Source organism: Aquabacterium soli, from assembly GCF_003933735.1.
Lineage (GTDB): Bacteria > Pseudomonadota > Gammaproteobacteria > Burkholderiales > Burkholderiaceae_C > Aquabacterium > Aquabacterium soli.
This window is the reverse complement of the sequence record NZ_RSED01000002.1, coordinates 280,852-336,017: the sequence shown is the minus strand read 5'-3', so window position 1 is coordinate 336,017 and position 55,166 is coordinate 280,852. Positions and strand designations below refer to the sequence as shown.

Below are 55,166 nucleotides of genomic sequence, written 5' to 3'. Positions count from 1 at the left end.
CCGCTGCCAACCAGGCTGCCATCGTGCACATCCATCAGTTGATGAAGCGCCACCCCGGCATCACCGTGGTGCCGGCACATGACGAGAACGTGCTCAAGTCCCTGCCGCATTTCCCTGAGTTGAGGAACTGACCAATAGATGAACCTGCGCAACCTGCGTTACTTCTGCGCCGCCTACGAGGTGCGCACCACCGTGGGCGCGGCGCGGCAGTGCCATGTCACGCAGCCGGTGATCTCCAACGCCATCGCCCAGCTGGAAGAAGAACTGGGCGCTCAGCTGTTCACGCGCCAGCAGCGTGGCCTGCTGCCCACCGCGGCGGCGCAGCGCCTGTACCGCCTGGGCGGCAAACTGCTGGCCGATGCCGAGGCGCTGGTGGAGACCTTCCAGGATGCGGCCAGCCATCCGCGGCTGAGCCTGCGCGTGCACCCATCGATGAACATCGAGCACGTGGGGCGCCTGTTGCGCCATCTGCGGCGCGAGCTGGCGCAGCTGCAGGTGTCCGTGCACAGCGAGGATGCGGGCGGGGCTGGTGCGTTGGGAGAGCCCGTCGATGCCGAACTGGTGGCCGACACCTGCGTGCCCTCGGGCCATGCCTTCGTGCCGCTGTGGGATGAGCAGTACGCGCTGGTGGTGCCGCCCGATCACCCGTTGGCCATCCGCGAGGCGGTGGCCTTGCAGGATCTGCATGGCGTGGCCTTCGTGGAGCGCACGCACTGCGAATTGGCCGCCCACTGGCATGCGGGCATGGATGCGCTGCAGGTGGTGCCCGATGTGCGGGCCCGTGTGCGCAGCGAGGAATGGGCGCTGGGGCTGGTGGCCGCCGGGGTTGGCGTGACGATTGCACCGCTGCATTTGGCGCGCCGGCGTGATGACGTGGTGGTGCGGGTGGATGTGCCCGAGCTGCAGGCTGCCAGGCGGCGGGTGGGGCTGGCTCACGCCGGCCGTGCCGACGGCACCTTGGCCGAGGTGTTGCGCGTGTGCGAAGCCTGGGTGGCCGGGGGCGTGCTGGCGGCGCTGTGAGGGGCCTTAGAATGGCGGGCTGTGTTCAGGGGGCCATTAGCTCAGTTGGTTAGAGCAGAGGACTCATAATCCTTTGGTCGTTGGTTCAAGTCCAACATGGCCTACCAATTATTCATCGATCAGGGGCCCGGAAAGCTGTCAAATTAAGCATGGTTTATACTTTATTCGCCTATGCCTTAATCCGGTTGTATAAGGAGGCGGGGCATCAGGGCTTGGGCGTGCAGCCCGCAAGTAAATAGAGCGGCAGTGCCGCTCTTTTTTCGTTGGAAGTTAGTCCGCCAAACCAAAGGCCTCACCCTCAGTGTCGCTTTTTCTATCTCAAGGGGAAATTTTGCTTCCAAATAATTTTGGCTCCGAGTAAAGAAATAGCAATGCTCTGTTTTGTCGGAAGCCGGACGGGTACCGCTTAAATTAATGAATTTTTCAGTGTTTGGATTGCCAAGTTGATGAGCCGCGGCCGTAGACCCAAGAAAATGGCGGAATGCTATCGTCCAAGATAAGGCCGCTGGCGAAGATTCCCTGGCCAACAGCGTGGATGCAAGAGTAAACGTGATTCAAAGTTCTTCCCAGATTTGATTTGTTAGGTTCAACACTAGTAGGCTGCAGCGCTTTTGAGGCTCTCGGCTAGGTCACATGCCTTGTCAAAGACCTTGCTGGCGTGGCTCTTGCGCCACCCTTTGGCGGCAACAATGGCTTAGCTGCCTTTGTTGTTCGTCGTCGGCCCAGCTGTCTACTTCAGCGTCACATACAGCAGGGCGATGAGCCCCAATATGCCTATGAGGATTCGGAATGCCCGGTCCTTTCCAGGCCTGGGCTCGGGTTTCCCAAGGAAGTAAATAGCAGCCTGAAGCTCTGCACCGCCCACCAGCAGGATGAACAGTGCACTCAGAACCATCCCAAAGACAGGCCACATGCTCTCACCAGCGCTGGCGTCGGAAAGCAGAAGTGGCAAGGCACCTGCAGCAACAAGCATCACGTGGTGAGAGAAGCTGAGGACCGGAATCGCAATCATCTTCGCTAAGCACCTTATCGGTGGCCATCCAGTCAGGCAGGCGCATAACGCAGCAATCATAAGTCCGGTCGAAACGACGTATGGCTTTACCTTCAACAGGAGGCTGAGAACAAAGTCGCTCGTTGAAACGTCGCCACCATGCCAATGCTCAATACAAAGAATAAGCAAAGTGACCACGAATCCAACCATGATGGGCTCAAAGAAGGTTTCAAGCGCCTCTTCATGATTTCTAAGAAACTCCTCTATGCGCTTTGCGCGCGGTTTCGTGCGGATGCGCTCGACAACCGACCACTGCAATATGAAATGGAGGCATGGCGATGAGTCTGCTTGTGAAGCTTCGTAGGCTGATTGCTCAGCACTACGACCTTGCGTGGAACCAGGCGACTGGACTGTTCCTTCTTGCGGCTGGTGCTGTGGCCTCTGCTGCTTTGTGTGAGATTGAGTTTGGACCTTTGCGGTCTGATTCTTACCTGCGCGCTTTCTTGTCATTGGGTGCGATGCTTCTTTCGGTGTAATGTGGCTTTGCGAGAGGTCTGCGATGTGAGCTCCGTTGCGGATGCTCATGACGAAGCTACGTCGCGTTCGGCGAGAGTGACGCAGAGGCAAGAGGCCAAAGCCGCGTCTCGACCAAAGGATGGCAGGCTTATTGGCTAGACACCGTAGAACTTGCAGGCAATAAGCGCGGAGACTTCTAGAAGAATCCGATTCCTATTGGATATTCGGACTGTACGTAGTCGAGCAGACTTGGCGTCACATCGATGCTCAACTTGCAAGAGGGGGGAGGTGCTGCAGACGTCTTCTGCAATCACAGCGCCCTCTGCTAGCTCTTTGAGGGCACCAACTGAAGGGCGAGCATTTCGAGGCTGTCGCCGCCTCGATAGTCGGCTGGGTCAACCTTGATTTCTGGGCCGAAGTCGTACTTCTTCCAGGTCGCGGCTATGAGTTCCCTGAAGGCAATCTTGCCCTCGAACTGTCCTCTGACATCCTTGAAGTTGTAGTCCACGAGTTGCCCGGTGATGGGGCTCTGGCCGCCGTGCTTTGGGTTGCTCTCGGTTGTCTCAAGATAGTCGGTGGCTGCCGTCATGTAGGTGCTCACTGCCGACTTCAGGGCGAAGTTTCCGTTGAGCTTTGATGCCAGCCATTCCTTGTCCGCGGCGTTCAGGCTGCCGGTGACGGCAAGCTTGCCGTCGACCACGGTCATGTCCCACGAAGCCTTGACCAGGTCAGGGCGCTCCCGGGCGATGGACTTCTGCACTTTGGCAAGTTGCTCCTAGATGGTCACGAGGCTGGTGTTGGCCGCGTGCATGGGAAGCTGGCGGTGGTTCAGCGCTACGGTGTAGTCGAACTCTTCCTGCTCCTTGGCGGACCTCAAAACTTCGAATTGCGGCTCGACGCTGTCGTCGAAGGTCAGTCCGACTGAGCCCGCGCCTTCATAGGCTCGTTGCGCGGCCGCTAGCTGTTCGCCGGTAAGCGGTTGCCTGTCAGTCGTCCGGAACCGTGGGTAAGAGGGTGAAATCGGCATGGCGCGGCGTCCTTCCCATGTTTATATCTTGGTGTCATTTACGGTCATCTGGGGCGGGTCTTGAGCGCCATCTCACCAGAGGTCGCAATGAGGTGATTGGAGCCGGCAGATGGGATTGTCCAGGTTGCTTGTACCGCCACGACTCAGATTGGAAGGGGCGTGAGCCGGTTTGCATGCATGTGCTCTGTCCAAATGGCGCTTCTGCTTAAATAGAGAGCATCGAAAAGACAAGTGAAATCAAGCACTTGGATACGCCAGTCAAGTTTGGCCAACCATGGTTTATCAGGGTGGCTGAGTTGAGCAAAGCTGCTGTCATCCGCAGGACCGGCTTCCCCACCACCAAGACCTTCCGCCTCAAGCCTGAGGCTGAGGATTGGGGGCGCATCACCGAAGGCGAGATGGTGCGGGGCATGTTGCAGCAAGGCTCGTTCTTGCCGTGTGGCCCTCTAAGCGGAAGGCCGGCGTCCTGCTAATTTGATTTGGCCCTCCAGTTCGGCTCTACAGTCGGGCTGATTGACATAGCGCTCCAGCGTAGCAAGCAGGACCGGAGCATCAATGTTGTAGACAGAGCTCATGACAACGAAGTCCGCGCCCAACCAGTCCCTGGAGGACGCCATTGCCTTATGCACCTTAGGAAGGTAGGTCTCAGGGGTGGCTGTGACAGCCTCTTGGTTGAACCAGAGGAAGACAGCTTGATTGCCGTGGACCTCGCCAGCGGACATGTGCCTGATGGCGTCCCAAGGCACGAGCGCTTTGCCACTACGCCGCCCAAGAGCAAACCCTTCGGGCTCGAACTGAATGAATTCAGCAGGCAACAGTCCTGTCAGCAGGGCGACGAGCAAGATTGCTCCCATGCCGACGATGAGCCACGCGATGGCGCGGAAGACCATGTCGTTCTGCTTGCCGCACAGGACAAAGATGGTACCAACAACCAGAAGGCCCACGCTCATTTGAGCCAGTCGAGTTCTAGACGGACGGATTGGTACGCCTCCCACCGCTTTCACGGATATGCGAGCCAGCTTCTTAAGCCGAAACTTGCGCCGGATGATGTGGATGTTGATGAGCAAGGCTGAGCCAAACATGGCCAACATGACCATGCTCTCGCGAAAGTCCGTGCGAATGAACAGCAGCGGAAGCACTGTGAAAAACACCGAAATGGCCAGCAAGAACCATTCGCCAATGGTCACCTTGCTCGACTTGTCCTTGGGGTCAGGCATGTATTCCTATGTGGGAAAGTCAGTGGCTGCCGGATAAGCGATGTGAATCACCAGTAGCCAAAGCGCTTCGTCAGGCAGCCGATTCGTCTGCAGTGATTTTCGCCCGTCTCTACCTGCTTGTTGGCCATGAGAGCGAGCTCTGTCTGCGTCGGTCGTGTTCGAAGTTCCAAGAAGTACTGAGCCTTGAATGAGATGGCCACCAAGTTACCAGCGTTTGGAGGCACATCTGAGCCCGCAAAGGCGACCATGGAGGCACGGTCCCCCTGAGCTCAGGCGCCAAGTCGCGGAGAGGTGTTTCAGACATAGGCTGCGCCGCGGCGTAAGCGTTCTAAACTTCCATGCTTCGTCGAGGATGTGGATGCCATCGTGCCTCCTGCTTTCCGGACGGTTCACTTGAAGTCATGAAGTTCCTCCGCAGCAGTTCCGGTTCGGCCATGGGCGATCTCTCCCTGTCCGGACACCCTGATCTTTCCTGGCTCAACGCCGGCCGCTACCTCGCGGTCCTGCTCTTGTTGTCCTCCTATCCACTGTCGTTCGTCATCCCGGCCACCTGGGGTTGGGAAAACGGCGTGCTCGAGAACCTGCAGGTCGTGGTGCTGCTGGGCGGCCTGCTGACCAGCATCGTCTTCAGTCAGAAAGGCCGCCACCGGGACTCACAGCGTGTGGCCCTGGGCGCCATGCTGATATGGACGGTCGCCGCGGCGCGAGAGTTGAGCTGGGGTGCCGTCTTCCTGACACCCACGGCGATGACGGAGACAGGCCCGGCCTTCTCGGCCAGGTTGCTGCCCTACCACGGCCTGGTCGACACGCTGGTGGTGCTGGCGGTGCTGGCCAGCGTGCTGCTGTTTGTGCTGGGGCGACTCTTCGGCTTGTTGATTCAGCAGGTGCGCCAGGGCAGCTTCCCTTGCGTCGAGGCGGGCCTCATGATCCTGGCCGCTTTGGGATCGACCTATGCCGAAGGCCATCTGCACGTGGCAGGCCACCTCAACCTGCCGGAAGTGCAGTGCCAGGTGATCGAAGAGTTCTGTGAGCTCGTGGCCTACGTGGCGTTGTACCTGGCGCAGGCCAGGTTCTTCATGACGCCGCGGGCACGCGCACGGCTTTACCGCTGAAGCGCCGACGTTTGAGCGCACGCTTGATCGAGGCCACCACCCCGCGCAGCAAGCCCAGCCCGGCCACAAAGGGCAGGGCGGTGCGGGGCCGGTAGCCCACGCCCCAGAACCCGCCATGGCAGGCGCCTTGCGCGATCAGGTCCAGCGGGTGGGCCGAGGGTGCGCTGGCGTGGTCGGTCTCGTTGCCGGTGCGCAGATCATGCACCCACAGGGCGGCCATCAGCGCCGTGGTGGTCTCGGGCTGGAACACCTCGACGCCGAACACATCCGCCGCGCGGTAGCCCGCCGCGATGGCCCGGTTGCTCAGCACGGATGAGGTCTCGGTGGGCGGCGCCACGTTGAGGGACACCTGATGCCCTGATGCGCGGGCCACCAGGCCACGCCACTGCTGAAGGCGCTTGGCCAGTGCATAGTTGGGCCCTTGTTGGATCACCAGCCCGTCCACCACCGCGTACTTGGCGTTGGTCGGCGTCTGCACCAGCGCGTCGATGTTGGGCTGGAAGAAGCGCTTGCCCGTGAAGAGCGACAGCTGGGCCTGCAGCACCTTGGACAGCCAGGGGCGATTGCGGAAGTTGTCCATCGAGGCGGCGGCCGTGGACTGCGGGATGGCGTACACATCCGTGGGCGTGGCCATGAACGCGAGCGTCGAATCCTGGTGGTCATGGCAGGCCACGGCCTGGATCACGTCCATCGCGGCGGCCAGGCGCACATGCCGCTCGCCGTCGGCATAGGCGTGGGCGGCGACGTCGAGCGGGCCCTTGAAGCCGCGTATCCAGGTGGTGATCTGCGGCAGCTCCTTGAGCAGGTCGGCGCCGGCGCGCGCTGTCCAGTCTGCCGAGGGGTTGGACGCCATCAGCGGCACATGGACCACCGAGTTGCCCCCTTCCACGATGGCAGCGATGCGCTTCCACGCCTCGGGACGAGGCAGGTCCACCGCGACGATGTTGGCGTGCCAGCGGGAGAGCGTCCTCAAGGGCCCGGCCTCGCTGGCGGCCCCCAGCAGCACCAGCGTCCTGTCCGACAGGTCGAACCATTGCGGGTTGTCGACGCAGCGGATGAGGGCCTGCGCCGCGCTCGCTTCGATGATGCCCCGCACCGCCCACGCCCGCGCCTGCTCGGCCAAGGCCTGGCCACACAGCAGCTTGCCCTTGTACGGGATCGCCAAGGGGTGTGAGATTTCGGCGGGGCCATGTCGGCCAGTGAGCGTCCTGGTCTCGAACGCGGGTGTGGCGCGCGGCGTGGGCTTATGGGTCAGCTGTGCCACCATCGCACTCAAAGGGATGTCCTGCCCCTCGACAGCCCAGCACAGGGCGTCCATGGCGGCGTCCAGGCCACGACGGGCACTGGGAACGGCCTGGTCCGGCTGGCTCAGCGCGCCTTGCACCAGCTGCCGGAAATAGCCGGGGTAGTTCAGGCGCCATTGCGCCTCGCCCTGCACCTGGGCAGCGGCCTGGGCATCGAGCGGGCCCAGGGCGGCGGCCAGCACCTTCCTGGCGGTGGACGTCGAGGTGCGAAGCTGGCTGCCTTCGCCCATGGGGAACACGACGCCCGTTTCCGTGGCCTGGGTGCGTTGATGGCTCAAGGGGTGATCCCGGATGCTGTGGAGGACGCGATTCTAGGCAATTAATGCACAAGTGTGCATAAATCACCCTGCGGGCCGGTTTGTTATGGATGGTGTGCCATGAGGCTTGTTAAGGCAGATGGCACCTATGCTTGTGCACCGCACATTGAACCCAGCCGGCGCAGTGGGATCCATCCCGTCTTCACCCACTGCACTGCCTCAGACAAGCCGACACATGACCCAACCGAGACCCAAGCGCAGGGGCCTGCATGCCCTGGTGATGTTCCTGTCGTGCATGGCCGCCGCGCAGGCGCACCAGCAGGCACACGTGCATGGCCGGATCCAGTTGGGCGTGGCCCTGGAGGGCAGCGAACTGGTGATCGACATCCACGCGCCGCTCGAAAGCCTGCTGGGTTTCGAGCGCCAGCCCAGAACCCCGACAGAGAAGGCGCTGGCAGCCGACTGGTCTGCCAGGCTGCGCGATGGCGGCACGCTGCTGCGCCTCGATCCCGAGGCGCGGTGTGTCCTGACCCATGCGGAGCTGAGTGCACCGGTGCTGGGTTGGGGGTCAAGCCCTGGCCACGCCACGGCACAAGACGGACATGCCGACCTGGAGGGCCAATGGGTGTTCCGTTGTGCCCAGCCCTCGGCCTTGCGCCGCCTGAACGTCGGCTTCTTTGAAGCCAGCGCCCATGCCCGGGTCATCGAGGTGCAGTGGGCGGTGGGCGGCAAGCAGGGCCGGCAGATGCTGAAGCGTCCGCAAGACGTCGTCAACCTGGGGCCTCGCCGGTGATGCAGATGCCGCAGGCCGGTGCGAATGCGCCGGTGCTCCAGATCGAAGGCCTGGAGCATGGCTGGTCGCCGGCACAACCCGCCTTGCTCCGCCTGGCCGCGCTGACCCTGGATGTCGGCGAATCTCTGTTCATCCACGGCCCCAGCGGGTGCGGCAAGAGCACCTTGCTGTCCCTGCTGTGCGGCATCACGCCTGCCCGCAGCGGCCAGGTGCGCGTGCAGGGCACCGATTGGCGCAGCCTGTCCGGCCACCACAAGGATGCCTGGCGGGCCGACCACATCGGCTACATCTTCCAGCAGTTCAACCTGCTGCCTTACCTGTCGCCACTGGACAATGTGCTGCTGCCCGGCCGCTTCTCGGCCCGGCGTCGCCACGGCAGCGAGGCCCAGGGCGGGCCTCAGGCCGAGGCCTGCGGGCTGCTGGCCCGCATGCAGTTGCCGCAGGCCACCTGGCAGGCACCCAGTGCGCAGTTGTCGGTCGGGCAGCAGCAGCGCGTGGCCGCTGCCCGGGCCTTGATCGGCCGCCCGGCGCTGGTGGTGGCCGACGAACCCACCTCGGCCCTGGACGAAGCCACGCGAGACGCCTTCATGGACACCTTTCTGCAGGCCTGCCAGGATGCCCGGGCCGCCGTGGTCTTCGTGAGCCATGACCAGCGCCTGGCGCGGCACTTCCAGCGCAGCCTGGCCTGGCAGGACCTGGTGGAGGCTCACGCATGAACGGCCTTTGGAGGCTCGCGCTGGCCAGCGCCTGGCACCGGCGCTTCGTGCTGTCGATCACCCTGGTGTCCATCGCCCTGTCGGCCTTCCTGCTGGCCAGCATCGAACAGATCCGCGGCGATGTCCGTGAAGGCTTCTCCCAGGCGGTGTCGGGCACCGATCTGATCGTCGGCCCCCGCACGGGCAGCACCCAGTTGCTGCTCTACAGCGTGTTTCGCATCGGCCAGGCCACCAACAACATGCGCTGGGACAGCGTCGAAGCCCTGGCGGCCCACCGGGCCGTGCGGTGGGTGGTGCCGATCTCGCTGGGTGATTCGCACCAGGGCTTCCCGGTGGTGGCCACCAGCGCGGCGTATTTCCAGCACTTTGCCTATGGCGATGGCCAGGCCCTGGTGCTGGCCGAGGGGCGCCCGTTCCAAGGCTTGTTCGATGCCGTGATCGGGGCCGATGTGGCGCGCCAGCTCGGCCATCGGCTCGGCGCACGCGTGGTGTTGTCGCATGGCGATGGCGCGCTGGAAGGCAACGACCACGCCGACAGGCCTTTCACGGTGGTGGGCATCCTGGCGCCCACCGGCACGCCGGTGGACCGTTCCATCCACATCAGCCTGGAGGCCATGCAGGCGCTGCACCTCGACTGGATGGGCGGTGCCCCCATGCCCGGCGTCCACGTCGACAGCCAGGCGCTCACGCCCGAGCTGCTGCGCCCGCGCGAGGTCACGGCCGTGATGGTGGGGCTCAAGAGCCGCACGGCCGTGTTCGCCGTGCAGCGCTGGCTGGCCGACTACGAGAAGGAGCCGCTGATGGCCATCCTGCCCGGGGTGGCGCTGGACGAGCTGTGGCAGGTGGTCAGCGCCGCTGAAAAAGCCCTGCTGGCCATCACGGCCCTGGTGGCGCTGGTCAGCTTCTCGGGCCTGGTGGCCACGATGCTGGCCGGGCTCAGCGAGCGGCGGCGCGAGCTGGCCATCCTGCGGGCCGTGGGGGCTTCGCCCCGCACCGTGCTGGCCCTGCTGCTGCTGGAGGGCTCGGCGTTGTCCGTCGCCGGCGTGGCGCTGGGCTGGCTGGCCTCTTGGCTGGGCCTGCTGGCCTGCCAGGATTGGGCGCTCACGCGCTGGGGCATCCGCTTGCACGTAGGCTGGCCCACGGAAGGGCAGGCCTGCTTGATGGCAGGCCTGGTGGCCGCCGGCCTGATCGCCAGCCTGCTGCCGGCATGGCGTGCCTACCGGCTGTCACTGGCCGATGGGCTCAGCCCGAAGACATGATCACAAGGAATGCACCGCATGACAGCCCCCGACATCCTCTGTACCGCCCGGATCACACGCCGCTCACTGCTCGCGGTCACGAGCGCGACGCTGTCCATCGGCCCTTGGGCCGCGGCGTCGGCCTGGTCAAAGGACACGGGCCAGAAAGCCTTGCCGCACATCAAGTGGTCCGACCTGGTGCCCAAGGGCTGGGACCCGACCGACGAGGTGCGCAAGCGGCTGGGCGACCAGAACTTCGACATCATCAGCGACAGCGATCCGCGCATGCTGCAGATGCTCAAGCAGATGCGTGAAGTGTGGGACAACGCGCCGGTCAACCAGGACATGGACGGCGTGAAGGGCCGCATCCCCGGCTACGTGGTGCCGCTGGAAGAGGGCAAGGCGGGCCTCAAGGAGATGCTGCTGGTGCCCTACTACGGCGCCTGCATCCACTCGCCGCCGCCGCCCGCCAACCAGATCATCCACGTCATCCTGGGCAAGCCGGCCAAGGGCTTTGCGTCGATGGACACGGTGTGGGTCACGGGCACGCTCAAGACCTTCCGGGGCGATTCCTACATGGGCGTCAGCGGCTACAAGGTGGACGACGCGGTGCTGGCACGCTATGTCAAGGAAAAGCCCAGGACCGAGCGCTAGGCCGGTGGCACCTGGCGGAGCTCAGTCTTCCAGGCACTGGAGCCGTTCCTTGAGCCGCTGGATCTCGCATTCCATGTCGGCCACCAGCGCCGCCAGCTCCGGCACGGCCTCGAAATCCCGCTCCAGGGCGGCCAGCCGCCGCACCCGTGTCAGCGTGATGTGGTTGTAGCAGCGCGTGGTGTCGGGCGCGTCCTCGCAGGCGATGACCAGGCCGTTGGTCAGGCGCTCTTCCAGCCAGCAGGCCTCGACCACGCCCAGGCGGCACAGGTCCTCCAGGTCGAACCAGAGGTCATCCAGCGTGGCCTCGACAAGCTGTTCGGTCGTGTTCATCGCGGTTCCTCCTGTGGCCGCCAGTCGGCCTCCGAGGCAGCCACCTTGCGGGCGTCGAACTCGTCCTTCAGCTCGGTGGCCATCTGCTCGTACAGGCGCCTGGCGCGCGGGTCGTGCGCGCTGGGCAGCACCACGCGCAGCTTGAGCTCCAGATCGCCGGGCGTGGGCGAGGGCAGGCCCTTGCCGCGCACCGTGAGCGATTGGCCGCTCTGGGCGCCCGCAGGCACGCGCACGCTCAGCCCCGGGCCATGGGGCAGGGCCACCGGCACCACGGCGCCCAGCGCGGCTTCCCAGGGGGCCACCGGCAGCTCGGCCAGCAGGTTGGCGCCGTCGAGCTTGAAGTCCGGATGCGGCTTGACCTGGATCTCCAGCAGCAGGTCGCCCGCCGCGGCGCCCTGGCCCCCGGGTGCGCCCTGGCCGGCCAGGCGCAGGGTCTGGCCGGGGCGCACGCCGGCCGGAATCTTGACCTGCAGCTTGCGTTGGCCCACCGAGGCATGGCCCTGGGCGTCGAAGTGGGGTGACTTGAGCGTGATGGTGCGCAGGGCACCGCTCCAGATGTCCGCCAGGTCCAGCGCCACGGTGGCTTGCTGGTCTTCACCCCGTGCCTGCGCTGTCGACTTGCCGCGGGCACCCACGCCCATGCGGCCGAACAGGTCGCTGAAGAAATCGCTGAACCCGCTGGTGTCTGCCGTGCCGGGGCCGGTGCTGCTGCTGGCGCTGGTGTGCGCGGCCGTCTCGGCATAGGCCTGGGCGGCCTCGGCCGGGCTCTTGGGGCGCGCAGCCTCCTTGCCGAAGGGGGCCTGGCGCGGGCCTGCAGCGCCTGCCTGGCGCTGCTCGGCGAGCTTGTCGTAGGCGGCGCGCTTGTCCGGGTCGGACAGCACCACGTAGGCCTCGTTGATCTCGCGCATGCGCTGCTCGGATTCGGGCGCCTTGCTGAGGTCTGGATGGAAACGACGGGCCTGGCCCCGGTAGGCCTTCTTGATCTCGTCGGGCGTGGCTTGGCGGGCAACACCCAGCCAAGCGTAGTAGTCGTGGAACTCCATGGACGGGCGGCCCTCCGGGGTGGCGTCAAGCTGACAGGCCATGGTAGCGGCGCGGCAAGCCCCGCCTGCGAACACAGGAATGCAGGCCTGAGGCCCAGGGTGCCCAGGGGCTCTCGCGCCGGGCACAATGAAGGGCATGACGAACGCCTCCCAAGACTTCTTCGACCTGTACACCCATGGTTATGCCCGCGTGGCGGTGGCCGTGCCGGCCATCCGCGTGGCGGATCCGGCCTGGAACGCCACGCAGACCATCGAGCTGATGCAGGCGGCGGCGGTGCGGGGCGCGGCCCTGGTGGCCTTTCCAGAGCTGGGCCTGTCGGGCTACACCTGCGATGACCTGTTCCACCAGCATGCCCTGCTGGATGCCTGCGAAGCGGCCCTGGGCCAGGTGGCGGCGGCGTCAGCCACGCTGCCGATCACGGCCGTGGTGGGCCTGCCCTTGCGCGTGGACGACCGCCTGTTCAACTGTGCGGTGGTGGTGCAGGGCGGCCAGGTGCTGGGCGTGGTGCCCAAGACCTTCCTGCCCAATTACGCCGAGTTCTACGAGGCGCGCCAGTTCAATGCCGCGCCCACCGCGCTGCGCACGGAGATCTCGCTGCTGGGCCACCAGGTGCCGTTCGGCAGCCTGTTGTTCGAATGCGATGACGTCTCGCGCCTGGTGTTCCACGTCGAGATCTGCGAAGACCTGTGGGTGCCGATCCCGCCATCCTCGTTCGCGGCGCTGGCCGGGGCCACCGTGCTGGTGAACCTGTCTGCCTCCAACATCACCGTGGGCAAGGCCGATTACCGCCAGCGGCTGGTCAGCATGCAGTCGGCACGCTGCCTGGCGGCCTACCTGTATTCATCGGCTGGCGCGGGCGAATCCACCACCGACCTGGCCTGGGACGGCCAGGCCCTGGTTTGCGAGAACGGCGAGCTGCTGGCCGAATCCGAGCGCTTCAGCGCCGACTCCCACCTGATTACCGCCGATGTGGACCTGGAGCGCCTGGCCCATGAGCGCATGCGCCAGACCAGCTTCGGCCAGTCGGTCGCATTGCACCAGGCGCAGGTGAGCAGCTTTCGCCGTGTGCACTTCACGTTGGGTCTGCCCGAAGCGCGCCGCCCCTTGCAGCGCCATGTGGAGCGCTTTCCCTACGTGCCGTCCGATCCCCGTCGCCGCGACGAGCGTTGCCACGAGGTCTACAACATCCAGGTGCAGGCCCTGGTGCAGCGCCTGAGCGTGGCGGGCCAGGGCAAGCTGGTGATCGGCGTGTCGGGCGGGCTCGATTCCACGCACGCGCTGCTGGTGTGCGCCAAGGCCATGGACCGGGTGGGCCGTCCACGCAGCGACATCCTGGGTATCACGATGCCGGGCTTTGCCACCAGCACGCGCACGCTGGACCAGGCCTTGCGCCTGATGCAGGCCATCGGCTGCACCGTGCAGCAGATCGACATCCGCCCCAGCTGCGAGCAGATGCTCAAAGACATCGGCCACCCGCACACCCCCGAGAACCCTGTCTACGACGTGACCTTCGAGAACGTGCAGGCCGGCGAGCGCACCAGCCACCTGTTCCGCCTGGCCAACCTGCACCATGGCATCGTGGTGGGCACCGGCGACTTGAGCGAACTGGCGCTGGGCTGGTGCACCTATGGCGTGGGCGACCACATGTCGCACTACAACGTGAACGCCAGCGTGCCCAAGACGCTGATCAAGCACCTGGTGCGCTGGGTGGCCGACACGCAGCAACTGGGCGACCAGGGCAGCGAGGTGCTGCACGCCATCGTCGACACCGAGATCAGCCCCGAGCTGGTGCCCGGGGCCAAGGATGACCAGCCTGGGCAAAGCACCGAGAGCTTCATCGGCCCCTACGAGCTGCAGGATTTCCACCTGTTCCAGCTGGTGCGCTATGGCTATGCGCCGTCGAAGGTGGCCTTCCTGGCGTACACCGCCTGGCACGACCGCGAGCAGGGCCGCTGGCCACAGGGGCCGTGCGTGCCGCACAACCAGTACACCCTGGCCGAGATCAAGAAGCATCTGCGCGTGTTCCTGCAGCGCTTCTTCACCAACCAGTTCAAGCGCTCGTGCGTGCCCAACTCACCCAAGGTGGGCTCGGGCGGATCGCTCTCTCCGCGTGGCGACTGGCGTGCGCCCAGCGATGCCGCTGCCACGACCTGGCTGAGCGAGCTGGAGCAGGTGCCCGACGCGCAGTGACGACGTGGGCGCGACGCAAACGGCGCCGTGCCTTCCCTGCATTCGTTGCCGACCGGCCGGTGCCACACCGGTATCGGCTGCCGCCCGCCTGCGCCGGGGCAGCAGGGTGCGCGTGCCCGGGAAGGCAGGCGCGCCAATTGCCATAGAGGTCATGCCCGGCGGCGCACTCCCCCTTTGTTGATGCCGCCTCCACTTTCCAGGAGAACCCGCATGACCGCTACCAAGACCAAGAGCCCCAAGACCGCCAGCGCCAAGACGGCTGCCCACAAGACCACGGCCAAGCCGGCATCCAAGCGCAGCACCGTCGTGCACGACGATGCCATCAAGCTGCTGGTGGCCGACCACAAGGAAGTGAAGGCCCTGTTCAAGGACTACGAGAAGCTGGTCAAGGACGAGGCCGACGGCGATGAGCGCCAGGCCCTGGCCCAGAAGATCTGCCTGCTGCTGACGGTGCATGCCACCATCGAGGAAGAGATCTTCTACCCCGCAGCGCGCGCGGCCATCGAAGACGGCGACCTGCTGGACGAGGCCGAGGTGGAGCACGCCAGTGCCAAGGACCTGATCGCGCAGATCGAAGGCATGAGCCCTGATGAAGAGCTGTACGACGCCAAGGTCAAGGTGCTGGGCGAGTACATCGAGCACCACGTCAAGGAAGAAGAGACCGAACTCTTCCCTGAGGTGAAGAAGTCGGACGTGGATCTGGCCGAGCTGGGTGCCGACCTGGTGTCCCGCAAGGAGACGCTGCTGGCCGAATTGGGCGAGGACGCACTGGCCTGAGTCACAGGGGCCCCACGCGCGGCGGGGCCCACCACCATCAGAACTTGAAGATGGTCAGGCCTGCGCCCAGGGTGCTCTGCTTGAAGTTGTAGTCCAGCAGGGTATCGCCATAGCCATGGAAGGCCTGCACATACCAGCGCAGCCCATCCGGGCGCTCCGCGTTCACCGGGTATGACCAGTTCAACTCGACCGAGCCGCGGCCGCTGAGCGATGGGCGCCACAGCAGCGATGCGATCGAGCGCCCTGGCGACCAGTTCAACTGGGCCTGCACATGGCCGAGGTAGTGCTCGATGTCCGGGTTGTCGTCGTACTTGTCGTTGCTCTTGGCCAGTGGGGCTTCCACACGCAGGTTGGCGTTGATGCCGCCGCGCTCCACGCCGAACGACACGTAAGCCCGGTTCCAGCTGCGTGACAGCTCATCGGACTGGCCATTGGACTGGTGCACCAGACCGAAACTGGTCAGGCGCCATTTCCAGTCAAAGGGCAGGTTCTGCAGGCCCATCGGCATGGGCACCACATACAGCACCTCAGGCTGGTAATCCGTGTTGCGGAAGGGCGAGGATTCCTCGTGATTCCAGGTCTGCCAGATCGACTGCTGCGTGTAGGCCACCCACAGGTCGGCGTTGGGCAGCAGGAAGTCTTCCAGCACCTTGGTACGCAGCGAAAGTTGCAGCTTCGTCTCGAAGTGCTGGTACTGAGGCAGATTGGTGGCCTTGCCGCGCGTGGGGCTGCTGGGCTCGTTGTTGAGCTTGCGCAAGCCGCGGATCGGCAGGAAGAAGTTGGGCCGATAGGCCGTGTAGTTGAAGGTGCCGCGCTTGTCGGCCGGTGACAGCTCCCAGAACCGTGACAGGAAGCCTTCGTCGGGCGGTGTGTCTCCCGTGGCAGGCGTGCCGCCAGGGGGCGCGGTCACGGTCTGTGCGGGCTGGCCGGGCTGCGGTGTTTCTGCCTGCGCCGCCACCGGTGAAGCCGGCAGGGCCATGATGGTGTCCTTGGTGGCCTGACGGTCATAGCAAGCCAGCCGCTCTTTGTCCTCGGTGAGCTTCAGGCACGCCTGCAGATCGGCGGTGGCTGGATTCTGCGCGGGACTCTGAGCGTGTACCCACGGCGTGGCCACGCAGGTCAGGGCGGTGAGGGCCCATGCGCGGGGCAGGGCATGGCGAATCGATACGCGGTGTTTGGCGATGGACATGGGGTGGCAAAGGCAGGACATGGACGGCCCAGGGCCTCGGCCGGCGCCCTGATGCAACTTGTGACACAGCATAGTGGTTTATGCGGTGTTCAGATGCAGTCCGATGGCGTCGCGCTTTGTAGGTGCCTGCTGACAGCGACGCTGTAGTCTGGTTCGCGCTTCACGCTGCGCCAACCGCCTTTCAGGGACGGGATGCAGGCGCCAGGTAATCGCGTACCGCCTTTTCGACGTGAAGGCGGATTTCGGCGCGCGTGGGAAGCTTGGTGCCGGGCTCGTCGAACGAGCCTGCATACTCGTAAAGCGGCACGAAGAGGCTGTCCTTGTCAGGCGCGCCCTTGAGCCTCAGCAGCCCGGGCCGCGCGATCAGCAGGTCCCACTGGCGGCGCACTTCCGACCACACCGGCTCGGTGGCCTGCAGGTAGCGGTCACCTGCGGCCCAGTCGTAACCCTCGATGCGCTCGTAGCGGTTGAAGCCCAGTTCGCGGGCCACCACCGGGTCCTTGGCCAGCACGCGGCCTTGGGCATTCAGCTTGACCTTGAGGTTCGCCTGCTCATGCACCCAGCCTGTGGGCGTGATGATGTGGCGGTTGTTGCCGATCAGCACTTGGTAGTCATCACGCACGCTGAACTCGCGGCGCGGCAAGGGGCGCCAGCCATCGGTATCGCCCCAGGCACTGTAGTTGCCCAGGTGCTCCCAGGTGGCCACGCCCGAGTAGCGCGGCGAATCATCGACCTGGTAGACCGTCTGGCGCCACTGGCCCCTGCGCTGGGCCACGGGCACGGCCACGCGCTCCCACGTGTTGTGGCCGCGGTAGACCAGTTGGTCCTTGGGCTCGTGGTGCCAGTCCTGGCGCCAGTGCTTGACCACGAAGGGGCCTTCGACCTTGCCGTCCTCGCCCACCATCGTCATCACCAGCAGGTGTTGCAGGACGATGGACGTGCCCTTGTCCTCCAGCACGTAGACCTTCTCGGTGCCCCAGCTCTGGTAGGGCTTGTCGGGTTTGAAGCCGGCCTGGAAGCCGGCCACCTCGATGAAGTCGAAGCTGGCCCGGTAGGCGCCCGCCATGGCCAGGATGGCACGCCGGTCACGTTCGAACTTGCTCAGCCCTGGGGCCTGCAGGGCCTGCCATTCGGCCGTGGGTCGGGTGACGGGCTGCACGGATGTGCCGGTGGTGCTGCCGCCACGTGGCGCCAGGGACGATTCGTCCAGGAACTTCCACGAGAAGGTGTACTGGCGCCACGCAGGGGCCTTGGCGCCTTCTGGCGATGATGCCGTGGCGGCGGCGCTGGCGGCATCGCTGGCTGGCGTTGCGGTGGCCCTGGCCCTGGCCCCGTACGCGCTGGCAGTGCCGTGCATCACCAGGGATGCCAGGGCCGTGGCACACACCAGGCGTGCACTTCGAAGGCGGTCAGCAGGCTGGATCATGGTCGTCGGGCTCGTTGAGGTCCAGCCCGGGATCATGCATGAAAGCGCAGCGGCCGCCGCATGGGCCTCAAGCGTGAAAAGAGCTTGAGGTCATGCGGCGGCCGCATATGGCCCGGGGCCGGTGGCTCAGACGCGGCGGCGCAGGCGGCCAACCAGGCCCAGCATGCCGAGGCCTGCCAGGGTGTAGGCGATGCTGCCTGCTTCAGGCACCGGCGAGGTCAGCACGAAGGACAGGTTGTCGGCATAGCCATCGTTGTCGCCGCCCCCCAGGCGCTCCATGGACAGCGAGAACATCACCTGGCTCACGCCCTGAGGCAGCAGGCCCGGGCTTTCACGGTAGAACAGGCCGGTCTGGTTGCCGCGGTCGGCAGCCGACAGCGGGCCGATGGACGCATGGCCGATCTCGCTGCCCGTGATGTCCAGGAAGGACACGTACAGCAGTGCGTTGTCTCCTTGTGAGGACCAGCCGCCCAGCCAGCCGCTGAGCGAGTATTCCACGGGGGCGCCGGTGGCGGTGAGGCTGCTCACGTCGATGACCTGGAAGCCGGCGCTTTGCGCGCCCACGCCGGTGAACATCTTGGCGCCGCGGTCCACGGGGCCGGGCTGGGTGGGCAGCACCCAGTTGCTGCCGTAGCTCACGGACTGGAACAGGTCGTAGCCGTCGAAGGCCGTCCAGCCGCTGGCGCCGCTTTCGGCGCCGCCGTTGGCGATCAGGTTGGTGTCGTAGCTGGCGGCCTGGGCGGCCAGGCTGAGGGTGGCCGCGGCCAGGGCCAGGCAGTGCTTGAACTTCATGGTGTTGCTTTCTTCAAAAATGGGGATGAGTGAGGCGCGCGATCAGACCTGGAACTGGTCCAACTGGGCGGCGCCCTGCATGGCAGGGTCGCTGATGGACGGAGCACCCGTTTCCAGGTGGCCTGCGAAGCGGCGGCTCCAGCCGCTCAGGTTCTTCACGCGCACGATCTGGTCGTACCAGTGCCGGGTCTCGGCCAGTGGCAGGTGCAAGGTCTGCGTGCTGCGGGCGGGCAAGTTGACCTCACGGGCGGCGGCGTTGTCGTACTTCAGGGCCTGCAGCGTGAAGGTGCAGGCGCTGCCGCCTTCGTTGCGCAGGGTCACGACCAGTTCGCCGTTGGTGCGGTCGCTGCTCAGATGGATCTCCGGACGTGCAGCGGTGCCGGTGGCTGCCGGCAGGGTGCCGGTGACATGGCGGTGCAGGCCGTTGGGGGCGATCACCCACAGGTCATAGACGCTGCCTGCGGCCTGTGTCCACACGCCATCGAGGTGCTTGCCGGCCTCGACCGTGTAGCGGCGCGGAGCCTCGGCCAGCGAGCGGCGGTTGTAGACGTGGAACACCGCGGCGGCCTCGCCGTCGTTCTGGAAACGCAGCGTCAGGCTGGTGGGCTGGGCGGTGGCGTGCACGTGCAGGTCATAGGGCAGTGCACGGGCCGGACGCACGCCGGCGGCCTGCACCGGGGCGCTCAGCGTGCTGGGCGTGGCCGGCGTCTTGGTGGTGGGCAGGGCCAGGGCCAGCAGGCGTCGGGCCTGGGTGGCAGGCAGGTTCTGCACAAAGGCGCTGTCTTCGGGCGTGGCGAAATCGAAGCAGCCGGTCAGGTCGCTGCTCACGGCGCGGCGCCACGGCGTGATCAGCGGCTCCTGCACGCCGAAACGGCTTTCGATGAAGCGGATCACCGAGGTGTGGTCCGACACCTGCGAGTTCACCCAGCCCCCCTTGGTCCAGGGCGAGATCACATACATGGGCACGCGCGGGCCCATGCCGTAGTTGCGGTGCTGGTACTGGGCGGCCGAGCCGTTGAGGTGGTGGTGGTACTCGCCCGTGGTGTCCACGGTGGAGGCACCGGCGAACTGGGTCTGCGCGGCATCGGCCGAGTAGCTCAGGATGGCGGGTGCGGCCGGCGGCGGCATGTGGTCGAAGAAGCCGTCGTTCTCATCGAAGTTGATGAACAGCACGGTCTTGCTCCAGACCTCGGGGTTGGCCGTGAGCGCGTCGAGCACGCGGGCGGTGTAGTCGGCGCCCTGGGCCGGGCTGGAAGGGCCGGGGTGTTCCGAGCCTTCGGCCGTGGCCACGATCCAGCTCACCTGCGGCAGCTTGCCGGCCAGCACGTCTTCCTTGAGCTTGTCCAGATCACGCGTGGAGACGCCGCGGTCGCGCAATTGCTGCGAGTAGCCGGGGCGCTGGTACCAGGCGTTGCGGAAGGGGCGAAAGCCCGCCAGCGAGTTGTCGGTGAAGTTGTCGGCCATGTTCTGGTAGACCTGCCAGCTGATGCCGGCGTCCTGCAGGCGCTCGGGGTAGGTCGTCCAGGTGTAGTCGGTGGCGGGGTTCTCGTTGAACCAGTCGTGGCTGTTGTCGGTCGATGGGCCTCCGGCCACGGCCAGCGGGTCGTTGCCGCCGCTCCACAGGAACAGGCGGTTGGTGTTGGTGCCGGTCTGCGTGGCGCAGTGGTAGTGGTCGCACAGCGTGAAGGCGCGCGCCAGGGCGAACTGGAAGGGAATGTCCGCTTCCTTGTAGTAGCCCAGCGAGTGGTTCTGCTTGGCCTTGGGCCAGTTGTTCATCCGGCCCAGGTCCCAGGCGGCCTGGGCATCGTTCCAGGAGTGGGGCGTGCCGGCCACGCGCATCACGCCGAAATCCTGCTGCGTGTTGAGGTGGAAGGGGGCGATGCCGCGCTGGGCACTGCCCCAGTCCGGGCGGCCGGGCACGGGGGCGCCACCGCCGGTGGGCTGCACGAACACGGTCTTGCGCGTGAAGGTGCCGGTGCGGTCCACCACGGGGATGGGGAAGGGATCGGCGAAGCCGCGCACGCCGGGCAGGGTGCCGAAGTAGTGGTCGAAGGAGCGGTTCTCCTGCGTGAGGATCACGATGTGCTCGACATCGTTGATCGTGCCGGTGCGCTGGGCCGCGGGGATGGCCAGGGCGCGCTGGATGGCGGGCGGGAAGGTGGCCAGTGCGGCGCTGGCGCCCACGGCGCTGCCCATGTTGCGCAGGAAGCTGCGGCGATCGTGTTGTGTCATGGTGTTGTCTCGGGAGGGTGAGCGGGGACTCATCCACCTCGATCCACCCAGACAGCCGCCATGCGTTGCCCGGGCATCCTGCGGTGGACGCCCGGCGACTCTAGGGACGGACTTTGAAAGGCCTGTGATCAGCACAGGGCCGATCAGCTCATGCCATGCGGTGTCATGTTGCGTGGCCGCTGCGGGCCTGGTGCGGTGGGGCGGCCGTCAACCCGGCCAGGAACACCTTCATGCCGGTGGCCAGCAGGGCGTCGGTGGGACGCCCCTCCAGCATGTTGGCGCGGTCCAGTTCGGCCAGGCCATGCAGGTAGGCCCACAGCGACAGGGCCAGGTCATCCAGGTCATCGCCCTGATAGACGCTGCCCAGCAGCGTGCCCGCCAGGTCCCAGATCTGGGCGTGGCTGGCCGGTTCTTCTTCGCTCTTGCAGTGGCTGGTCATCACGGCGTAGAGCGCCGGATTGGCGCGTGCGAAGTGCAGGTAGGCCATGCCCACCGCCCCCAGGGCCGGCAGCGGGGGCTGGCCGCCAGCCGCTGCTTGCAGGGCTTGATAGAGCAGGCGCCCCGCCTCGTCGGCCATGGCGTATTCCAGCGCTGCCTTGCTGCTGAAGTAGCGGTACAGCGCATTGGGCGTCACCCCCAGTTCGGCCGCCAGGGTGCGCATGGACAGGGCCTCCATGCCGTGCTGCTCGAGGTAGGCCACGGCGGCCTGCAGCACCGTGTCGCGGTTGATTTTCTGGGGGTAGGACATGCCTCACTGTACCCGGCTTGACGCCCCCGGCTTTCAAGGTGTACGCTGTACATTATGAAGCGATTCCAACTCAATGGCCGCCCCGTGAGCGCCGATGTCGAGGACGACATGCCCCTGCTGTGGGTGCTGCGTGACGAGCTGGGTCTCATGGGCACCAAGTTCGGCTGCGGCGTGGCCGCGTGCGGGGCCTGCACCGTGCACCTCGACGGGCAGGCCGTGCGTTCCTGCGTGATGCCCATGGTCGCGGTCGATGGGCATGCCGTGCACACGATCGAGCGCGATGACGATCCGGTGCTGGCGCGCCTGCGCAATGCCTGGATCACGCACCAGGTGCCGCAGTGCGGCTACTGCCAATCCGGCATGCTGATGGCGGCGTCGGCCCTGCTCAGGCAGATCCCGAACCCCACCGATGCCGACATCGACGGGGCCATGACCAACATCTGCCGCTGTGGCACCTACCAGCGCGTGCGGGCAGCCATCCATGCCGCCGCCGGTGCACGCCGGCCCCGGGAGGCCGCATGAACCTCAAGCGCCGACATCTGCTGATCGCCGGCGTGGCTGCGGCGGCCGGGGGCCTGGTGGTGGGCTGTGGGGCGCCCACCGCGCGCGACCGCCTGGGCAAGGCAGCGCTGCCGCAGGGGCCGCAGGATCCGGTGGCGCTCAATGGCTGGGTGCGCATCGCACCGGATGGCCGCATCACGGTGGCCGTGCCCCGCGCCGAGATGGGGCAGGGCGTGCTGACTTCCTTGCCCATGCTGCTGGCCGAAGAGCTCGATGCCCGCTGGGATGATGTGCACGTGGAGCACGCCCCGGTGGCCGGCATCTACGCCAACCAGGCCTTGCTGCTCAATGTGCTGCCCTTCGGCACTGACGACGACGGCCTAGTGGCACGCTTGGCGCGGTCGTCCATCCAGCGTGTGGGCTATGCGCTGCACCTGCAGGTCACAGGCGGCTCGAGCAGCGTGCGCGATGCCTGGGAGCCTTTGCGCCTGGCCGGTGCCACCGCCCGGGCCATGCTGGTGCAGGCCGCCGCCAAGCGCTGGGCTGTCGAGCCGGGCGCCTGCCGTGTCGAGGCCGGGCAGGTCCTCCACCCTGGCAACGGGTCGCGGTTGGGCTTTGGTGAACTGGCACGGGAGGCTGCCGCGCTGAGCCCGCCCTCCGAAGTGCCTTTCAAGGATCCCGCCAGATACCAGTTGATCGGTCGCGCTGTGCCACGCAAGGACATTCCTTCCAAGGTGGATGGCTCGGCGGTGTTCGGCATTGACGTGAAATTGCCTGACCTGCTGCATGCCGCCGTGGCGCAAGCCCCCGTGTTCGGGGCCGACATCGCGTCGTTCGATGCGGCCGAGGCCTTGGCGATGCGCGGAGTCCACAAGGTGCTGCGCATCCCGGGCGCGGTGGTGGTCGTGGCCGACCGCTGGTGGCGTGCCAGGCAGGCCCTGGCCACCGTCAAGATCCAGTACACCGCCACCCCGCACGACCGGCTGTCGAGCAAGGACATCGCGACCGGCTTGCAGCAGGCGCTGGATGAGCACTCCGGCATGGCCTTCACCCAGCGTGGTGATGCGCAAGGCGCCCTCGAGAAGGCCGCCAAGGTGATCGAGGCACGCTACTGGGCGCCCTACCTGGCCCATGCGGCCATGGAGCCCATCAACTGCACCGCCCGCGTCAAGGCAGGCCAGGTGGAGGTGTGGGCCCCCACCCAGGTGCCCTCGCTGGCCAAATGGCGTGCCTCGCAGGTGGCGGGCGTCGACATGGACCAGGTCGCGCTGCACCTTCCATTGCTGGGCGGAGGGTTCGGTCGGCGGCTGGAGGTGGACATGGTCGAGCAGGCTGTGGCCGTGGCGCAGCAGCTCGATGGCCGCCCGGTCAAGCTGCTGTGGTCGCGGGAGGAGGACACGCAGCACGACATGTACCGGCCCGCCGCACTGTCCGTGTTCCGCGCCGCGCTCGATGCCCAGGGCCGTGTCACGGCCTGGCACAACCGCGTGGCTGCGCAATCCGTCAGCCGCGGTGCCATGGAACGCCTGCTGCCCTGGGCCGCGTCCGATGCGCCGGACAAGAACCAGATCGAAGGCGCCTTCGACATCCCTTATGACTTCGAGCACATCGAGGTGCGCCAGGTGCGCACGCAGGCGCACGTGCCGGTGGGCTCCTGGCGCAGCGTCGGCCACTCCTACAACGCCTTCTTCACCGAGAGCTTCATCGACGAGCTGGCCCACGCTGCCCGGCAGGATCCTTGTGCCTACCGCCGCGGCCTGCTGGGCGCACGTCCTCGCCACAAGGCCGTGCTGGAGGTGGCCGCTGCCAAGGCCGGGTGGGGCACGCCCTTGCCCCCCGGCCGGGCTCGTGGCATCGCCCTGCACGAATCCTTCGGCTCGATCTGCGCCCAGGTGGCCGAGGTGTCATGGCATGAGGGCGCGGTGCGCGTGCACCGGGTGGTCTGTGCCATCGATTGCGGTGTGGTTGTCAATCCCGACACCGTGGAGGCCCAGATGCAAAGCGGTATCGTGTTTGGATTGAGCGCTGCGCTGTTCGGCGAGATCACGGTGGCCGAAGGCCGTGTCGAACAGAGCAGCTTTCACGACCAGGAGGTGCTGAAGATGGCCCAGATGCCCGTGATCGAGACCCACATCATGCGCAACACGCACGCGCCCGGCGGCGTGGGCGAGCCGGCCACGCCGCCCATCGCCCCCGCCGTGTGCAACGCCCTGTTCGCGCTGACCGGTCAGCGCGTGCGCTCGCTGCCGATCCGGCTGCAGGCGGCCGCCTGAGCGCCACGACACATGCGCAGCAACGACCACGAGGTTCTTGCCCAGGCCCTGCAGTGGCGGCGTGAAGGCGTGCGCTGCGTGCTGGCCACGGTGCTGGGCACCTACGGCGCCAGCCCGCGCCCGCCCGGCGCCATGGCGGCCTTCAGTGAGCGGGGCCTGATCGTCGGCTCCGTCTCCGGCGGGTGTGTGGAAGACGATCTGCTGCAGGAGGTGACCGATGGCCGCCTCTGGATGCAGGGCCCTGGCGTGCAGTTGCGCACCTATGGCCGTGACGCGGCCGAGCGTGAGCGCTACCGCCTGCCCTGTGGCAATGCCCTGCGCGTGGCCGTGGAAGCGCACTGGTGCCCCGAGGTGCTGGCCCAGGCCGAGGCGGCCATTGCCGCACGCCAGACCCTGGTGCGCCATGTGCAGTACGCCAGTGGTCGCTCCTGGCTGGCGCCGCACGACGGCCGGGCCGATTTCCATGACGACGCCGAGGGCCTGGCCACGGTGCTCGGGCCGCGCTGGCGCCTGTTGCTCATCGGCGCCACCGAGGTCAGCCGCTACCTGCTGCCCATCGCGCGCTCGCTCGGCTATGCGGTGACGGTGTGCGATCCGCGGGAGGAATACACCGGCGCCTGGCGCGACACCGAAGGCGCCGAGGTGCCCTTGCTGCACGACATGCCCGATGACGCCGTGCTGGGCTTCGGCTGCGATGTGCGCACGGCCGTGATTGCCACGGCGCATGATCCCAAGCTCGATGACCTGGCCCTGATGGAGGCCTTGCGCACCCCGGCCTTCTACGTGGGGGCGCTGGGCTCGAGCATCACCAGCAGCCGACGTCGGGAGCGCCTGCGCCTGTTCGATCTCAGCGAGCAGCAGGTGGCCGCGTTCAAGGGGCCTGTGGGCCTGCCCATCGGTTCACGCTCGCCCGCCGAGATCGCCGTGTCCATCGCGGCCGAACTGGTGCAGCTGCGCCGCCTGCTGGACCAGGGTGTGGACCCATCGCCCGGGCTGGCCCTACAGGCCGCGGTGCCAGGGAGGCAAGCACAGGCGGCGCCTGAGGGCCGGGGCTGCTCCCTGGCCGTGCCGGGCGCATGAGCGGGCAAGCAGCCAGCAGCTCCGGCCGTGTCGTCGGCCTGGTGCTGGCGGCGGGCAGTTCGCGACGCTTCGGTGCCGACAAGCGCCAGGCCCTTCTGCCTGGCGGCGACACGCTGCTCGACACGGTGCTCCGCACCCAGCGCGCCGTGCTGCAGACCGTGCTGGTGGTCACGCCCCTGGAGGATGACTTCGCTGATCAGGCCTGCCGGCGTCATCAGGCCCTGCGCGTGCCTTGTCCGCAGGCGGCACAAGGCATGGGGCGCTCGCTGGCGGCCGGGTTGCTGGCCGCGCAGGCGCTGGACCCCTCTCCTGACGCGGTGCTGCTGGCGCTGGCCGACATGCCTGGGGTGCAGGCCGACACGCTGGTGGCACTGCTGTCGCGGTTCCACGCGACGGGCCATGCCGTGATGCCCGTCTACCTGGGGGGCCCTGGCCACCCGCGCGTGCTGCCCCGGGGCATCTGGCCGGCGCTCATGGCGCTGTCAGGCGACGAAGGCGCCCGCCATGCCGTGGATTGGCGTCAGGCAGAGAAGGTGGACGTGAGCGACGCAGGTGTGCTGCTGGACGTGGACACGCCGCAGGATCTGGCCGCACTGGGCTGAAGAGGCGATCGGCCGATCAGGGCCTCAAGGCATCAACACCAGTTCATCGAATGCGACCATCTTGACGCGTTCGTCGATCTCCTGATCGTTCAGGTAGCCATTGATGGACTGCTGGATCGCGCGGCCGTAGCGCTGGATGCCATCGGCGCCTTTGATGTCGGTGCGCGTCATCGTGGTGCCGACCTGCTCGATCATGGCCTTGAGCGCGGGCTCATGGCCTTCGAGGGTCGCTGGGTTATCGCGGTTGCGCAGCTGCAGGTTCACCTTGACCGACACCATGCGGCCATCGGCCAGTTGGGAGATGACCTTGGGCACATCGAGCCAGACAGCGCCGTTGCGCGGCTTTTCCATCGACGACCATTCGGTGTAGACCCAGGTGCAGAACGCCACCAGCAAGGCCCCCAGCGCAATGCCGATGGCCAGCGTCCAGTCGCTGCCCTTGTCCTTGCGCTTCATGCCCATGGATGCGCTGCCGCTCATCGTTTCATGCTCCTGTGTGCCGTTGCCGAAACTGTAAGAGCGCTGGATGCATCCCCCGCGAATGCGGGGGTGCCCAGGTGCGGCATATGCACGCTCAAGGGCCTATCCGTACCCGGGGTGCTCCAGGTCTTCTTCCATCAGCTGGATTTGGTGGCGAAGCTGGTCGGCCTGCTGCTGCCAGTACATGGCCTGGCCGAACCATGGGAAAGCGGACGGGAAGGCGGGATCATCCCAGCGGCGTGCGAGCCACGCGCTGTGGTGGATGAGGCGCAAGGTGCGCAGCGCCTCGATCAAGGTCCACTCGCGCCAGTCGAACTCGGTGATGCTCTCGTAGCCATCCATCAGGGCATACAAGGCGGGCTGGCGCTCGCGCCGGTGGCCGCCCAGCAGCATCCACAGATCCTGCACGGCCGGGCCGTTGCAGGCGTCGTCCAGGTCGACGAAGTGCGGGCCTTCGTCGGGCGTCCACAGCACATTGCCCAGGTGGCAGTCGCCGTGCACGCGGCCCAGCCTCAGATCGGGCACACGGTCGAAGACGGCCTGTGCGGTGTCCAGCGCCTGCTCCGCAGCGGCCAGCCACACGGCGCGCTGCGGGTCTGGCAGATCGCCGTGATCGCGCAGCCACCGCCAGGCACTGCGCCCCAGTTGCTCCACGCTCAGGGTGGGGCGGTGGTCAAAAAGCGTCTGGCGCCCCACGACGTGCAGCCGGGCCATGAGGCGTCCCAGCCATTGCAGCACCTCGGGGTCGTCCAGTTCGGGGGCGCGGCCACCGCGGCGCGGGCTCACGCTGTAACGGTGGCGGGCACTGCCCTGGGGGCCCGCGGCCTGCCAGACTGCCAGGGTAGGGGGCATGCCCAGCAGCTCGGCACCGTGGCCATGGGCGGGGTGCTGCAGCGCCAGCGGGGCCACTGCGGGCACGTCAGCCTCGGCCAGGTCCAGCGCGAAGCGGTGCTCTTCCAGGATCTGCTCGTCGCTCCAGCGCGCAGGCCGGTAGAACTTGGCCACCGCCATGCCCCCATCGCTCAGGCCCACCTGGAACACGCGGTTCTCATACGAGTTCAGGGGCAGCAGGCGACCGTCCGGGTCCAGGCCCGCGGCCACCAGTGCATCGATGACGGCGTCCGGCGTGAGCTGGGCGTAGGGCGTGAGATCCGAAGAAGCGTCTTCGGGCGCGGGGCGGTCGGTCATGCCCGATGGTAGCGCCTTGCCCTGGAGGCCAATGGCCCCGCCGGACAAGTGGCTGAATGTGCCCGTGTTAGAACGCAGGACAGCCCGCGGCACCTCAGGGATGGTGCCGGGCATTCACCGATGTGAGGGTGTCGTGCAGAACCTGGAACTCAATGCTTTGCGTGCTGAAAGACATGGCCCCTGGCCTGTGCGGACCGCTCTGTTGCTGATGACGGCGTGCCTTGGCTGGGCACTCGCGGCCTGTGGCGGTTCAGGCGGCGGCGCACCATTGACCGCGGCGCCCTCGACCGTCAAGTACACGGTGGACACCGTGGCCAGTGGCCTGGAGAACCCATGGGGGCTGGCCTTTCTGCCCGATGGGCGCATGCTGGTCACCGAACGCGCCGGGCGGCTGCGCATCGTCACAGGTGATGGCGCCATCAGTGCCGCGGTCACGGGCCTGCCCGCCAACATCGCCGTGGGTGGGCAGGGTGGCCTGCTCGATGTGGCGCTGGATCCCAACTTTGCGACGAACCGGCGGGTGTACCTGAGCTATGCCGAAGCGGGCACGGGCAGTGAAAGCGGCACGAACGGCACCTCGGTGTACCGCGCGCAGCTCAGCCCCAGCGGCGCCGCGCTCACGGGCGGCCAGGTGATCTTCCAGCAGCGTCCCAAGGTGGCCAGCAGCCTGCACTTCGGCGGGCGGCTGGTGTTTGCCAACGACGGCACGCTGTTCATCACCATGGGTGAGCGCGGCAGCCGCTCCGACGATGCGCAGGACACCACCAACTTGCTCGGGAAGGTGGCCCGTGTCCAGACCGATGGCTCGGTGCCGGCGGACAACCCGCTGGTGGGCACCAGCGGCGCGGCCACCGAGATCTGGAGCTGGGGGCACCGTAATGTGCAGGGCGCGGCGATTCACCCGACCACCGGCGTGCTCTGGACGAATGAACACGGCCCTCAGGGCGGCGACGAATTGAACATCGACCGGGCCGGGCGCAACTACGGCTGGCCCGTGATCACTTATGGGTGCACCTACGGCGTTTGCGATCCAATTGGCGAGGGAACGACCAAGGCCGGCATGGAGCAGCCGGTGAGCTGGTGGCCCAAACCGTCGACAGCCCCTTCAGGGCTGATGTTCTACACGGGTGCGGGTTTCGCGCCGTGGCAGGGCAGTGTGTTCATGGGCGGGCTGGCGGGACAGGTGCTTTGGCGCCTTAGCCTGTCGGGCGACACAGTGAGCGGGCGTGAGACGCTGCTGGGCGACCGGGGAGAGCGCTACCGCACCGTGGTGCAGGGGCCCGATGGCTGGATCTACCTGCTGACGGACGACAGCGACGGCAAGGTGCTGCGCCTGCGTGCCCCCTAGATTCAGTCCAACTGCGAAGCCGCTGCGATGGCCTTGAGCAAGGCGCTGTTGATGTCCTGCTGAGCCATCATCAGACCCTCGCTGGCCTCGCGGAGTTCGTCGAGGGTGGCGCCCTCGATGGCCTTGATCATGCGGAAATAGGGCTCGTAGGGACCTGTGCCATCGACCAGGGCCTGGAACACGCGCTCGGGCACCGGGATGGTCTTGAGCAGCTCCGAGAACGGCTGGTTGAACATGCGGTCGAGCAGCGAGAACACGCCGCAGATGAACAGCTCGCTGCGCATTTCGTCGGCGCTGCCGCGAGAGATCTCCTCCATCAGCAGGCCCCGGCGCACGGCCGCGAACATCACCGGGCGCATGTTCGGGTCCTTGCTGGCGGTGGCCAGCAGCAGGGCCAGCCAGCGCTTGAGCCGCTGGTAGCCCAGCACCATGATGGCGTGGCGGAAGGACGAGATTTCGACCGACAGCCCGAAGGCCGGCGAGTTGATGTAGCGCAGCAGCTTGTAGGCCAGGGCCGGATCACGCTTGAGCGTGTTTTCCAGGTCCTCGATGTCGGCCTCTTTGTGCACCTGATCGATCAACTGCACGATGGCCTGCAGCGAAGGCTGATCGGCCTTGCGTGCGCCGGTCTGGATCGCATCGTCGATGGGCCAGCCCAGTACCGCCGTGGCGCCACGTCGGAAGGCGGCTTCCATCTCGGCCACGTTGGTGACGCCGTTCTGCACATGGCTGACGGTGCGGGTCACGCCGGAGGCATTGGCGGCGGTCTCGTCCAGGCGGCGGTCATCGGCCAGGTCGACGATGGCGTACTTGAAGCTGGGTAGCACCTCGCGTGGCAGCTCCTGCACCGGCCGGCCCTTGAGCAGCAGGGTGTTGCCGTTGGCGTGCAGGGTGTTGATCGCTTCCAGGTGCGCGGGGTCACTGGCCATGAAGGCCGGGATCTCGATGAACACGTGGGTGGCCGGCTGGGCCTGCAGCAGACCCTCGAGCAGGTTCTCGCTGAGCACGTTGAGCCACACCTGGCTGGCCCCGCCGGTCGGCCAGACCTCGGCGATGGCCTGCAGCAGGGCGCCGGCATCGAGCTGGCTGCCTTGCTGGAGCGGGAACACCGTCAGCCGCGTGGCGATGACGGCGCGGTTGCGGTCGATCACCGGGCTGTAGGCCAGTGCGATCTGTCCGAGTATCGGGTGTTCGCTCATAAATGACGTGGCTTTCGTGGAGGCGCGTGGTCAGCCATTGACGTACTGGAACAGTGAGAGCTTCTGCACCATCGAATAGCTTTTCAAGGCCGCATCGTAGCCGGTTTGTTTGCTCTGGAAGGCGGAAATCGCCTCCACCATGTCGAGATCTTCCGCACTGGAGCGGTCGCTCTGTGCCGTCTGCTTGAGCGTGGCGATCCGGCCCTCGATGCCATCCAGGCGGTTGAGGGTTTCGCCAGCGGCGGACTCGGCCGACATCATGTTGCCCAGCACGCTGTCGAGGTTGCTCAGGCCGCCGTTGACCGATTGCTGGATCTGGCCGTTGTTCAGGCTGGTGGTGTTGAGCTCGGCGATCACCTTGTCGAGCGTGTCGAACACGCTCAGCGAGTTGCTGGACTGGCCGATGGTGAAGGTGTCGCCTGTCGCCGGTGTGCCGGAGACGTTGACCGTCATGCCGCGTCCGGGAATGACGATGCCCGAGGTGCTGGAGAAGGGTACGCCGCTGCTGAGCGCGTTGCCGTCCTCCAGCACGGAGTAGGTGGTCACGCCGCCGGTCACGTCGAACTGGATGGTGTAGGTGGGCGGGGTCACGCCCGCCGCTGCCGGGTAGGGCACCTGGCTGGGCGTGCTCACGGTGCCTGGGCTGATCCAGGACGAGCCGGTGTTCGTAGTGGCCGCGCTGGTGGTGAACACGCCATTGCCGGTCTTGGCCTTGAGCCAGACCAGGTCGCCGTCGACGGTGAGGTTCACGTTCTCGCTGGACGAGCCCTGCGCCTGCCCGCCCTGGCCCACGAACTGCACGCCGCCGGGCGCGTCGATGAAGGGGGGGCTGGACGAGCCCTGCCCGCCGAACACGAAACCGCCGCTGCCGTCGGAGCGGTTGGCCACCGACAGCAGCTGGTTGCGGATTTCCTTCAGGCGCACGGCCAGGCTCTGGCGTTCGGCATCGGAGTAGCTGCCATTGCCCGCCGCGACCAGCGATTCACGCGCCTGCTGCAGCAGTTCGACCGAATCGCGCAGCACGCCCGCGCCCAGGGTCATGGCATTGCGGCTGGCCTCCAGGCCGCGCTGGTTGGCATCGCTGCGCGACATGGTGGCCAGGGCACGCTCGGCGCGTGCGGCGGCCACGGGGTCGTCGCTGGCGTTGTTGACCCGCTTGCCCGTGGTCAGCTGCATCTGCGATTCGGTCAGGTCGGTCTGACGCTTTTGCAGGTTGGAGATGGCCGAATCGAAACTGTAGGCAGTACTGATGCGCATCGTGAGACTCCTCAGCGGGCGGTTTCAAGCAGGGTGTCGAAGATCGTCTGCGCGATCTGCAGGATCTTGGCCGCGGCCTGGTAGCTCTGCTGGAACTGGATCAGGCGGGCGGCTTCCTCGTCGAGGTTGACGCCCGTCTTGTTGGTCAGGATTTCTTCGGCATTGGAAGCCAGGGTGGCCGAGATCTCGGCCGAGGTCTTGGCGCCTTGCACCTGCACGCCGATGGCACCGATCATCTGCGAATAGGCATTGGTGATCGTGGCGCCCGGGGCCGTGCTGCCGCCACCGTTGTCGCGGCGTCCGACGATGTCTTCGTCGCGCAGGGCCAGCAGCGACAGGGCATTGCCATTGTTGCCGGCAGGGTAGGTGGTGTTGTCGACCTTGATGACATCGCCGTTGGAGGGCACGCCATTGAGCTTCAGCTCGAAGCCGTTGTAGCTGATGGGGCTGCCCGCCTGCCAGGTGCCACTGGCAACCGGCGTGCCGAGGGGGGACTGGAGTTCGTAGTCACCACTGGCCGAGGTGAAGACGATGTTCAGCTCGGTGCCATTGAGGGGCGGCAGGGTGGCGTCAGGCTGCGACACCATCGACAGCGAGCCCACCGTGGCCGTGCCCTTGTTGGCCGCATTGGTGGTGGCCGTGAAGGGCGATGCTGCGGCGATGCCGGTCGGGTTGTCCAGCACGCGTCTCATCTGGCCGGCCGAGGCACTGGCCGGGCGCAGCTCGAACTTGTCGCCCGCGTTGACCGCGCCGGTGATGTTGATACGGAAACCATCGACCTCGCTGCCATCGGTCACGCTGGTGACCAGGCCATCGCTCTTGCGGGACAGCGTGTACTGGCCGGCCACGGCCGAATCGGGCACCAGGCTGTAGTCGCTGGCCTGCAGTTCTCGCCCATCCAGGATGGTCATGGTCACCGGAGGAGGCGACAGCGAAGAGGTGTTCTTGACGGAGGGCAGCACCTGCGGCGTGCCCGTGGTGAAGATGTTGCCGCCAGCGCCGGGCGGCGTGCCCAGGTCCAGGCCCAGCGATTGCTGCTGGTTCACGCGCCAGGCCAGCGCGGCGGACATCTGGCCCAGCAGGGCGCGCGCCTGGGGGATGTCTTCGTTCTGCACCTTGAGCAGGCCGGCCACCGTGCCACCCACCACCAGGCCCTGGTTCACGGGGCGTTTGATGCCCACGTCCGAGATCAGCAGCGTGGCCTTGGACGAGTCGAACTCGTCTGTGCCGATGGCAAGCTGCTCGGCGGAGTTGCTCAGCACCAGGCGCTGGCCCCCGCCGATGAAGATGCTCATGGTGCCATCGTCCGCTTCCACGGTGGACACCTGGATCAGCTGGTTGAGCTGCTTGACCAGCAGGTCGCGCTGGTCGAGCAGGTCGTTGGGCGAATGCCCCACGCCCTTGACCGAAGCGATCTTCTGGTTGATGTTGGCGATGTTCTGCGCGATGGAGTTGACCTGCGCGACGGTGTTGCGCAGGTCATTGGTCACGCCCTCCTGCAGCGACGACAACTGCGTGTCGGCCGAGCGGATGCGCGCAGCGAAGTCTTCGGCACGTGCCAGTACCACTTGTCGCGCAGACAGGTCCTGCGGCTGGTTGGCCACGTCCACAAAAGCGTTGAGCATCTGGCCGGCCGAATAGCCGATGCCCGATTCGCCCAGCGGGAACACCTTCTCCAGCTGGGTGAGCTTGTCCAGCCGTGCCTGGTCGGACGAGGCCACGGACGCGGTGTTGTTGGCCTCGCGGGCGAGGTAGGGATCGGAGCTGCGGCTGACCGTGGCGATGCGCACGCCGCGGCCGAAGAAGCCGGCGCCGGTGAAGCGACCGTCTTCCGTGGCCAGTTCCACCTGCTGGCGTGAATAGCCTTCGGTGTTGGCGTTGCTGATGTTGTTGCTGATCGTGTCCAGCACGGCCGTGTTCGCGAACATGGCCCGGGTGCCGAGAGCGAAGAGTCCTGATCCCATGGTCTACCCCCTCTCGCGCGTCAGGTGAAAGAGCGCTGCAGGCGCAGCGTGGTGTTGATGACCTTGGTGAGCTTGTCCGCGTAGGCCGGGTCGGTGGCGTAGCCGGCCTTCTGCAGGCCTTGCGCAAAGCCCTTGGCAGTGTCGGCCTGGGCCACGGTCTGAGCATAGCGCGGGCTCTGGCTCAGCAGGCGGGCATGGTCCTTGAAAGAGTCTTCGTACGAGTCGTAGGCACGGAATTTGGCCGTGACTTTGCGGGCGACGCCGCCGATGTACTCGGTGGTGGTCACCTCGGCGACCTTGCCCGTCCAGCTGGAAGTGGCCTTGATGCCGAACAGGTTGTGGCTGCTGGTGCCATCGGCCATCTTGGGCTCCTTGCGGCCCCAGCCCGATTCAAGCGCGGCCTGGCCCAGGATGTGCTCGGACGGGATGCCCGTGGCCTTCTCGGCGGCTTCGGCGGCCTCGGTGTGCTTGCGCACGAAGCGCTCTGACGGCGACAGCTTCTTGTCGTCGACCTCGGTGCCCGGCATGCTGGTGCGGGCAGGCGCGGCCAGGCCCTTGATGTCCAGGGCGCCGGTCAGCCCGCCCAGCCGGCCGGAGGGCAGGTTCAGCCCGGTGCCGTCGGCCGCCTTGTCGCCCGAGGCCACTTTGCCCACCTGGCGTTCGAGCTGCTTGAGGATCATGTCGCCCAGGCCGCCGGGCAGGCCGCTCATCTTGGCCGACAACTGCTGATCCAGCATGTTGTTGCCCATCTCGGTGGCTTGGTTGTCCAGCATGCCGGTGCTCATGGTGGTGGCGCGCATGGACTTGAGCAGCTCGCCCATGAAGAGCGATTCGAGCTGCTTGGCCGCTTCCTTGATGCCGGCCTGGTCCTTGCCACCCTTGGCCGCGCTGGCGCGCAGGCTGTCCAGGGACCGCAGGTCCATCGAGAGCGAGGCATTCTGGTTCGATGCCGTGGATGTGAGGCTGCTCATGTCAGATGACCTCCAGCTCCGCCTGGAGCGCGCCGGCCGCCTTCATGGCTTGCAGGATGGCCAGCAGGTCCTGCGGGTTGGCCCCCAGCGTGTTGAGCGCCTTGACCACGTCGGTGAGCTTGGTGCCTGCGGGCAGCTGGATCAGCGCGCCGGGCTCCTGGTTGATGCGGATGTCGGCCTTTTCGGTGACCACGGTCTGGCCTTGCGACAGCGGCGAAGGCTGGCTGACCGAGGGTGTGGTGCTGATGGTGACCGACAGGTTGCCGTGCGCCACGGCGCAGGGTCCCAGGGCCACGGCCTGGTTCATCACGATCGAGCCGGTGCGCGCGTTCACGATCACCTTGGCGATCGGGGTGGCCTGGTCGATGGCCAGGTTCTCGATGTCGCCCATGAAGGCCACGCGCTCGCCCGGCGCCTGGGGCAGGCGCACGGCCACGGTGCGGCCGCTGATGGCTTCGGCGGTGCCGGCACCCTTGGCCTTGTTGATGGCGTTGGCGACGTTGCGCGCGGTGTTGAAGTCTTCGGTCTGCAGGTCGAGCTGGGCCACGGTGGTCTGCAGCCAGGGCGTGGGCACGGCGCGCTCGACCGTGGCGCCCGCCGGGATGCGGCCGGCGCTCAGGTGGTTGACCTGTACCTTGGAGCTGCCCGATGAGGCGCCCGCGCCGCCGACGATCATGTTGCCCTGGGCCAGCGCGTAGATCTGGCCATCGGCGCCCTTGAGCGGCGTGGCGATCAGCGTGCCGCCGCGCAGCGACTTGGCATTGCCCAGCGAGGACACGTTCACGTCGATGGCCTGGCCGGGCTGCGAGAAGGCGGGCAGTGTGGCCGTCACCAGCACGGCCGCCACGTTCTTGAGCTGCATGGCCGCGCCGGGCGGCACCGTGATGCCCATCTGCTGGAGCATCGCGTTCAAGCTTTGGGTGGTGAACGGTGTCTGGGTGGTCTGGTCACCCGTGCCGTCCAGGCCCACCACCAGGCCATAGCCCATCAACTGGTTGGGACGCACGCCCTGCACGGAGGCGATGTCCTTCAGGCGCATGGCCTGGGCCGACATCGGCAGGGCGGTGGCGAAGGCGGCGGCCACCACGAACGCCGAGGAGACGAGGATCTGGAGAGGGCGTTCGAGCTTCATGGCGGGACCGATCGTGGAGGGGGTTCGGTCCCATTGTTCTAGACTTTAGATCGGCGAAAGGCTCAAGAAGAACCGCGCCAGCCACCCTATTCCCTGCGATTCCGCCTGGGCGCCGCGCCCTCGCTGCTCAACCCGTACATTTGCCACGGTTGCCGAGCTCACGACGTTGCCGGGCAGGATGGTGATGGGGTCGATCTGACCGGAAAACCGCAGCACATCGACGTTGTGGTTCACGCCGATCTGCTTCTCGCCGGCCACGATCAGGTGGCCGTTGGGCAGCACCTCGATCACGCTGGCCGTGATGTTGCCGGTGAAGGTGTTGTTGCTCTCGGTGCTGCCCTTGCCGTCGAACGAGTTGTTCGAGGTGCCGTTGGCATTGAGCTTGGCCAGGGTGGGCGCCTTCAGGAAGGGGAAGGCCGAGACGCTGCCGCTGATGGTGCCCGTCTTGTCGATGGAGCTGGTCGATTCCTGCTTGGCCGTGATTCTTTCCACGATGTTGATCGTGACGATGTCGCCGACCTGGCGCGCGCGCGGGGTTTCGTACAGCGGGCGGTAGGCCACATTGGCGAACAGCGAGCCGCTGTTGGTGGCCGGCGGCACGACCGCCACAGGACGGACCTGCGTGGGTTCGATCACCTCGACCTTGGGGGCGGTGGCCATGCAGCCAGTCATCAGGGCGGCCAAGGCCGCGCCGCCCACAACCCGGGCGGTGGGTGACAGAAGTCTTTTCATCACAGTTGTCCCAGGCGTTGCAGCATCTGGTCGGAGGTTTGGATGGCCTTGGAGTTCAGCTCGTAGGCCCGTTGGGTCTGGATCATCATGATCAGCTCTTCGACCACGTTGACGTTGGACGCTTCCACGAAGCCTTGCGACAGCGTGCCGGTGGCGTCCAGGCCGGGGTTGGTGACCGTGGGCGTGCCCGAGGCCTCGGATTCCGTGAACAAGTTACCACCGCGCGGGTCCAGGCCGGCGGGGTTGATGAAGTGCGCCACCTGCATCTGGCCCAGGTTGGCCGGGGTGGTCTGGCCGGGCAGCATGGCCGTCACGGTGCCGTCGCCGCCGATGCTCACGGTCACCGCGTTCTGCGGAATGGTGATGCCGGGCTGCACGGTGTAGCCCTCGTTGGTGACGATCTGGCCTTGCGAGGACAGCTTGAACGAGCCATCACGCGTGTAGGCCGTGGTGCCGTCGGGCATCTGGATCTGGAAGAAGCCGTCGCCGTTGATGGCCACGTCCAGCGTGTTGCCGGTCTGCTGCAGCGTGCCCTGCGTGAACTGGCGCGCGGTGGCCACGGGCTTGACGCCCAGGCCCACCTGCAGGCCCGTCGGCAACTGCGTCTGCTCGGAGCTGTTGGAGCCGACCTGGCGCAGGTTCTGATACATCAGATCCTCGAAGATCGCGTGCGAGGCCTTGTACCCGTAGGTCGAGCTGTTGGCCAGGTTGTGGGACACATGGTCGAGCTGGATCTGCTGGGCATCCATGCCCGACTTCGAAATCCACAGTGATCGCATCATGGCCGTTCTCCTTCAATCATCAAATCAGGTTCAGGCGGACGCGTTGGACAACAACTGCGCGGCCTGCTGCTCGTCTTTCTCGGCGGTCTGCAGCGAGCGCATCTGCGCTTCGTACTGGCGGGCGGCCGAGATCATCGAGATCATGGTTTCGATCGGGTTCACGTTCGATCCTTCGAGCGTGCCCTCGTGTACACGGGCATTGGGGTCGGCGGGCAGGCCGCCATCTGCAGCGCGGAACAGCCCGTCGGCTCCACGGTCCAGCTTGTTTTCCGGCGTCACCAGCTTGAGCTTGCCGACCGGCGTCACGTTGCCGTTGGCTTCCTTGACGCTGACGGTGCCATCGCTGGAGATCGACGGCGTCGTGTTGGGCGGGATGGAGATGGGGCCACCATCGCCCAGCACGGTGTAGCCGGTGTGCGTGACCAGCGTGCCTTCGTTGTTGACGACCATGGAGCCGCCGCGCGTGTAGGCCTCTGTGCCATCCAGCGCCTGCACGGTCAGCCAAGATTTGTCGCGCACGGCCACATCCAGCGGCTTGCCCGTGTGGTTCAGCGGGCCTTGCGTGTCATCGTAGCCCACGGTAGTTTCCAGCGAGTACACGCGGGTGGTCGAGCCATCGCCACGCACCGGCACGGCACGCACGGCCTGCAGCTCGGCACGGAAACCCGTGGTCGACACGTTGGCCAGGTTGTGCGCCAGCACCTCCTGGCGTTGCATGTCCATCTTGGCGCCGGCCATGCTGAGGTAAATCATGCGGTCCATCGCGGGCTCCGGTCAGGCGTGGTCGTCGATCAGGATCAACGCAGGTTCACCAGGGTCTGCAGGACCTGGTCCTCGGCCTTGATGGTCTGGGCGTTGGCCTGGTACATGCGCTGGGCGACGATCATGTTGACCAGCTCGCCGGTCAGGTCCACGTTGGATTCTTCCAGCGCGCCCGATTGCAGCAGGCCCATGTTGCCGTCGCCGGGAATGCCGGTGACCGGATCGCCCGAGGCATAGGTGGCAGACCACTCGTTGCCGCCCTTGGGCTGCAGGCCCTGCGGGTTGCGGAAGGTGGCCAGCTCGACCTGGCCGGCCGGCTTGGACTGGCCATTGGAGTAGCGGGCCATCACGATGCCGTTGGATTCGATCGTGATGCTGGTCAGTTGGCCGGGGGCATAGCCGGTCTGCGTCAGGCCGGTCACGGCGAAGCTCGAGCCATACTCGGCTGACTTCGACAGGTCGAAGCCGATGCCGGAGATGCCTTCAGTCAGTGCGCCGGAAGACATGGCCACCTGGGGGATGTCGGGCAGCGTGAACTTGCCGTCGGTCACCGTGGTGAGCGGGTTGTTGGCGCTGTCGTAGGTGGTGATGGTGCCTGCATCGCCTTGCACCGCCCCTGCGTTGGTGGTGGTGGGGTTGCCGCCCGAGGCTGCAAAGGTGATGCTGGCCACTCGCACCGGGTCGCCGGCGCCGTCGCTCTGGATGGAGTTGCCGTTGGCGGCGACATACACGTCCCAGTTGTCGGCACTTGTCTTGCGCATGTAGTACGTCAGGCCGACGGACTGCCCCTTGACGTCGTATGCGGTCTGGGAGGTCGCGAAACTGTAGGTGTTCGGATCGTTGAAATCGATGGCGGTGCCCGAGGCCACGGCGGCACGCGAATCGAAGGTCATCTCCAGGTTGATCCGGTCGGTCTGGTTGGGCTCGATGCCCGAGGTGGGCAGGGTCAGCTCGGTGGCCTGCGAAGGAACGATCGTCCCTTGGTTGTCGGCCTGGTAGCCCAGCAGCTTGTGGCCCGCGTTGTTGACGATGAAGCCTTCGCGGTTGAGCTTGAACTGGCCGTTGCGCGAGTAGACGGTGGGGTTCTCGCCATCGCTGAGCTGGAAGAAGCCGTTGCCGTTGATGGCCAGGTCCATCGGGTTCTCGGTGGTGGTGATGTTGCCCTGCGTGAACTGCTGGGCCACGGCGCCGAGGTTGGCGCCGATGCCGATGTTGTTGCTGCCGGCGCCATTGAGCGCGTTGGCGAACATGTCCGAGAATTCGGCGCGTGAGAACTTGGCGCCGAAGGTGCCTGCGTTGGCGACGTTGTTGCCGATCACCTCAAGGTTGCGTGACGACACGTTCAGGCCGGAGAGTCCTTGCTGAAAGCCCATGGTAGTTTGCTCCTAGGAAAGGGGAGGGTGATCAGATCAGGACAGAGCCTGGATCTTGTTGTAGGCGGTGTCGCCGCTCAGACGCAGTTGCACGTTCAGGGCGCCGTCCTTCATGCTGACGGCGTCCACCAGGTCGGTCATGATGGGTTTGGAGGTGATGGCGGTGCTGCCGCTGGTGGCCGTCACCTTGAACTGAAGGCCGCTGGTGGCGATGCTTTCGGGCACCGTCCAGTTGAAGCCGTGCTGGCCGGCCTTGGCGGCGCCCAGGTTCAACGTGTCCAGCGTGGCGCCGGTGGACGACAGGATCTCGACCTTCACGTTCGACGCATCGGATGTCAGCTCGAGGCCGCCGGTGGCCACGCGCTTGTCGTCCACCGCCAGCTTGTTGCCCTCGAGCAGCACGGTGCGGCCCACCATGCCGACGCCTTGCATCAGCTGCGCAGACGCCATCGAGGTGTTCAGCCCCGCCACGGTGTTGTTGAGCTTGTCGATACCCGTCACCGTGTTGATCTGCGCCATCTGGCTGGTCACCTGGGCGTTGTCCATCGGGTTGAGCGGATCCTGGTTCTGCATCTGCGTGACCAGCAGCTTGAGGAAGCGGTCGGAGGCTTCCGTCGTCTTGTCGCTCTTGGCCGTGTTGTTGTTGAGCAGGTTGTTGGGAATGCCGTTGGTGGTGTTCGTGGTGGTGACCATGGCTTGATGTCCAGTTCAGAGTTGTTGGTGTGCAGGATCAGCCCTGGCCCAACTGCAGCGTCTTCATCAGCAGGCTCTTGGCGGTGTTCATCACTTCGATGTTGTTCTGGTACGAGCGGGAGGCCGAGATCATGTTGACCATTTCCTCGATCGGGTTGACGTTGCTGAAGGTCACGTAGCCTTGCGCGTCGGCCTGGGGATGGCCCGGGTCATGCACCATGCGGCCGGGTGTGTTGTCCTCGACCACGTTGCTCACGGTGACGCCGGCGGCGCCCACATCACCCATGGGCTCGGTGGTGAAGACCACGTGGCGTGCCTTGTAGGCGCTGCGGTCGGGGCCGGCCACCGTGTCGGCGTTGGCCAGGTTGGACGACACCACGTTCAGGCGCTGGGCCTGGGCGCTGACGGCCGATCCGGCAACGTTGAAGATCTGGAACATGGACATGGCTCAACTCCTTCACTGGCCGTTGATGGCCGTGGTCAAGGTCTTCATCGATCCATTGATGAAGCGCAGCGTGGCTTCGTAGCGCACGGTGTTGTCGGCGAAGTTCGCGCGTTCGCGGTCCATGTCGACACTGTTGTTGTCCAGGCTGCTCATCGAGGCGGTGCCGTAGCCCAGTTCGGGCTTGGCGCCGGCACCGGCTGGTGAGCCGCCACGGTTCATGTGGTTGGCCGCGCCGGTCGCCATCTGCAGGGTGGGCATGGCCAACGGACTGGCGCCGGCCGAGCGCTGGCCTGTGGCCTGGCTGAGCGCATCCGCGAACTTGAAGTCCTTCGCGGTGTAGCCCGGCGTGTCGGCATTGGCAATGTTGCTGGCGATCAGACGCTGGCGCTCCGAGCGCAGGGTCAGCGCCTGGGCCTGGAAATCAATGCTGTCAGTGAGTCGGTTCAGCATGGCATCACCTTGAAAAACAACCTTCGGAAAATCACGTCGGAATGGTGAATCCGCAGGCCCCCAAACATGAGCCGAAATAGAAGGCACAAGACCGGCCAATTCGCGCAGCAGGCCGGCGGGGCGGGGCGTAGAGTCGCACTCACCATGAAAGCGTCCCTGCGTCCCGTCTCTCTTTCCGCCCTGTCGGTGGCCTGGCTGCTGCCGGCCCTGCTGTGCGCGATGCTCGTGGCGCTGGTGGAACCGGCGCGCGCCCAGTCCATGAACTGGGGCAACGCCCCCGCGCCCACGCAAGCCGCCGCCTCGCCCGAGATGGCCGGCTTCCAGCATGAGCTGGAGGCACTGCTCAAGTCGAAGACGGAAGAGGAAGCCGCCGCGCCAGCTGCCACAGCCTCCGGCGCAAATGGCGCGACAGGCGCACAAGCCTCGCTGCCTTTCAAACCGCGCCTGGAAGTCATCCTGGGCCGGCTCGATCCCCGCCTCAAACTTGCACCTTGTGAAAAGGTGAGGGCATTCCTGCCCGAGGGCACCCGCTTGTGGGGCCGCTCGCGCGTAGGCCTGCGTTGCGAGCAGGGCCCGGTTCGCTGGAATGTCTACTGGCCTGTCACCATCAAGGTGTGGGCACCCGCGCTGGTGGCCACGGGGCCGCTGCGGGCTGGCGCCACGGTCACTGAAGCTGATTTCCGCATGGCGGAAGTCGATCTGGCTGAAACGCTGTCGCCCGCTGTGACGGACGTGGCCGAGGTGGCCGGCCGCACGCTGATCCGCAATGTGGAACCGGGCGAGAGCCTGCGTCAGGACGACATCAAGCTGCGCCGCTGGTTCGCCGCGGGCGAGCCGGTCAAGGTGACCGTGAAGGGCAATGGATTTGCCGTGGGGGCAGAAGGCACCGCTCTGTCCCACGGTGACGAGGGCCGATGTGCGAGGATACGGATCGACAGTGGCCGTGTCCTGTGCGGCCTCCCGGTGGGGGAACGCCGGGCGGAGGTAACTTTGTGATACGAAAAATCCAGCAGGCACCCCCCTCAACCACGGGGGATTCGGTCATTGGCATTAAAGTCGCGCGCCCCTGGGACGATAAGACAGGTGTCAAGGCCTGGCGCATGCCGGGATCAAGGAGCAGATGATGAAGATCGGAAACAACGGCGCAGACAAGGCGGTCAACGGTGCCAGCACCGCCAATCGTGCGGAAACCGCCACCAATGCCACCAACACCGGCAAGACCGGTTCACTCGAAGGCGGGCCAGAGGCCAGCGCCAAGGTGACCCTGTCCGGTGCTGCCAATGGCCTGAGCACGGCGGGCACGGAAGGCTCGTTCGATACAGCCAAGGTCGACCGCATCAAGAAGGCCATCGACGATGGCACCTACAAGGTCAATCCGGACGCGATCGCCGACAAGCTGATTGCCAACGCGAAAGAACTCCTGAGCCGCCAGTAAACGGCTCTCCACCACGGCTTCGGCCGAAGGCAGGTCCAACTTGAGCGACAGCATCGCCATTTCCTCCCACGATCCGAAAGATCCGTGGTCGAGCCACGCCGAGGCCCTCGAAGGCCGCTTGCAGGCGTTGGATGAAGCCTTGCGTTCGCAGAACCCTGTCCAACTGGACAGCGCCTCGCAGGCGTTGCACAAGTGCCTGGCCGATGCCCTGGCGGCATTCCATCAGGCAAAAAAGACGGGCTTGCAGCCGCTATCGCCCGCGATGCGGCAGAAGCTGATGCTGGCCCAGACCCGGGTGACGGGCCTGCAGGCCACAGTGCACCATGCCGGCGCCTCGATGTCCCGCACCTTGAATGTGCTGTTCCCGGAAGAGCCTGGCCAGGGCGCAGCCACCTACGGCACGCTGCAGCCGCCCGCCTCGGGCGCCGGTGCCGCCATGCGCGCTGCCTACAAGGCCTGAACGCGTCCGGCCTCAGGCCGTTTCCGCGCCTTCCACCACCATCTGAACCCGTTGCCGTCCCTGGAACTCGTCCAGTGACAGGCGAAACGCCAGGCGCGTGCGCGCGGGCAGGGGTTCGCTGCGCCCAAACCAGATCCCGTCACGCAATTGGCCCTGCACGCGCAGGCTGAGCTTGAGATGGCGCTCGCCCACCAGGCGCTGGTTGACCACCTCCACCATGTCGCAGAACACCGGCGCCTCGAAGCCGGGGCCCCACACCGCCTGGTCGATCAGGGTGGCCACCTCGGCTGTGTACCACTGCGCGTCCAGCGCGCCATCGGTGTGCAGTCGGCGTGAGAGCAGGTCGGCGTCCAGCCCGGCATCGGCCACGCTCAGCAGGGCGGCCTTGAACAGCTCGTGGTCGTCGGGCGAGATGGTGCAGCCAGCCGCCATGGCATGGCCGCCGAAGCGGTGCAGCAGGCCCGGGTGGCGCTTGCTGACCAGGTCGAGCGCATCGCGCAGGTGAAAGCCGGGGATCGAGCGGCCCGAGCCCTTGAGCAGGCCGTCCTGCCCGCGCGCGAAGATGAAGGTGGGGCGGTGCAGGCGGTCTTTCAGTCGCGAGGCCACGATGCCGACCACCCCCTCGTGGAAGCCTTCGTCGAAGAGTGACAGGGCCGCGGGGACCTCACCGGTGGTGCCTTCCAGCAGCAGTCGGTCCAGGGTGATCTCGGCCTGGTCGCGCATGCCGGCCTCCACCTCGCGGCGATCGCGGTTGATGCTGTCGAGCTGGGTGGCCAGGGCATCGGCACGCCCCCGGTCATCGGTCATCAGGCACTCGATGCCCACGCCCATCTCGGCCAGGCGGCCGGCGGCGTTGATGCGTGGGCCCAGCACAAAGCCGAAATCCTGTGCGCTGGCCCGCGATGGATCCCGGTTGGCGGCGCGGTACAGCGCTGCCAGGCCGGCTTGCATGCGCCCGGCGCGGATGCGCCTGAGGCCCAGGGACACCAGGCGGCGGTTGTTGTCGTCCAGTCGGCCCACGTCGGCGATGGTGCCCAGGGCGACCAGGTCGAGCAGGGCTTCGATGCGGGGCTGGCTGGCCGCATCGAAGCGGCCGCGGCGGCGCAACTCTGCCCGCAGGGCCAGCAGCACATAGAACATCACGCCCACGCCCACCAGCGCCTTGCTGGCGAAGGTGCAGTCGGGCTGGTTGGGGTTCACGATGGCATCGGCGCGGGGCAGGCTGGGCTGGCCCTGGGCGTCCACCACGGGCAGGTGGTGGTCGGTGATCAGCACCTGCATGCCCAGGGCGCGGGCCTTGTCCACGGCTTCGTGGCTGGCCATGCCGTTGTCCACGGTCACCAGCACATCGGCCTGGCGGGCATGCACCAGATCGACGATGGGCGGGGTCAGCCCGTAGCCGTGCAGGGCGCGGTCAGGCACCACATAGCCCAGCTGATGCGGTGCGGCGCCCAGCAGGGCCAGGCCGCGCAGGCCGGTGGCACAGGCGGTGGCGCCGTCGCAGTCGTAATCGGCCACGATGCAGATGCGCCGGCCCTGCTCGATGGCATCGGCCAGCAGGGTGGCGGCGGTGTCGATGCCCCGCAGCCCGCTGGGAGGCAGCAGCTTGCCGGGCGCGTCGTCCAGGTCGTCCACGGTGCGGATGCCGCGGGCGGCCAGCAGGCGGGAGAGCAGGGGGTGCGTGCCGGCCTGCTCCAGCGTCCAGGCGGGGCGGGGAGGAATCTCTCGGGCGATGAACTTCATGGTGGGCAGCGATCGGGCATCAGAGTTCGCGCAGCAGCGCGGCGGCGGAGGCGCGTGTTCTCCCCCAGGGTAGTGCGCGACGGATGGTGGTCCACAAGCCTGGGCGTTGGTCTGGCGCGGACAATGTGACGGCGTGTCGCTCGCCACACAAGGTCAGGCGCACGGGGCGTCCCACTTCCAGAGCCGAGCTGAGTTCACGCATCGGCCCCTCATCCAGGGCCTGCCAGGCCGCCTGCCAGGCGGGAAAGTCGCCGAGCAGCAAGGCCTGATGGGGCGCATCGGCCACACGCACTGGCCATGTGGGCCAGCCTGTGCCTGGCGATGGCGCCGCACCTGTGCCGCTGAGCCAGAAAGAATTCACGCTCAGCGCGCGCCGCGACTCGCGTTCGTCATTCACCGGATGTCGGTACAGCAGCATCTGCACCTCGTTTTGCAGGCGGCGCAGCAAGCGCACTTGCGGGTGGTTGGGCATCCACAGGTCAGGGTTGCGGCCGATCACCCGGTCCAACGAGGCGCTGGGCAGGCCGGCCAGCGATTCATGCCTGACGTACCAGCGCAATGGGGCGCCCCAGGTCATCTGCCAGCCCTCGCTTTCGAACAGCGGCTGCACGGCGTCGAACAAGGCGCGTGATTCGATGTCGCCCAGGGCCAGTGCTTCGGGGTGCAGCAAGGTCAGGTGATCGCGTCCCATCAGCCAGTGCGAGGGGGTCATCAAGCCCCAGGCTTCTCCCGGGCTGGCCGACAAACCATCCTGGTGAGCCCACAGCGCGGCCCAAGGAGCTTGGGCGGGAGGAGTCTCCGTACCGGTCTCGACGGCATCCCCTCCGGGCCAACCCACGGTGCTGGCCAGAACTCGCTCGTGCGGCGCGGCCAGTTGGTATTCATCGCCTCGCAACCAGTGCTGCTCGGTTAGTCGTTCCAGCAAACCGTGCAGTGCCGGCAGGTCCGGGAGGGCGTCGGCCATGTCCAGCCCGTGCTGGGCCTCCCCTTGGGGCTCGGCAAGACCGATGGCCCAGGGGATCACCAGGTGGTCGGCCCCGGCGGTGCAGGGCAGGGGCGGGATCAGATCGGTTGTCGGAACGCAAGGCTGGGGCATAGGGGGCATTATCGAGTGAGTACACTGCGCACACCATGAAGCTTCCCTATGAATGGCGCATCGGCTGGCGCTACACGCGGGCCGGGCGCAGCGCCCGGCGCAACGGATTCATCTCTTTCATCTCGGGCGTGTCCGTGATCGGCATCGCCCTGGGCGTGGCGGCGCTGATCATCGTGCTGTCGGTGATGAACGGTTTCCAGAAAGAGGTGCGTGACCGCATGCTCTCGGTGGTCGCCCACGTTGAATTGTTCGATTCACGTGGTGCGCCGCTGACCGATTGGCACGTGCTGGCCGACCAGGCCCGCAAGAACCCCGCCGTGGTCGGTGCCGCCCCCTTCGTTCCGGCCCAGGCCCTGATCGCCCGGGGCGAGGACATGCGCGGCGTGCTGGTGCGCGGCATCGATCCGGCCCAGGAGGCCCAGGTCACCCCGCTGGCGCGCAGCCTGCAACCCGTGCTGAACAAGCTGCAGCCCGGCGGTTGGGGCGTGGTCATGGGCGGCGAGCTGGCCCGCAGCATGGGCGTGCAGGTGGGCGATCCGGTCACGCTGGTGGCGCCCAGTGGCCAGGTCACGCCGGCCGGCGTGGTGCCGCGCCTCAAGCAGATGACCATCGTGGGCACCTTCGAAGCCGGCCACTATGAGTACGACAGCGGCCTGGTCATGGTGCACATGGACGATGCGGCCCGGCTGTTCCGCACCGGCGGGCCCACCGGCGTGCAGCTCAAGCTCAAGGACGCGCAGACCGCGCGCGTGGTCGGCAACGAGCTGGCCGATTCGCTGGGCCCGGACATCGTGGTGCGCGACTGGACCCACACCAACCGCAACTGGTTCGACGCCGTGCAGGTGGAAAAGCGCATGATGTTCATCATCCTGACGCTGATCGTGGCCGTGGCCGCGTTCAACCTGGTCTCCACCCTGGTGATGACGGTAACCGACAAGCGCGCCGACATCGCCATCCTGCGCACCTTGGGCGCCAGCCCTGGTTCGGTGATGGCGATCTTCATGGTGCAGGGTGCGCTGTCCGGCATCATGGGCACGCTCTCGGGCCTGGGCCTGGGGCTGCTGGTGGCCTTCAACATCGATGTGATCGTGCCTTTCATCGAACGCCTGCTGGGCGTGCACTTCCTGCCCGGCAGCATCTACCTGATCAGCAAGATGCCCAGCGAGCCGCAATCGGCCGACATCGTTCCCATCGCGGTGCTGTCGCTGGTGCTCTCGCTGGCTGCCACTATCTACCCCAGCTGGCGCGCCAGCCGCGTGCAGCCTGCCGAAGCTTTGCGCTATGAATGACACCATGAACGACATCATCCTGTCGGCCCAGGGCGTACACAAGCGCTACGAAGAAGGCCCCCTGGACGTGAACGTGCTGCAGGGCGTGGACCTGGACGTGTTCCGCGGGCAGTCGCTGGCCATCGTGGGGCAATCGGGCTCGGGCAAGAGCACCTTGCTGCACGTGCTGGGCGGTCTGGACCTGCCCACGCAGGGACGGGCGACCTTGATGGGGCGCGACTGGACCGGCATGAACGCTGCCGAGCAGGGCCGCTGGCGCAACCAGCACCTGGGTTTCGTCTACCAGTTCCACCACCTGCTGCCCGAGTTCTCGGCCGTGGACAACGTGGCCATGCCGCTGCTGATCCGCCGCCTGCCGCTGGAAGAAGCCCGCCGCGAGGCCCTGGCGGTGATGACCCAGGTGGGCCTGGGCGCCCGTGCCGAGCACCGCCCGTCCGAGCTGTCCGGCGGCGAACGCCAGCGTGTGGCCGTGGCCCGTGCCCTGGTCACCAAGCCGGCCTGCGTGCTGGCCGACGAGCCCACGGGCAACCTCGATCGCCGCACCGCCGATACCGTGTTCGCGCTGATGCGTGAGGTGGCGCGCGAGCAGGGCACTTCCCTGATCATGGTCACCCACGACGAGGCCCTGGCGCACCGTTGCGACCGCCAGGCCCACTTGGTTGAAGGGCGGCTGAGCATCTGAACGCGGCCATCCGGCTTGCCCCTGCGCGCGCAGGTGGGCGCGTGCCCGAGGCATCATGTAAGCCATGGCCGACTTCTGGATCGACACCCACAGCCACCTCGACGCCCCCGAGTTCGACCCGGACCGGGCGGCGGTGATCGCCCGTGCCCGCGAGGCGGGCGTGCGGCAGGTGGTGGTGTCGGTGATGCCCTCGACCTTTGAAGCGGCGCGCCAGGCCGCCATAGATTGCGATGGCGCGTATGCCTTGGGCAGCCACCCCTTGTTCATCCACAAGGTGGGCACCGATGCGCCCGAGCGTCTGCGCGATGCCCTGCAACGCTGGCGCGATGACCCGCGCCTGGTGGCGGTGGGCGAAATAGGCCTGGATGGTTTCGTGCCCGAGATCCAGGACGAGGCCAGCCGCGAAAAGCAGGATGTCCTGTACGCGGCCCAACTGGCGGTGGCGCAAGAGGCGGGCCTGCCCGTGATCCTGCACGTGCGCCGCACGGCCGATCAACTGCTCAAGCACCTGCGGCGCATGAAGGCCGAGGGCAGGGCAGTGCCAGGCGGTATTGCCCATGCCTTCAACGGCAGTGAGCAGCAGGCCGAGGCCTTTGTCGAACTGGGCTTTTGTCTGGGTTTCGGGGGGGCCATGACCTTCGACCGCGCTTTGCAGATCCGACGCATTGCTGCCTGGCTGCCTGAGGACCGCCTCGTGTTGGAGACAGACTCGCCCGACATTCCTCCGCACTGGCTGTACAAGACGGCTGAAGCGCGAGCTCAGGGCGAACGCAGCCGCAATGAGCCGGCACAGTTGCCACGTATCGCCGAAACCATGGCGGAATTGCGCGGGTGGGATCTGGGCAAAGTCCGAAAGGTCACTGCAGAAAACGCTTGCTCTGTGTTGCCAAAACTCAAGTTGCTGCTCGCGAGCATGCGCTGAGTATCGTCCGGCCACTCGCTGGCATGGTTGCCGCGGCATGTCCCGTTGATGTCCTTGACGGGGCCCCGGCGCATTTCAGGAATAATGAGAAGGTCATCATTCATTTATCAGGGGTTTCTTGTGATCAAAGTGGTCGTGGTTGTTTGCGCGGCGATTCTTTTGGCCGGTTGCGGGACGGTGAACTACGTGCCGCAAGAGTATGTGATCTCAGCGGAGAGAATTCCGAACTTTGACGTCAACGGCAGCGTCCTGGTCCAGAACATCCAAACTGATCAGGAACAGAGGAAATTCTTCTCCGGGGCGGCAGATTGGACCGGTGACTACAAGACAGTCACGGACCATCTGGTGATGCAGTTGAACAAGGAAATAGCCATCCACGGCAAAGTGATCGGACGGGACAAGAAGAAGGTTCTGCAAGTCAAGGTGGTTCAGTTGGCGGCTGTTCAGCACGCATTCCACTTCACGTCTTCCATGCAGGTGAATGTGAAATTGGGAGATGGCGCCGAGACAACGGTCCGCGTCAGTCAAGGCAGCCCATCGGACATGTGGCGTGTGCTGAATGGAACGCTGGCATTGGGGGTGATCGACATACTGAAGGACCCCAAGGTCAAGGCCTATCTGGCCAACTGAGCAGCAGGCTGTCCAGCATCAGTCGGTGCGCGGGCTGGCCGTGTCCAGCCCAAACTGAGTGAATGCTTCACGCCAGGCCGCCAGCTTGCGTTCGAACGACCACGATGCATTGGCAGGACTGGTCGATGGCAGCTTCACCACAGGCAATCCCAGCGTCTGCGTGATCTTCATGTGCCGGGCCGACTCTCCCCCGTTGTGGGCAATGCCCTTCAACCCAGGTGCCCATTCGCGCAAGCGATCCAGGGTGTTCAATTCGGCCTGCTCGATGGCACTGTCCAGACTGCCTTCCCGCAGGCAGCTGGCATAGACATCCCAGATGCCCAGCCCGCGCGAGCGGGCCTCGGCCACGCGTTCAGCATAAGGTCTATGCTGCAGCGCGGCATCACCTTCCAGCCCCCACAGGGCCGACACGATGGGCCAGAAGAAATTGCGCGGGTGTGCGTAGTACTGCTGCGCCCTGAGCGAGGCCGCGCCGGGAAAACTGCCCAGCACGATCAACGTGGTGCTCGGAGAGATGATGGGGCCGAGCCCCTGCAGTGGGGCGGGCTCGACGGTGTCCGTGGGACACATGGGCAGAGGAAGTGGCTTGGCTCGGGGCATCTGGGCATTATCCGAAAAGCCCGCCATGCGACACTCACGCCCCGTGAAACGCCCCAAGAAACCCACCCTTCCCGAGGCCACCATCTCGGAAGAGCGCGGCGTGCGCTACCTGCACCTGGACACCCCCTGGATCCAGGGCGCCATGCGCATCTGCAAGCCGCTCAAGCTCGAGCTCGAGTACATCCAGCGCATGATGGCCTGGCTGCTGCTGCGCCCGGAAAGCGAGCTGCCCGCCACCCGCTGCCTGCAGCTCGGCCTGGGCACGGGTGCCATCACCAAGTACTGCCACGCGGTGCTGCGCCTGCCCACCACCGTGGTCGAGATCAACCCGGGTGTTATCGCCGCCTGCCGCGCCTGGTTCCACCTGCCCGCAGGTGACGATCGCCTGACCGTGCTGCAGCAGGATGCCGCCCGCTTCGTGGCCGATCCGGCCCACATCGCGGCGTTCGATGCCTTGTGCGTCGACCTGTACGACCACGAAGCCGCCAGCCCGGTGCTCGATGACGAGGATTTCTACCGCGCCTGCTGGCAGGTGCTGGACGATGGCGGGGTGATGAGCGTGAACCTGTTCGGCCGAGAGGCCAGCTTCGACCGCAGTGCTGCGCGCATCGCCGCGGCCTTCGGGGCGGACCGCATGGCCATGCTCAAGCCCACCACCGAGGGCAACACCATCGTGCTGGCCTGGAAGGGGTTTGATCTGCCCCTGCGTGACGAGTTGGCGTCAAGAGGGGAAACTTTACAGACACGCTGGGAGCTGCCTGCGCGAAAATGGGTCAAGCTCCTGTCGTCCTTCAAGGGCTCGCTCAAGGGGCAAACCGCTTCCTGAGCCGCCCGACGCCCACCCAAGACGCATCACCCACATCACCATGAGTGCCGTGCCCCCTGCAGTCATCCAGCCCTCCGCACCCCAGGCGCGGCAGCATCCCCGGCCCATCACCCACAAGGGCCCGCTGGACTGGAAACTGCTGGTCACCTGGCTCACGGAAGACAACGTCATCGCCCTCAAGGATGCCGAACGGGTGGCCCAGCGCTTCTCAGCGGGGGGCAGCTCGCAACACCCCCTGGTGCGTCTGGCTGGCCTGAGCCTGCCCCGGCAGGACACGGGTGCCGTGCTCGAGCTGGAGCCGCTCACTGAGTGGCTGGCCGCACGGGTGGCCATGCCCTATGTGCGCATCGACCCGCTCAAGGTGGACGTGGCCCGCGTGGCGGATGTCATGTCCATCAACTATGCCGAGCGTCGCAAGTCCCTGCCCATCCAGGTGGGCCTGAACGAGATCACCATCGCCACCTGCGAGCCGCTCGATGTCGGCTGGATCGACGAGATCCTGGCCCACACCAAGAAGTCCATCCGCCTGGTGGTGGCCAGCCCGCTGGAGCTGCAGCGCTACCGCACCGAGTTCTACACGCTGGCCAAGTCAGTGCGCGACGCCAACAAGAAGACCGGCGACAGCACGGCCAGCAGCTTCGAGCAATTGGTGGAGCTGGGGCGCAGCAACCGCCAGCTCGATGCCAACGACCAGGGCATCATCCAGGTGGTTGACTGGCTGTGGCAGTACGCCTTTGATCAGCGCGCGTCCGACATTCACCTGGAGCCGCGCCGCGACATGGGCGCCATCCGCTTTCGCATCGATGGCGTGATGCACATGGTCTACCAGGTGCCGCTGTCGGTGATGCAGGCCATGACGGCGCGCATCAAGCTGCTGGGCCGCATGGACGTCGTTGAAAAGCGCCGTCCGCTCGACGGCCGCATCAAAACGCGCAACCCGGCCGGCGAAGAGGTTGAAATGCGCCTGTCGACCATGCCCACCGCCTTCGGCGAGAAGCTGGTGATGCGCATCTTCGATCCGGACAACACGCTCAAGACCTTCGATGCGCTGGGCTTTGCGCCGCAAGAGCTGGCCATCTGGGAGCAGCTCACCGCGCGATCGCACGGCATCATCCTGGTCACCGGGCCCACGGGCTCGGGCAAGACCACCACGCTGTACTCCACGCTCAAGCGCCTGGCCACGGAAGAGGTCAACGTCTGCACGGTCGAGGATCCGATCGAAATGATCGAGCCCTCGTTCAACCAGACCCAGGTGCAGCCCAACATCGACCTGGGCTTTGCAGAAGGCGTGCGCGCCCTGATGCGGCAGGACCCCGACATCATCATGGTCGGCGAAATCCGCGACCGTGAAACGGCCGACATGGCCATCCAGTCATCTCTCACGGGCCACTTGGTGTTCTCGACCCTGCACACCAACGACGCGGCCTCGGCCGTGACACGCCTGGTGGACATCGGTGTGCCGGCCTACCTGATCAGCGCCACCGTGATCGGCGTGCTGGCCCAGCGCCTGGTGCGCACCCTGTGCTTGGCTTGCAAGAAGCCCGATGAGTCCCTCACGGCCGAGATGCTCACCGAGACCATCAAGCCCTGGCGCCTGAATGGCACGCCACGCCCCTACAAGCCCGTGGGTTGCCTCGAATGCCGCATGACGGGCTACAAGGGCCGCGTGGGCCTGTACGAGCTGCTGCCCCTGAGCGAGGCCATCCGCCAGGCCATGCACCCTACAGTGGACATGGCCCGCCTGCGTCAGCAGGCTGTGCAGGAGGGGCTCAAGCCCCTGCGCCTGGGTGGTGTCATGAAGGTGGCCGAAGGCGTGACCACGCTGGAAGAGGTGTTGCGCAACACCCCTCAATGGGAGATCTGATCAGTCTTGATCGCCTGTGCCGGCTCAGCCCGGTACGGGCGCCGAGAACTGCTCCACCACCACCTCGCAGCCAATGCCCTGAGGTTCCAGTTCAACCCAGGCCACCGTGCCGCCCAATTGCTTGGTGCGCTTGCGCACGCCACCCAGCCCCAGGCCATGTGACCAGGACTCGGGGGAGCGGCCCAGGCCGTTGTCCGTCACGGAGAGGGTCAGCCGGTCGTCCTTGAGCATGAGCTCCACGCGCACGCGGTTGGCCTTGGCATGGCTGATCGTGTTGTTGACCAGCTCGCGCAGGATGCGGGTCAGCGCCGACCACTGCACCACGGTCAGTTCCACGTCTTCATCGATCGAGAGATGCCAGTCCAGCTCGCAGCGGGCCGCGTGCAGGCGGTGGCTCAGGTCGCGCTTCCATTCACTGGCGGCGTCGCTCAGGGTGTGGGTCTGCACGGCCAGGCCGCGCGTGAGCGTTTTCAGATCCTGCAGCGTGTGGCGGATGTAGTCCTCGATGTCCGGGTTGGGGGCCTGGTACATCAGGGTCAGCAGGCGTGCGCCGATGTCGTCGTGCAGATCCTGGGCCAGGCGCATGCGCTCCTCGCTGCGGCCGCGCTCCACCGCGCGGTCGAAGGTCAGCACGCGGTGCAACTGCTCCACGATACGGTCGGCCAGCCGGGCATCTTCCGACGTGAACAGCCGGCGGCCCTTGTCCGCATGCTTGAGCACGAACACCTTGGTGCAGCCCTCAGTGTGCGACAGGTGCGGCAAAGGTACCAGCAGGATGCCACCATTGCCGCGCAGCGCGGTGGTGGGCACATCGCCCTGAACCAGCGTGCTTTCGATCGGGTCGAACAGCTCGCGCATCAGTCGCGCCATCAGGTCGTCGAGCCGGTCAGGGCGACGCTCCAGCTCGCGCGCGATGCGGTACAGCCGTTCGAACAGGCGCTCGGTGGTGATCGGGTCGCGGCTGAGCACATTGGTCATCACCCAGCGCCGGATGCTGAGGTACACGCCGAAGGACAGGAACAGCGACAGCGTCATCGAGGTGAACTGCCCCAGCGAGAACACCGCCACGAAGAGCAGGTCGAGCGAAGCGGCCACGGTGCTGGAGGCCGCCAGCAGCGAGAACTCCTGGAGGATCTGCTTGGAGCGCGACAGGTAGGGCGACAGCAGCAGCTGAGAGGCGAAGAACACATGCCAGGTCATCACACCGAAGGTGGTGACGTTGAGCTGCATGTCCGCGCGCGTGCCCGCCACGGCCACCGCGAAGCTCAGCAGCACCCAGCTGCCCAGCGTGATGCTGGTGAACCGGCGCATCACCAGCGTGAAAGGGTGGGGCGACTGGCGGTAGGTCAGGGTCATGAAGCCGATCGCGGCCAGGCCCAGCGTGGCACAGCTGCCCTGCACCCACCACCAGTGCCACGTCGGTGTCAGGTAGGACAGCGCCAGACCGCTCAGCAGGGCGGCCGTCCAGCCGCCCAGCGTGACCAGTCCCCAGCCCCGCAGCCTGCGCGGATGCAGCACGGCCACCTGGATCATGGCGGTGGCCGACACGATGTCGAAGGCCGTGCGCAGGCTGGCGTCAAGGTCCACGAACCACACGGGCATGAACAGGTCGAGGTTGGATTCGGCGGCGATGAGCAGCAGGTGTCCGCCCTGTGTGACGGCCAGCAGTGCGAAGGCCGCGTTGCGCCACTGCGGGCCGGCCAGGAAGACCACCGCGCCCACCCCAAGCACCACCACGGCCAGAGCCGACAGCATCCAGAACAGCGGAGTCAGCCCCCCCCAGCCCCGCTGTGATACCAGCACCGGCTCGTCCGGAGCGTTCACGAGTTCGAGGACGACCACGCCGCCCTCCTTGGGCAGCAAGGCTGCGGCCTGGGCCAACTGACGGTGCAGCGCCACGTACTGCTCCCGCGCCTTGAGGTCGGGGATCCAGCGGGCGCTGCGTTGAAGGGCCAGTAGTTCGATCGGGGCCTCGATGGCCCTGGCCACGCCATCCGGGGTGGATTGCTCGACGCGCACCCCCTCGACCGCGTGGCCTTCCAGTCGCTGCAACGCCGGCATCGTGGCCGAGACCACCTTGACTGCGCCCTCGGGGGAGGGCTTGAGCGACACCGGCAGGCGGGGCTGCGTGGTGAGCCACTGCGCCAGCACGAAGACCAGCATGCACCCGCCCAGGATCACGGCCACCAGCAGGCGCAGCCGCCAGCCGATCCAGCGGGGCAGGTGGCTGCCGCTTTGCAGGGCTTCGTCGAGGGTGGTGGGGCCGCGGCGCTCGCTCAGACTGAGGTCGCTGGCGCCGGGCGGCAGGGTCACACCAGGCCCTGCTTGCTGGCCAGCACGGCTGCCTCGGCGCGGCTGGACACGTTCAGCTTCTTGTAGATGGACTTGATGTGGTCGTTCACGGTGAACCACTTGATGCCCATCAGGTTGGCGATTTCCTTGATCGTGAAGCCCTTGCTGAGGTAGGTCAGCACTTCGCTTTCACGGGGGGTGAGCCTCTCGTGGTCCATGGGCGCGACGGGGGCGGCAGGCGCTGCGGCCACGGCGGCACTGCTCACGCCGCTGCCAGTGTGCAGGGCGCTGGCCGATGGGAAGCCATCGCCCGTGCGGAAATGCGTCAGCAGGCGCCGGGCGATGGCCGGCGACAGCGGGGGCTGCCCCCGCACGATCTTCTGCAGCTCTTCGACCAGCACCTCGAAACGGTCTTCCTTGAGCAGGTAGCCGTCGGCCCCGCACTGCAGCGCAGGGAACAGGTGCTCGTCGTCGGAGTAGAGCGTGGTCACGATGCGCGTGGCGGGGTAGTTGGCCAGCTCG

Annotated in this window: 55 protein-coding genes and 1 tRNA gene (2 of these 56 only partly in view); 24 read left to right on the top strand and 32 right to left on the bottom strand. The window is 66.4% G+C overall.

Translation table 11 applies throughout. From position 1 onward, the window contains the following. The 3 genes from EIP75_RS03755 to EIP75_RS03745 all read left to right on the top strand — a co-directional run. On the top strand, positions 1-131 hold the end of the coding sequence (locus tag EIP75_RS03755) for an MBL fold metallo-hydrolase (RefSeq protein WP_158622734.1). It extends 841 nt beyond the left edge of the window; 131 of the gene's 972 nt are visible here — the last part of the coding sequence; its start codon lies beyond the left edge, outside the window; the stop codon is at positions 129-131. 7 nt (positions 132-138) lie between these two features. Continuing rightward, complete coding sequence (locus EIP75_RS03750; protein ID WP_125241885.1) at positions 139-1,020, top strand: LysR family transcriptional regulator; 882 nt, start codon at positions 139-141, stop codon at positions 1,018-1,020. Positions 1,021-1,050: 30 nt separating this feature from the next. Then, positions 1,051-1,127 (top strand) — tRNA-Ile (locus tag EIP75_RS03745). 623 nt (positions 1,128-1,750) lie between these two features. Here EIP75_RS03745 and EIP75_RS03740 read toward each other — a convergent pair. From EIP75_RS03740 to EIP75_RS03720, 5 genes are all read right to left on the bottom strand, one after another. Then, positions 1,751-2,596, bottom strand: a complete 846-nt coding sequence (locus EIP75_RS03740; protein WP_125241884.1) for a hypothetical protein — start codon at positions 2,594-2,596, stop codon at positions 1,751-1,753. Between the two features lie 256 nt (positions 2,597-2,852). Continuing rightward, positions 2,853-3,287, bottom strand: coding sequence for a hypothetical protein (locus EIP75_RS03735; protein ID WP_125241883.1), 435 nt, complete (start codon positions 3,285-3,287; stop codon positions 2,853-2,855). Between the two features lie 15 nt (positions 3,288-3,302). Further along, complete coding sequence (locus tag EIP75_RS03730) at positions 3,303-3,554, bottom strand: hypothetical protein (protein ID WP_125241882.1); 252 nt, start codon at positions 3,552-3,554, stop codon at positions 3,303-3,305. A gap of 143 nt (positions 3,555-3,697) precedes the next feature. Beyond that, positions 3,698-3,976: a hypothetical protein gene (locus EIP75_RS24030; protein WP_158622733.1), complete on the bottom strand. Its 279-nt coding sequence runs from the start codon at positions 3,974-3,976 to the stop codon at positions 3,698-3,700. Between the two features lie 24 nt (positions 3,977-4,000). Next, positions 4,001-4,771 (bottom strand): hypothetical protein, encoded by a 771-nt coding sequence (locus EIP75_RS03720; protein ID WP_125241880.1) that lies wholly within the window; start codon positions 4,769-4,771, stop codon positions 4,001-4,003. 401 nt (positions 4,772-5,172) lie between these two features. Between EIP75_RS03720 and EIP75_RS03715 the strand changes: the two genes are divergently transcribed. Continuing rightward, a complete protein-coding gene (locus tag EIP75_RS03715; protein ID WP_125241879.1) occupies positions 5,173-5,883 on the top strand; it encodes a hypothetical protein in 711 nt (236 codons plus the stop codon). Here EIP75_RS03715 and EIP75_RS03710 read toward each other — a convergent pair. Next, positions 5,846-7,465, bottom strand: a complete 1,620-nt coding sequence (locus tag EIP75_RS03710; RefSeq protein WP_125241878.1) for a hypothetical protein — start codon at positions 7,463-7,465, stop codon at positions 5,846-5,848. The genes EIP75_RS03715 and EIP75_RS03710 overlap by 38 nt on opposite strands. 214 nt (positions 7,466-7,679) lie before the next feature. Between EIP75_RS03710 and EIP75_RS03705 the strand changes: the two genes are divergently transcribed. The 4 genes from EIP75_RS03705 to EIP75_RS03690 are packed head-to-tail and all read left to right on the top strand — an operon-like array spanning position 7,680 to position 10,845. Continuing rightward, a complete protein-coding gene (locus tag EIP75_RS03705; protein WP_158622732.1) occupies positions 7,680-8,237 on the top strand; it encodes a ZrgA family zinc uptake protein in 558 nt (185 codons plus the stop codon). Next, positions 8,237-8,953 (top strand): ATP-binding cassette domain-containing protein, encoded by a 717-nt coding sequence (locus EIP75_RS03700; protein ID WP_233584658.1) that lies wholly within the window; start codon positions 8,237-8,239, stop codon positions 8,951-8,953. Before EIP75_RS03705 ends, EIP75_RS03700 begins: the two co-directional genes overlap by 1 nt. Then, positions 8,950-10,212: an ABC transporter permease gene (locus tag EIP75_RS03695; protein WP_125241876.1), complete on the top strand. Its 1,263-nt coding sequence runs from the start codon at positions 8,950-8,952 to the stop codon at positions 10,210-10,212. Before EIP75_RS03700 ends, EIP75_RS03695 begins: the two co-directional genes overlap by 4 nt. A gap of 18 nt (positions 10,213-10,230) precedes the next feature. Next, positions 10,231-10,845 (top strand): DUF3299 domain-containing protein, encoded by a 615-nt coding sequence (locus EIP75_RS03690; protein WP_125241875.1) that lies wholly within the window; start codon positions 10,231-10,233, stop codon positions 10,843-10,845. A gap of 21 nt (positions 10,846-10,866) precedes the next feature. Here the strand turns inward: EIP75_RS03690 and EIP75_RS03685 are convergent, their stop codons facing one another. Continuing rightward, a complete protein-coding gene (locus tag EIP75_RS03685) occupies positions 10,867-11,175 on the bottom strand; it encodes a MerR family transcriptional regulator (RefSeq protein ID WP_125241874.1) in 309 nt (102 codons plus the stop codon). Next, positions 11,172-12,260 carry a DnaJ C-terminal domain-containing protein gene (locus EIP75_RS03680; RefSeq protein ID WP_338014895.1) on the bottom strand — a complete coding sequence of 363 codons (1,089 nt, stop codon included), beginning with the start codon at positions 12,258-12,260 and terminating at the stop codon, positions 11,172-11,174. Before EIP75_RS03680 ends, EIP75_RS03685 begins: the two co-directional genes overlap by 4 nt. 94 nt (positions 12,261-12,354) lie before the next feature. On the opposite strand from EIP75_RS03680, the gene EIP75_RS03675 reads away from it, so the two are divergent. Both EIP75_RS03675 and EIP75_RS03670 read left to right on the top strand, forming a co-directional pair. Then, positions 12,355-14,409 carry an NAD(+) synthase gene (locus EIP75_RS03675; RefSeq protein WP_125241873.1) on the top strand — a complete coding sequence of 685 codons (2,055 nt, stop codon included), beginning with the start codon at positions 12,355-12,357 and terminating at the stop codon, positions 14,407-14,409. Between the two features lie 210 nt (positions 14,410-14,619). After that, on the top strand, positions 14,620-15,186 hold the full coding sequence (locus tag EIP75_RS03670) for a hemerythrin domain-containing protein (protein ID WP_125241872.1): 567 nt from the start codon (positions 14,620-14,622) through the stop codon (positions 15,184-15,186). A 37-nt stretch (positions 15,187-15,223) separates the two neighbouring features. Here the strand turns inward: EIP75_RS03670 and EIP75_RS03665 are convergent, their stop codons facing one another. The 5 genes from EIP75_RS03665 to EIP75_RS03645 all read right to left on the bottom strand — a co-directional run bounded on the left by EIP75_RS03665 (position 15,224) and on the right by EIP75_RS03645 (position 21,573). Beyond that, positions 15,224-16,375 (bottom strand): phospholipase A, encoded by a 1,152-nt coding sequence (locus tag EIP75_RS03665; RefSeq protein ID WP_158622731.1) that lies wholly within the window; start codon positions 16,373-16,375, stop codon positions 15,224-15,226. A gap of 181 nt (positions 16,376-16,556) precedes the next feature. Beyond that, a complete protein-coding gene (locus EIP75_RS03660; protein ID WP_233584657.1) occupies positions 16,557-17,801 on the bottom strand; it encodes a DUF6607 family protein in 1,245 nt (414 codons plus the stop codon). Between the two features lie 126 nt (positions 17,802-17,927). Continuing rightward, on the bottom strand, positions 17,928-18,593 hold the full coding sequence (locus EIP75_RS03655; RefSeq protein ID WP_199758479.1) for a PEP-CTERM sorting domain-containing protein: 666 nt from the start codon (positions 18,591-18,593) through the stop codon (positions 17,928-17,930). A gap of 42 nt (positions 18,594-18,635) precedes the next feature. Next, a complete protein-coding gene (locus EIP75_RS03650) occupies positions 18,636-20,825 on the bottom strand; it encodes a phosphocholine-specific phospholipase C (RefSeq protein ID WP_125241870.1) in 2,190 nt (729 codons plus the stop codon). A gap of 163 nt (positions 20,826-20,988) precedes the next feature. Next, positions 20,989-21,573, bottom strand: coding sequence for a TetR/AcrR family transcriptional regulator (locus EIP75_RS03645; RefSeq protein WP_125241869.1), 585 nt, complete (start codon positions 21,571-21,573; stop codon positions 20,989-20,991). Between the two features lie 54 nt (positions 21,574-21,627). Between EIP75_RS03645 and EIP75_RS03640 the strand changes: the two genes are divergently transcribed. The 4 genes from EIP75_RS03640 to EIP75_RS03625 are packed head-to-tail and all read left to right on the top strand — an operon-like array spanning position 21,628 to position 26,029. Next, positions 21,628-22,095: a (2Fe-2S)-binding protein gene (locus EIP75_RS03640; RefSeq protein WP_125241868.1), complete on the top strand. Its 468-nt coding sequence runs from the start codon at positions 21,628-21,630 to the stop codon at positions 22,093-22,095. Continuing rightward, positions 22,092-24,347: a xanthine dehydrogenase family protein molybdopterin-binding subunit gene (locus EIP75_RS03635; RefSeq protein WP_125241867.1), complete on the top strand. Its 2,256-nt coding sequence runs from the start codon at positions 22,092-22,094 to the stop codon at positions 24,345-24,347. The genes EIP75_RS03640 and EIP75_RS03635 overlap by 4 nt, the downstream gene beginning before the upstream one ends. Before the next feature lie 12 nt (positions 24,348-24,359). Further along, entirely contained in the window at positions 24,360-25,427 is a 1,068-nt protein-coding gene (locus EIP75_RS03630; protein WP_125241866.1) for an XdhC family protein, read from the top strand. Further along, positions 25,424-26,029, top strand: a complete 606-nt coding sequence (locus EIP75_RS03625) for a nucleotidyltransferase family protein (protein ID WP_125241865.1) — start codon at positions 25,424-25,426, stop codon at positions 26,027-26,029. The genes EIP75_RS03630 and EIP75_RS03625 overlap by 4 nt, the downstream gene beginning before the upstream one ends. A gap of 24 nt (positions 26,030-26,053) precedes the next feature. Here EIP75_RS03625 and EIP75_RS03620 read toward each other — a convergent pair whose 3' ends face one another. Then, positions 26,054-26,509: a flagellar basal body-associated FliL family protein gene (locus EIP75_RS03620; RefSeq protein WP_125241864.1), complete on the bottom strand. Its 456-nt coding sequence runs from the start codon at positions 26,507-26,509 to the stop codon at positions 26,054-26,056. Between the two features lie 102 nt (positions 26,510-26,611). Next, positions 26,612-27,697: a serine/threonine protein kinase gene (locus tag EIP75_RS03615; RefSeq protein ID WP_125241863.1), complete on the bottom strand. Its 1,086-nt coding sequence runs from the start codon at positions 27,695-27,697 to the stop codon at positions 26,612-26,614. Between the two features lie 208 nt (positions 27,698-27,905). Between EIP75_RS03615 and EIP75_RS03610 the strand changes: the two genes are divergently transcribed. Continuing rightward, positions 27,906-29,045 carry a PQQ-dependent sugar dehydrogenase gene (locus tag EIP75_RS03610; RefSeq protein ID WP_125241862.1) on the top strand — a complete coding sequence of 380 codons (1,140 nt, stop codon included), beginning with the start codon at positions 27,906-27,908 and terminating at the stop codon, positions 29,043-29,045. Positions 29,046-29,047: 2 nt separating this feature from the next. Here the strand turns inward: EIP75_RS03610 and EIP75_RS03605 are convergent, their stop codons facing one another. From EIP75_RS03605 to flgB, 12 genes are all read right to left on the bottom strand, one after another. Continuing rightward, on the bottom strand, positions 29,048-30,244 hold the full coding sequence (locus EIP75_RS03605; protein ID WP_125241861.1) for an EAL and HDOD domain-containing protein: 1,197 nt from the start codon (positions 30,242-30,244) through the stop codon (positions 29,048-29,050). Positions 30,245-30,274: 30 nt separating this feature from the next. Further along, a complete protein-coding gene (flgL, locus tag EIP75_RS03600; protein WP_125241860.1) occupies positions 30,275-31,501 on the bottom strand; it encodes a flagellar hook-associated protein FlgL in 1,227 nt (408 codons plus the stop codon). 11 nt (positions 31,502-31,512) lie between these two features. Beyond that, positions 31,513-33,465 (bottom strand): flagellar hook-associated protein FlgK, encoded by a 1,953-nt coding sequence (gene flgK / locus EIP75_RS03595; protein WP_125241859.1) that lies wholly within the window; start codon positions 33,463-33,465, stop codon positions 31,513-31,515. A gap of 20 nt (positions 33,466-33,485) precedes the next feature. Further along, complete coding sequence (gene flgJ / locus EIP75_RS03590; RefSeq protein ID WP_125241858.1) at positions 33,486-34,436, bottom strand: flagellar assembly peptidoglycan hydrolase FlgJ; 951 nt, start codon at positions 34,434-34,436, stop codon at positions 33,486-33,488. Between the two features lies 1 nt (position 34,437). Beyond that, positions 34,438-35,490, bottom strand: a complete 1,053-nt coding sequence (locus EIP75_RS03585) for a flagellar basal body P-ring protein FlgI (RefSeq protein ID WP_233584666.1) — start codon at positions 35,488-35,490, stop codon at positions 34,438-34,440. A gap of 123 nt (positions 35,491-35,613) precedes the next feature. After that, complete coding sequence (locus EIP75_RS03580) at positions 35,614-36,300, bottom strand: flagellar basal body L-ring protein FlgH (protein ID WP_199758478.1); 687 nt, start codon at positions 36,298-36,300, stop codon at positions 35,614-35,616. Beyond that, the gene (gene flgG / locus EIP75_RS03575) at positions 36,300-37,082 is read right to left on the bottom strand and encodes a flagellar basal-body rod protein FlgG (RefSeq protein ID WP_125241856.1); all 783 of its coding nucleotides are present in this window, start codon (positions 37,080-37,082) and stop codon (positions 36,300-36,302) included. The genes EIP75_RS03580 and flgG overlap by 1 nt, the downstream gene beginning before the upstream one ends. A gap of 30 nt (positions 37,083-37,112) precedes the next feature. Continuing rightward, complete coding sequence (gene flgF / locus EIP75_RS03570) at positions 37,113-37,844, bottom strand: flagellar basal-body rod protein FlgF (RefSeq protein WP_125241855.1); 732 nt, start codon at positions 37,842-37,844, stop codon at positions 37,113-37,115. Positions 37,845-37,879: 35 nt separating this feature from the next. Then, complete coding sequence (gene flgE, locus EIP75_RS03565) at positions 37,880-39,217, bottom strand: flagellar hook protein FlgE (RefSeq protein WP_125241854.1); 1,338 nt, start codon at positions 39,215-39,217, stop codon at positions 37,880-37,882. A 36-nt stretch (positions 39,218-39,253) separates the two neighbouring features. Next, positions 39,254-39,910 (bottom strand): flagellar hook assembly protein FlgD, encoded by a 657-nt coding sequence (locus tag EIP75_RS03560; RefSeq protein WP_125241853.1) that lies wholly within the window; start codon positions 39,908-39,910, stop codon positions 39,254-39,256. A gap of 37 nt (positions 39,911-39,947) precedes the next feature. Next, a complete protein-coding gene (flgC, locus tag EIP75_RS03555; protein ID WP_125241852.1) occupies positions 39,948-40,355 on the bottom strand; it encodes a flagellar basal body rod protein FlgC in 408 nt (135 codons plus the stop codon). 12 nt (positions 40,356-40,367) lie between these two features. Then, a complete protein-coding gene (gene flgB / locus EIP75_RS03550) occupies positions 40,368-40,805 on the bottom strand; it encodes a flagellar basal body rod protein FlgB (RefSeq protein ID WP_125241851.1) in 438 nt (145 codons plus the stop codon). Between the two features lie 144 nt (positions 40,806-40,949). On the opposite strand from flgB, the gene flgA reads away from it, so the two are divergent. The 3 genes from flgA to EIP75_RS03535 all read left to right on the top strand — a co-directional run bounded on the left by flgA (position 40,950) and on the right by EIP75_RS03535 (position 42,700). Then, positions 40,950-41,801: a flagellar basal body P-ring formation chaperone FlgA gene (gene flgA, locus EIP75_RS03545; RefSeq protein ID WP_158622730.1), complete on the top strand. Its 852-nt coding sequence runs from the start codon at positions 40,950-40,952 to the stop codon at positions 41,799-41,801. A 124-nt stretch (positions 41,802-41,925) separates the two neighbouring features. After that, positions 41,926-42,240, top strand: a complete 315-nt coding sequence (gene flgM, locus EIP75_RS03540; RefSeq protein WP_233584655.1) for a flagellar biosynthesis anti-sigma factor FlgM — start codon at positions 41,926-41,928, stop codon at positions 42,238-42,240. Between the two features lie 40 nt (positions 42,241-42,280). Next, on the top strand, positions 42,281-42,700 hold the full coding sequence (locus EIP75_RS03535) for a hypothetical protein (RefSeq protein ID WP_125241849.1): 420 nt from the start codon (positions 42,281-42,283) through the stop codon (positions 42,698-42,700). A 12-nt stretch (positions 42,701-42,712) separates the two neighbouring features. Here the strand turns inward: EIP75_RS03535 and recJ are convergent, their stop codons facing one another. Beyond that, positions 42,713-44,443, bottom strand: a complete 1,731-nt coding sequence (gene recJ, locus EIP75_RS03530) for a single-stranded-DNA-specific exonuclease RecJ (RefSeq protein WP_125241848.1) — start codon at positions 44,441-44,443, stop codon at positions 42,713-42,715. A gap of 19 nt (positions 44,444-44,462) precedes the next feature. Next, positions 44,463-45,539, bottom strand: a complete 1,077-nt coding sequence (locus tag EIP75_RS03525; RefSeq protein ID WP_125241847.1) for a hypothetical protein — start codon at positions 45,537-45,539, stop codon at positions 44,463-44,465. Between the two features lie 35 nt (positions 45,540-45,574). On the opposite strand from EIP75_RS03525, the gene EIP75_RS03520 reads away from it, so the two are divergent. From EIP75_RS03520 to EIP75_RS03505, 4 genes are all read left to right on the top strand, one after another. Continuing rightward, on the top strand, positions 45,575-46,828 hold the full coding sequence (locus EIP75_RS03520) for a lipoprotein-releasing ABC transporter permease subunit (protein ID WP_125241846.1): 1,254 nt from the start codon (positions 45,575-45,577) through the stop codon (positions 46,826-46,828). Between the two features lie 4 nt (positions 46,829-46,832). Next, complete coding sequence (locus EIP75_RS03515) at positions 46,833-47,510, top strand: ABC transporter ATP-binding protein (protein ID WP_233584654.1); 678 nt, start codon at positions 46,833-46,835, stop codon at positions 47,508-47,510. Positions 47,511-47,574: 64 nt separating this feature from the next. Then, on the top strand, positions 47,575-48,432 hold the full coding sequence (locus tag EIP75_RS03510; protein WP_125241844.1) for a TatD family hydrolase: 858 nt from the start codon (positions 47,575-47,577) through the stop codon (positions 48,430-48,432). A 120-nt stretch (positions 48,433-48,552) separates the two neighbouring features. Next, on the top strand, positions 48,553-49,062 hold the full coding sequence (locus tag EIP75_RS03505; RefSeq protein WP_125241843.1) for a hypothetical protein: 510 nt from the start codon (positions 48,553-48,555) through the stop codon (positions 49,060-49,062). Between the two features lie 18 nt (positions 49,063-49,080). Here EIP75_RS03505 and EIP75_RS03500 read toward each other — a convergent pair whose 3' ends face one another. Continuing rightward, entirely contained in the window at positions 49,081-49,632 is a 552-nt protein-coding gene (locus EIP75_RS03500) for a DNA-deoxyinosine glycosylase (RefSeq protein ID WP_125241842.1), read from the bottom strand. Positions 49,633-49,705: 73 nt separating this feature from the next. Here EIP75_RS03500 and EIP75_RS03495 point away from each other — a divergent pair, with 73 nt between their 5' ends. Together EIP75_RS03495 and tfpB are read left to right on the top strand one after the other, a co-directional pair. Continuing rightward, positions 49,706-50,488, top strand: coding sequence for a spermine/spermidine synthase domain-containing protein (locus tag EIP75_RS03495; protein ID WP_233584653.1), 783 nt, complete (start codon positions 49,706-49,708; stop codon positions 50,486-50,488). 40 nt (positions 50,489-50,528) lie between these two features. Further along, positions 50,529-52,352, top strand: coding sequence for a type IV pilus assembly ATPase TfpB (gene tfpB, locus EIP75_RS03490; RefSeq protein WP_125241840.1), 1,824 nt, complete (start codon positions 50,529-50,531; stop codon positions 52,350-52,352). Between the two features lie 24 nt (positions 52,353-52,376). Here tfpB and EIP75_RS03485 read toward each other — a convergent pair whose 3' ends face one another. Together EIP75_RS03485 and EIP75_RS03480 are read right to left on the bottom strand one after the other, a co-directional pair. After that, positions 52,377-54,665: a sensor histidine kinase gene (locus tag EIP75_RS03485; protein ID WP_125241839.1), complete on the bottom strand. Its 2,289-nt coding sequence runs from the start codon at positions 54,663-54,665 to the stop codon at positions 52,377-52,379. Beyond that, positions 54,662-55,166: the 3' portion of a LuxR C-terminal-related transcriptional regulator gene (locus tag EIP75_RS03480; RefSeq protein WP_125241838.1), read on the bottom strand. It continues 236 nt past the right edge of the window; 505 of the gene's 741 nt are visible here — the last part of the coding sequence; its start codon lies off the right edge, out of view — the gene reads right to left on this strand; it ends in the stop codon at positions 54,662-54,664. The genes EIP75_RS03485 and EIP75_RS03480 overlap by 4 nt, the downstream gene beginning before the upstream one ends.

Excerpts from the sequence above, each read along its gene's own strand:
- EIP75_RS03525 (WP_125241847.1), bottom strand. The coding sequence starts at position 45,539 with ATGCCCCAGCCTTGCGTTCCGACAACCGATCTGATCCCGCCCCTGCCC.
- recJ (WP_125241848.1), bottom strand. The coding sequence starts at position 44,443 with ATGAAGTTCATCGCCCGAGAGATTCCTCCCCGCCCCGCCTGGACGCTG.
- flgF (WP_125241855.1), bottom strand. The coding sequence starts at position 37,844 with ATGGACCGCATGATTTACCTCAGCATGGCCGGCGCCAAGATGGACATG.
- flgK (WP_125241859.1), bottom strand. The coding sequence starts at position 33,465 with ATGGGATCAGGACTCTTCGCTCTCGGCACCCGGGCCATGTTCGCGAAC.
- EIP75_RS03670 (WP_125241872.1), top strand. The coding sequence starts at position 14,620 with ATGACCGCTACCAAGACCAAGAGCCCCAAGACCGCCAGCGCCAAGACG.
- EIP75_RS03695 (WP_125241876.1), top strand. The coding sequence starts at position 8,950 with ATGAACGGCCTTTGGAGGCTCGCGCTGGCCAGCGCCTGGCACCGGCGC.
- EIP75_RS03605 (WP_125241861.1), bottom strand. The coding sequence starts at position 30,244 with ATGAGCGAACACCCGATACTCGGACAGATCGCACTGGCCTACAGCCCG.
- EIP75_RS03515 (WP_233584654.1), top strand. The coding sequence starts at position 46,833 with ATGAACGACATCATCCTGTCGGCCCAGGGCGTACACAAGCGCTACGAA.
- EIP75_RS03520 (WP_125241846.1), top strand. The coding sequence starts at position 45,575 with ATGAAGCTTCCCTATGAATGGCGCATCGGCTGGCGCTACACGCGGGCC.
- flgC (WP_125241852.1), bottom strand. The coding sequence starts at position 40,355 with ATGTCCATGTTCCAGATCTTCAACGTTGCCGGATCGGCCGTCAGCGCC.
- EIP75_RS03500 (WP_125241842.1), bottom strand. The coding sequence starts at position 49,632 with ATGTGTCCCACGGACACCGTCGAGCCCGCCCCACTGCAGGGGCTCGGC.
- EIP75_RS03700 (WP_233584658.1), top strand. The coding sequence starts at position 8,237 with ATGCAGATGCCGCAGGCCGGTGCGAATGCGCCGGTGCTCCAGATCGAA.
- EIP75_RS03650 (WP_125241870.1), bottom strand. The coding sequence starts at position 20,825 with ATGACACAACACGATCGCCGCAGCTTCCTGCGCAACATGGGCAGCGCC.
- flgL (WP_125241860.1), bottom strand. The coding sequence starts at position 31,501 with ATGCGCATCAGTACTGCCTACAGTTTCGATTCGGCCATCTCCAACCTG.
- EIP75_RS03740 (WP_125241884.1), bottom strand. The coding sequence starts at position 2,596 with ATGAGCATCCGCAACGGAGCTCACATCGCAGACCTCTCGCAAAGCCAC.
- EIP75_RS03580 (WP_199758478.1), bottom strand. The coding sequence starts at position 36,300 with ATGAAAAGACTTCTGTCACCCACCGCCCGGGTTGTGGGCGGCGCGGCC.
- EIP75_RS03660 (WP_233584657.1), bottom strand. The coding sequence starts at position 17,801 with ATGATCCAGCCTGCTGACCGCCTTCGAAGTGCACGCCTGGTGTGTGCC.
- EIP75_RS03655 (WP_199758479.1), bottom strand. The coding sequence starts at position 18,593 with ATGAAGTTCAAGCACTGCCTGGCCCTGGCCGCGGCCACCCTCAGCCTG.
- flgB (WP_125241851.1), bottom strand. The coding sequence starts at position 40,805 with ATGCTGAACCGACTCACTGACAGCATTGATTTCCAGGCCCAGGCGCTG.
- EIP75_RS03730 (WP_125241882.1), bottom strand. The coding sequence starts at position 3,554 with ATGCCGATTTCACCCTCTTACCCACGGTTCCGGACGACTGACAGGCAA.
- EIP75_RS03610 (WP_125241862.1), top strand. The coding sequence starts at position 27,906 with ATGACGGCGTGCCTTGGCTGGGCACTCGCGGCCTGTGGCGGTTCAGGC.
- flgJ (WP_125241858.1), bottom strand. The coding sequence starts at position 34,436 with ATGAGCAGCCTCACATCCACGGCATCGAACCAGAATGCCTCGCTCTCG.
- EIP75_RS03685 (WP_125241874.1), bottom strand. The coding sequence starts at position 11,175 with ATGAACACGACCGAACAGCTTGTCGAGGCCACGCTGGATGACCTCTGG.
- EIP75_RS03705 (WP_158622732.1), top strand. The coding sequence starts at position 7,680 with ATGACCCAACCGAGACCCAAGCGCAGGGGCCTGCATGCCCTGGTGATG.
- flgM (WP_233584655.1), top strand. The coding sequence starts at position 41,926 with ATGATGAAGATCGGAAACAACGGCGCAGACAAGGCGGTCAACGGTGCC.
- EIP75_RS03750 (WP_125241885.1), top strand. The coding sequence starts at position 139 with ATGAACCTGCGCAACCTGCGTTACTTCTGCGCCGCCTACGAGGTGCGC.
- EIP75_RS03675 (WP_125241873.1), top strand. The coding sequence starts at position 12,355 with ATGACGAACGCCTCCCAAGACTTCTTCGACCTGTACACCCATGGTTAT.
- EIP75_RS03690 (WP_125241875.1), top strand. The coding sequence starts at position 10,231 with ATGACAGCCCCCGACATCCTCTGTACCGCCCGGATCACACGCCGCTCA.
- flgG (WP_125241856.1), bottom strand. The coding sequence starts at position 37,082 with ATGATGCGATCACTGTGGATTTCGAAGTCGGGCATGGATGCCCAGCAG.
- EIP75_RS03620 (WP_125241864.1), bottom strand. The coding sequence starts at position 26,509 with ATGAGCGGCAGCGCATCCATGGGCATGAAGCGCAAGGACAAGGGCAGC.
- flgE (WP_125241854.1), bottom strand. The coding sequence starts at position 39,217 with ATGGGCTTTCAGCAAGGACTCTCCGGCCTGAACGTGTCGTCACGCAAC.
- flgA (WP_158622730.1), top strand. The coding sequence starts at position 40,950 with ATGAAAGCGTCCCTGCGTCCCGTCTCTCTTTCCGCCCTGTCGGTGGCC.
- EIP75_RS03680 (WP_338014895.1), bottom strand. The coding sequence starts at position 12,260 with ATGGCCTGTCAGCTTGACGCCACCCCGGAGGGCCGCCCGTCCATGGAG.
- EIP75_RS03715 (WP_125241879.1), top strand. The coding sequence starts at position 5,173 with ATGAAGTTCCTCCGCAGCAGTTCCGGTTCGGCCATGGGCGATCTCTCC.
- EIP75_RS03615 (WP_125241863.1), bottom strand. The coding sequence starts at position 27,697 with ATGACCGACCGCCCCGCGCCCGAAGACGCTTCTTCGGATCTCACGCCC.
- EIP75_RS03665 (WP_158622731.1), bottom strand. The coding sequence starts at position 16,375 with ATGTCCATCGCCAAACACCGCGTATCGATTCGCCATGCCCTGCCCCGC.
- EIP75_RS03625 (WP_125241865.1), top strand. The coding sequence starts at position 25,424 with ATGAGCGGGCAAGCAGCCAGCAGCTCCGGCCGTGTCGTCGGCCTGGTG.
- EIP75_RS03510 (WP_125241844.1), top strand. The coding sequence starts at position 47,575 with ATGGCCGACTTCTGGATCGACACCCACAGCCACCTCGACGCCCCCGAG.
- EIP75_RS03635 (WP_125241867.1), top strand. The coding sequence starts at position 22,092 with ATGAACCTCAAGCGCCGACATCTGCTGATCGCCGGCGTGGCTGCGGCG.
- EIP75_RS03640 (WP_125241868.1), top strand. The coding sequence starts at position 21,628 with ATGAAGCGATTCCAACTCAATGGCCGCCCCGTGAGCGCCGATGTCGAG.
- EIP75_RS03585 (WP_233584666.1), bottom strand. The coding sequence starts at position 35,490 with ATGTCGGCCCAGGCCATGCGCCTGAAGGACATCGCCTCCGTGCAGGGC.
- EIP75_RS03630 (WP_125241866.1), top strand. The coding sequence starts at position 24,360 with ATGCGCAGCAACGACCACGAGGTTCTTGCCCAGGCCCTGCAGTGGCGG.
- tfpB (WP_125241840.1), top strand. The coding sequence starts at position 50,529 with ATGAGTGCCGTGCCCCCTGCAGTCATCCAGCCCTCCGCACCCCAGGCG.
- EIP75_RS03720 (WP_125241880.1), bottom strand. The coding sequence starts at position 4,771 with ATGCCTGACCCCAAGGACAAGTCGAGCAAGGTGACCATTGGCGAATGG.
- EIP75_RS03560 (WP_125241853.1), bottom strand. The coding sequence starts at position 39,910 with ATGGTCACCACCACGAACACCACCAACGGCATTCCCAACAACCTGCTC.
- EIP75_RS03645 (WP_125241869.1), bottom strand. The coding sequence starts at position 21,573 with ATGTCCTACCCCCAGAAAATCAACCGCGACACGGTGCTGCAGGCCGCC.